At 29.9% G+C, this 57,671-nt stretch carries 53 protein-coding genes (2 of these 53 cut by a window edge); 37 read left to right on the top strand and 16 right to left on the bottom strand.

Translation table 11 applies throughout. From position 1 onward, the window contains the following. On the bottom strand, positions 1-520 hold the 5' end (the start) of the coding sequence (locus ACVC08_RS12925; protein WP_452602319.1) for a TonB-dependent receptor. 1,880 nt of this gene lie to the left of the window's left edge; only the first 520 of its 2,400 coding nucleotides appear in the window; its start codon is at positions 518-520; its stop codon lies off the left edge, out of view. A gap of 755 nt (positions 521-1,275) precedes the next feature. On the opposite strand from ACVC08_RS12925, the gene ACVC08_RS12920 reads away from it, so the two are divergent. The 5 genes from ACVC08_RS12920 to ACVC08_RS12900 all read left to right on the top strand — a co-directional run bounded on the left by ACVC08_RS12920 (position 1,276) and on the right by ACVC08_RS12900 (position 6,823). Then, the gene (locus ACVC08_RS12920) at positions 1,276-2,406 is read left to right on the top strand and encodes a helix-turn-helix domain-containing protein (protein WP_452602318.1); all 1,131 of its coding nucleotides are present in this window, start codon (positions 1,276-1,278) and stop codon (positions 2,404-2,406) included. 333 nt (positions 2,407-2,739) lie between these two features. Beyond that, the gene (locus tag ACVC08_RS12915; RefSeq protein ID WP_452596790.1) at positions 2,740-2,979 is read left to right on the top strand and encodes a hypothetical protein; all 240 of its coding nucleotides are present in this window, start codon (positions 2,740-2,742) and stop codon (positions 2,977-2,979) included. A gap of 54 nt (positions 2,980-3,033) precedes the next feature. Beyond that, entirely contained in the window at positions 3,034-3,768 is a 735-nt protein-coding gene (locus ACVC08_RS12910) for a GLPGLI family protein (protein ID WP_452602317.1), read from the top strand. A 3-nt stretch (positions 3,769-3,771) separates the two neighbouring features. Continuing rightward, positions 3,772-6,417 (top strand): carboxypeptidase-like regulatory domain-containing protein, encoded by a 2,646-nt coding sequence (locus tag ACVC08_RS12905; protein WP_452602316.1) that lies wholly within the window; start codon positions 3,772-3,774, stop codon positions 6,415-6,417. 247 nt (positions 6,418-6,664) lie between these two features. Next, a complete protein-coding gene (locus tag ACVC08_RS12900) occupies positions 6,665-6,823 on the top strand; it encodes a T9SS type A sorting domain-containing protein (protein ID WP_452602386.1) in 159 nt (52 codons plus the stop codon). Positions 6,824-6,961: 138 nt separating this feature from the next. Here ACVC08_RS12900 and secA read toward each other — a convergent pair whose 3' ends face one another. The 5 genes from secA to ACVC08_RS12875 form a co-directional block, all read right to left on the bottom strand. Then, positions 6,962-10,318: a preprotein translocase subunit SecA gene (gene secA, locus ACVC08_RS12895; protein ID WP_452602315.1), complete on the bottom strand. Its 3,357-nt coding sequence runs from the start codon at positions 10,316-10,318 to the stop codon at positions 6,962-6,964. A gap of 261 nt (positions 10,319-10,579) precedes the next feature. Continuing rightward, positions 10,580-10,801, bottom strand: a complete 222-nt coding sequence (locus ACVC08_RS12890; protein ID WP_034057512.1) for a DUF2795 domain-containing protein — start codon at positions 10,799-10,801, stop codon at positions 10,580-10,582. A gap of 177 nt (positions 10,802-10,978) precedes the next feature. Then, on the bottom strand, positions 10,979-11,551 hold the full coding sequence (locus tag ACVC08_RS12885) for a cob(I)yrinic acid a,c-diamide adenosyltransferase (protein ID WP_452602314.1): 573 nt from the start codon (positions 11,549-11,551) through the stop codon (positions 10,979-10,981). 201 nt (positions 11,552-11,752) lie between these two features. Then, entirely contained in the window at positions 11,753-12,526 is a 774-nt protein-coding gene (locus ACVC08_RS12880; RefSeq protein WP_452602313.1) for an O-methyltransferase, read from the bottom strand. 3 nt (positions 12,527-12,529) lie between these two features. Further along, positions 12,530-14,395, bottom strand: coding sequence for an ABC-F family ATP-binding cassette domain-containing protein (locus ACVC08_RS12875; RefSeq protein WP_452602312.1), 1,866 nt, complete (start codon positions 14,393-14,395; stop codon positions 12,530-12,532). A gap of 104 nt (positions 14,396-14,499) precedes the next feature. On the opposite strand from ACVC08_RS12875, the gene ACVC08_RS12870 reads away from it, so the two are divergent. The 29 genes from ACVC08_RS12870 to ACVC08_RS12730 all read left to right on the top strand — a co-directional run bounded on the left by ACVC08_RS12870 (position 14,500) and on the right by ACVC08_RS12730 (position 47,912). Then, positions 14,500-15,300 carry a polysaccharide biosynthesis/export family protein gene (locus tag ACVC08_RS12870; RefSeq protein WP_452602311.1) on the top strand — a complete coding sequence of 267 codons (801 nt, stop codon included), beginning with the start codon at positions 14,500-14,502 and terminating at the stop codon, positions 15,298-15,300. Positions 15,301-15,311: 11 nt separating this feature from the next. Then, on the top strand, positions 15,312-17,774 hold the full coding sequence (locus tag ACVC08_RS12865; RefSeq protein WP_452602310.1) for a polysaccharide biosynthesis tyrosine autokinase: 2,463 nt from the start codon (positions 15,312-15,314) through the stop codon (positions 17,772-17,774). Positions 17,775-17,792: 18 nt separating this feature from the next. Continuing rightward, positions 17,793-18,782 carry an SDR family oxidoreductase gene (locus ACVC08_RS12860; protein WP_452602309.1) on the top strand — a complete coding sequence of 330 codons (990 nt, stop codon included), beginning with the start codon at positions 17,793-17,795 and terminating at the stop codon, positions 18,780-18,782. After that, complete coding sequence (locus tag ACVC08_RS12855; RefSeq protein ID WP_452602308.1) at positions 18,772-19,665, top strand: ABC transporter permease; 894 nt, start codon at positions 18,772-18,774, stop codon at positions 19,663-19,665. The genes ACVC08_RS12860 and ACVC08_RS12855 overlap by 11 nt, the downstream gene beginning before the upstream one ends. Positions 19,666-19,667: 2 nt before the next feature. Next, positions 19,668-20,948, top strand: coding sequence for an ABC transporter ATP-binding protein (locus ACVC08_RS12850; protein WP_452602307.1), 1,281 nt, complete (start codon positions 19,668-19,670; stop codon positions 20,946-20,948). After that, positions 20,941-22,026, top strand: coding sequence for a DegT/DnrJ/EryC1/StrS family aminotransferase (locus ACVC08_RS12845; RefSeq protein ID WP_452602306.1), 1,086 nt, complete (start codon positions 20,941-20,943; stop codon positions 22,024-22,026). The genes ACVC08_RS12850 and ACVC08_RS12845 overlap by 8 nt, the downstream gene beginning before the upstream one ends. 115 nt (positions 22,027-22,141) lie before the next feature. After that, complete coding sequence (locus ACVC08_RS12840; protein WP_452602305.1) at positions 22,142-23,134, top strand: glycosyltransferase family 2 protein; 993 nt, start codon at positions 22,142-22,144, stop codon at positions 23,132-23,134. Positions 23,135-23,141: 7 nt separating this feature from the next. Further along, positions 23,142-24,056, top strand: a complete 915-nt coding sequence (locus ACVC08_RS12835) for a glycosyltransferase family 2 protein (protein WP_452602304.1) — start codon at positions 23,142-23,144, stop codon at positions 24,054-24,056. 3 nt (positions 24,057-24,059) lie between these two features. After that, positions 24,060-24,866, top strand: coding sequence for a glycosyltransferase (locus ACVC08_RS12830; protein WP_452602303.1), 807 nt, complete (start codon positions 24,060-24,062; stop codon positions 24,864-24,866). A 225-nt stretch (positions 24,867-25,091) separates the two neighbouring features. Further along, positions 25,092-26,153, top strand: a complete 1,062-nt coding sequence (locus ACVC08_RS12825) for a glycosyltransferase family 2 protein (protein ID WP_452602302.1) — start codon at positions 25,092-25,094, stop codon at positions 26,151-26,153. A gap of 25 nt (positions 26,154-26,178) precedes the next feature. Next, entirely contained in the window at positions 26,179-27,288 is a 1,110-nt protein-coding gene (locus tag ACVC08_RS12820) for a glycosyltransferase (RefSeq protein WP_452602301.1), read from the top strand. A gap of 4 nt (positions 27,289-27,292) precedes the next feature. Further along, positions 27,293-28,444, top strand: coding sequence for a hypothetical protein (locus ACVC08_RS12815; RefSeq protein ID WP_452602300.1), 1,152 nt, complete (start codon positions 27,293-27,295; stop codon positions 28,442-28,444). 40 nt (positions 28,445-28,484) lie between these two features. After that, a complete protein-coding gene (locus ACVC08_RS12810) occupies positions 28,485-29,447 on the top strand; it encodes a glycosyltransferase family 10 domain-containing protein (RefSeq protein ID WP_452602299.1) in 963 nt (320 codons plus the stop codon). Positions 29,448-29,506: 59 nt separating this feature from the next. Then, positions 29,507-30,577 carry a GDP-mannose 4,6-dehydratase gene (gmd, locus tag ACVC08_RS12805; protein ID WP_452602298.1) on the top strand — a complete coding sequence of 357 codons (1,071 nt, stop codon included), beginning with the start codon at positions 29,507-29,509 and terminating at the stop codon, positions 30,575-30,577. Next, a complete protein-coding gene (locus ACVC08_RS12800; protein WP_452602297.1) occupies positions 30,578-31,510 on the top strand; it encodes a GDP-L-fucose synthase family protein in 933 nt (310 codons plus the stop codon). Next, positions 31,503-32,663: a DegT/DnrJ/EryC1/StrS family aminotransferase gene (locus ACVC08_RS12795; protein ID WP_452599998.1), complete on the top strand. Its 1,161-nt coding sequence runs from the start codon at positions 31,503-31,505 to the stop codon at positions 32,661-32,663. Before ACVC08_RS12800 ends, ACVC08_RS12795 begins: the two co-directional genes overlap by 8 nt. A 120-nt stretch (positions 32,664-32,783) precedes the next feature. After that, positions 32,784-33,938 carry a cytidylyltransferase domain-containing protein gene (locus ACVC08_RS12790; protein WP_452602296.1) on the top strand — a complete coding sequence of 385 codons (1,155 nt, stop codon included), beginning with the start codon at positions 32,784-32,786 and terminating at the stop codon, positions 33,936-33,938. A 19-nt stretch (positions 33,939-33,957) separates the two neighbouring features. Continuing rightward, positions 33,958-34,833 (top strand): N-acetylneuraminate synthase family protein, encoded by an 876-nt coding sequence (locus ACVC08_RS12785; RefSeq protein ID WP_452602295.1) that lies wholly within the window; start codon positions 33,958-33,960, stop codon positions 34,831-34,833. A gap of 2 nt (positions 34,834-34,835) precedes the next feature. Beyond that, positions 34,836-35,660, top strand: coding sequence for a polysaccharide pyruvyl transferase family protein (locus ACVC08_RS12780; RefSeq protein WP_452602294.1), 825 nt, complete (start codon positions 34,836-34,838; stop codon positions 35,658-35,660). Positions 35,661-35,664: 4 nt separating this feature from the next. Beyond that, positions 35,665-37,062 carry a CDP-glycerol glycerophosphotransferase family protein gene (locus tag ACVC08_RS12775; RefSeq protein WP_452602293.1) on the top strand — a complete coding sequence of 466 codons (1,398 nt, stop codon included), beginning with the start codon at positions 35,665-35,667 and terminating at the stop codon, positions 37,060-37,062. Positions 37,063-37,089: 27 nt separating this feature from the next. Then, a complete protein-coding gene (locus ACVC08_RS12770) occupies positions 37,090-38,241 on the top strand; it encodes a glycosyltransferase family 4 protein (protein WP_452602292.1) in 1,152 nt (383 codons plus the stop codon). Between the two features lie 34 nt (positions 38,242-38,275). Then, positions 38,276-39,823 carry a glycosyltransferase family 2 protein gene (locus tag ACVC08_RS12765; protein ID WP_452602291.1) on the top strand — a complete coding sequence of 516 codons (1,548 nt, stop codon included), beginning with the start codon at positions 38,276-38,278 and terminating at the stop codon, positions 39,821-39,823. Between the two features lies 1 nt (position 39,824). Continuing rightward, positions 39,825-40,856, top strand: coding sequence for an exostosin domain-containing protein (locus ACVC08_RS12760; RefSeq protein WP_452602290.1), 1,032 nt, complete (start codon positions 39,825-39,827; stop codon positions 40,854-40,856). After that, positions 40,849-41,850: a glycosyltransferase family 2 protein gene (locus ACVC08_RS12755; RefSeq protein ID WP_452602289.1), complete on the top strand. Its 1,002-nt coding sequence runs from the start codon at positions 40,849-40,851 to the stop codon at positions 41,848-41,850. The genes ACVC08_RS12760 and ACVC08_RS12755 overlap by 8 nt, the downstream gene beginning before the upstream one ends. After that, entirely contained in the window at positions 41,847-42,968 is a 1,122-nt protein-coding gene (locus ACVC08_RS12750; protein WP_452602288.1) for a glycosyltransferase, read from the top strand. Before ACVC08_RS12755 ends, ACVC08_RS12750 begins: the two co-directional genes overlap by 4 nt. Positions 42,969-43,015: 47 nt before the next feature. Continuing rightward, the gene (locus ACVC08_RS12745; RefSeq protein ID WP_452602287.1) at positions 43,016-44,098 is read left to right on the top strand and encodes a glycosyltransferase; all 1,083 of its coding nucleotides are present in this window, start codon (positions 43,016-43,018) and stop codon (positions 44,096-44,098) included. Continuing rightward, positions 44,085-45,440, top strand: a complete 1,356-nt coding sequence (locus tag ACVC08_RS12740) for an O-antigen ligase family protein (RefSeq protein ID WP_452602286.1) — start codon at positions 44,085-44,087, stop codon at positions 45,438-45,440. Before ACVC08_RS12745 ends, ACVC08_RS12740 begins: the two co-directional genes overlap by 14 nt. Next, positions 45,440-46,450 carry a glycosyltransferase family 4 protein gene (locus ACVC08_RS12735; protein WP_452602285.1) on the top strand — a complete coding sequence of 337 codons (1,011 nt, stop codon included), beginning with the start codon at positions 45,440-45,442 and terminating at the stop codon, positions 46,448-46,450. The genes ACVC08_RS12740 and ACVC08_RS12735 overlap by 1 nt, the downstream gene beginning before the upstream one ends. A 61-nt stretch (positions 46,451-46,511) precedes the next feature. Continuing rightward, positions 46,512-47,912 (top strand): sugar transferase, encoded by a 1,401-nt coding sequence (locus tag ACVC08_RS12730; RefSeq protein WP_452598596.1) that lies wholly within the window; start codon positions 46,512-46,514, stop codon positions 47,910-47,912. On the opposite strand, the gene ACVC08_RS12725 is transcribed toward ACVC08_RS12730, so the two are convergent. Then, a complete protein-coding gene (locus tag ACVC08_RS12725) occupies positions 47,913-49,085 on the bottom strand; it encodes a lipoprotein N-acyltransferase Lnb domain-containing protein (RefSeq protein WP_452602284.1) in 1,173 nt (390 codons plus the stop codon). A gap of 10 nt (positions 49,086-49,095) precedes the next feature. Beyond that, on the bottom strand, positions 49,096-50,160 hold the full coding sequence (locus tag ACVC08_RS12720) for a putative type IX sorting system protein PorV2 (RefSeq protein ID WP_452598594.1): 1,065 nt from the start codon (positions 50,158-50,160) through the stop codon (positions 49,096-49,098). Positions 50,161-50,279: 119 nt separating this feature from the next. On the opposite strand from ACVC08_RS12720, the gene ACVC08_RS12715 reads away from it, so the two are divergent. Both ACVC08_RS12715 and ACVC08_RS12710 read left to right on the top strand, forming a co-directional pair. Continuing rightward, on the top strand, positions 50,280-51,032 hold the full coding sequence (locus ACVC08_RS12715) for a CDP-alcohol phosphatidyltransferase family protein (RefSeq protein ID WP_452602283.1): 753 nt from the start codon (positions 50,280-50,282) through the stop codon (positions 51,030-51,032). Between the two features lie 6 nt (positions 51,033-51,038). Next, positions 51,039-51,842, top strand: coding sequence for a TerC family protein (locus ACVC08_RS12710; RefSeq protein ID WP_452602282.1), 804 nt, complete (start codon positions 51,039-51,041; stop codon positions 51,840-51,842). 28 nt (positions 51,843-51,870) lie between these two features. On the opposite strand, the gene ACVC08_RS12705 is transcribed toward ACVC08_RS12710, so the two are convergent. The 8 genes from ACVC08_RS12705 to ACVC08_RS12670 all read right to left on the bottom strand — a co-directional run bounded on the left by ACVC08_RS12705 (position 51,871) and on the right by ACVC08_RS12670 (position 57,356). Then, positions 51,871-52,086 (bottom strand): hypothetical protein, encoded by a 216-nt coding sequence (locus ACVC08_RS12705; protein WP_452596610.1) that lies wholly within the window; start codon positions 52,084-52,086, stop codon positions 51,871-51,873. Between the two features lie 75 nt (positions 52,087-52,161). Next, a complete protein-coding gene (locus tag ACVC08_RS12700; protein WP_452602281.1) occupies positions 52,162-52,623 on the bottom strand; it encodes a GNAT family N-acetyltransferase in 462 nt (153 codons plus the stop codon). A gap of 242 nt (positions 52,624-52,865) precedes the next feature. Further along, positions 52,866-53,324 carry a GNAT family N-acetyltransferase gene (locus ACVC08_RS12695; protein ID WP_452602280.1) on the bottom strand — a complete coding sequence of 153 codons (459 nt, stop codon included), beginning with the start codon at positions 53,322-53,324 and terminating at the stop codon, positions 52,866-52,868. A gap of 162 nt (positions 53,325-53,486) precedes the next feature. Then, the gene (locus ACVC08_RS12690; protein ID WP_452602385.1) at positions 53,487-53,795 is read right to left on the bottom strand and encodes a two-component regulator propeller domain-containing protein; all 309 of its coding nucleotides are present in this window, start codon (positions 53,793-53,795) and stop codon (positions 53,487-53,489) included. Between the two features lie 607 nt (positions 53,796-54,402). Then, entirely contained in the window at positions 54,403-55,143 is a 741-nt protein-coding gene (gene lptB / locus ACVC08_RS12685; RefSeq protein WP_452597899.1) for an LPS export ABC transporter ATP-binding protein, read from the bottom strand. 77 nt (positions 55,144-55,220) lie between these two features. Beyond that, the gene (locus tag ACVC08_RS12680; protein WP_452597900.1) at positions 55,221-55,571 is read right to left on the bottom strand and encodes a carboxymuconolactone decarboxylase family protein; all 351 of its coding nucleotides are present in this window, start codon (positions 55,569-55,571) and stop codon (positions 55,221-55,223) included. Next, entirely contained in the window at positions 55,555-56,391 is an 837-nt protein-coding gene (gene tatC / locus ACVC08_RS12675) for a twin-arginine translocase subunit TatC (RefSeq protein WP_452597901.1), read from the bottom strand. Before tatC ends, ACVC08_RS12680 begins: the two co-directional genes overlap by 17 nt. After that, a complete protein-coding gene (locus ACVC08_RS12670; RefSeq protein ID WP_452597902.1) occupies positions 56,391-57,356 on the bottom strand; it encodes a KpsF/GutQ family sugar-phosphate isomerase in 966 nt (321 codons plus the stop codon). The genes tatC and ACVC08_RS12670 overlap by 1 nt, the downstream gene beginning before the upstream one ends. A gap of 207 nt (positions 57,357-57,563) precedes the next feature. On the opposite strand from ACVC08_RS12670, the gene ACVC08_RS12665 reads away from it, so the two are divergent. Continuing rightward, positions 57,564-57,671 carry the 5' end (the start) of a RecQ family ATP-dependent DNA helicase gene (locus ACVC08_RS12665; RefSeq protein ID WP_452597903.1) on the top strand. It continues 2,085 nt past the right edge of the window, so the window shows 108 of its 2,193 coding nt (coding positions 1-108); the start codon lies at positions 57,564-57,566; its stop codon lies beyond the right edge, outside the window.

Below are 57,671 nucleotides of genomic sequence, written 5' to 3'. Positions count from 1 at the left end.
TAAGAATTCTACTACTATGTAGACCATTAATAACAGGTTTAACAATTGTGTTGCCTGTATTAATAGAAGACACGCCACTAACTTCCTTTAAAGCATCACCTAAAGAGCCACTACTATAAGCTTCTAGAGTTTCTTGTTTTAAAACGGTTTCTTGAGCCGTTACTGTCTTTTTTGAAGCAGATACGCCTTTTACTGTGACCTCATTTAACTCTTCTGAGTGATGTTCTAATTTAATAGAGCCAAAAGTGTCTCCAGCAATCTCAACATCTATAGTGTTAGTTTCGCATCCTACATGCGATACTTCTATAGTTATTAAGCCATTACAAAGGTTTTCAAATTTAAATTTTCCATTGGTGTCAGTTGAAGTATATAAGTCTAATGTTTTAAGATGCACGGTAGCGCCCGATAAAAAGGTGCCATCATGAAAATCTTTTACTTCACCTATATACGTATAACTGCAATTTTGACTAATTACTAGCTGACTAATAGTAGCTAATAAAAGCGCTATACAATATTTCATGTGTATTGTTTATTTGTTTCTATATAAAATATAATCTATTATATGTATGTAGAAACTGGAGGCGCTCTTAGAGAAAATGATAAATATTTAGGATTATATAGGTAGGAATATGAATAAAATATCTGTTTTGAAAATGACTCTGTTTTTATTAGATCATAATTACTAACAATATTTAAGTAGTCTTGATTAAGTTTAAATAAACAAAGATCACAATCCTTTTCTAATTTATGAAGGTGTGTTTTGTAATGGTTATTACAAGTTTCATGATGATGCTCATGTTCAAGTTTATGAATAGAGCTAAGCGTTATAGGCACAAGAATGCTCATTACTAATGTAATGGCAATAATTTTAGGTATAAAGTGCTCTTTCAAGTATAACATGCTAGCACAAATATAACAACTTTATTAAAAAACGAGCATTATATATTAACAAAGACTTAACGTTTAAAATTAAATAGAAAAAAACTCATTCTCTCATTAATTTAATAATGGTGTTAATTATAAATTATGTTCTAGTATAAATACAAAATTGTACTGTTTTTTTATCTTTTATAAGCAATTTAATAAGAGTTATTTTTAAATTTTAAATAGAAGAGTAGGCTTGTGTTAACTAGCTGATATTCAGTATTAATTGTGCGGGGTAGTATAGCCTGTTATTTATAAAAATAAGAGGTAATTATTTAATATTTTAATTAGGCTAAAATATATTTGTTTAACTAATTCTGTTTATTTAATAATTAATACCCCTCTTTAAAATTGAGTATTAACGATATCTTCAATTCATTCTTATCAATAAGTTCTGTAGTAGGATTTAGTTTTTGTGCTTTATTATTAACTTCAAAAAACAGAAACAAAAAAAGTATTATTTATTTAGGTTTATTAGTGTTTACTATTTCTATAAATAATCTACAATCATGGATTTTAGCTAAAAACTTATTTCAACATAAATTTGCGCTTGATTATATTCAAATTCCATGGCATTTTTTAATAGCTCCTTTTTTTTACAAGTTTCAAGTACATTATTTAGAAATAGGAGAGAAGTCTTATAAGCTTTTAAAAATAATTATACCATTATTTCTGTTGTCTACAATTTTCCAGATTACTTTTACCTTAGTTTATAGTAGTAGTAGCCAAAATATTGAAAGATTAGACTATTTATATGAACGATATACCTCTATAGATGAAGTGTTCAGTCTTGTAATATCATTAGGAACTTTTGGCTATTCATACTATATATTAAATAAAAAAGAAAAATTATTCTCTAAAATTTTAATGTTCGACAATTTATGCTGGCTCTACACTTTTTTTAAAATTGGTGCTTTAGGCTATATACTTTGGATATTTGCTTTAGTAGTTAAAATTAAAATGGATTTTAGTGGTTTTATATTTTCTTATTATCCACTTAGAGTATATACTACAGTATTGATTTATTGGATAAGTTATCAAGCTATAGTTCGTCTCAATTTATTAAATGAAAGGCGGGATTTAAGAGTTGCTATTTTAGAAAAAAATGAAACTAAAAGGGGCCTTTATCTAGATTCTAAAAATGAGGACTTCATTAAAATAGAAAAATATATAGTTGAAAATAATAAGTTTACCGAATCAAAAATATCTAGAGATATACTCGCGACCGAATTAAAAATTAATAAGAACAAATTGTCTCTTTTAATTAATAGTGAAGCAAATAAGACTTTTATAGAATATATGAATGACTTTCGTATAAATCATGCAAAAAAAATATTAATAAATAAAGAGTATAGCAAGTATACCATAACAGCTATAGGGTTAGAATCTGGCTTTAATTCTAAATCTACCTTTTATCATATTTTTAAGAAGCAAACAGGAATGACTCCATTAGAATATAAAAAAACACATTCTTATTTTTAGTAGTCCGAGAATGTACTAAATAGTCCGACAGTGTACTTTTAAGTACATTCTCGGATTCTTCTTTCTTTTAAACAATTTATCATTACAAAGCTATTGCGAATATAAATTAATCTACAACAGAACTTAATTATGTTTAAGTTTTTACGTTTAAAAACACATTCAAAAATACAATGACCGTAAAATATATAACGGCAAGAGTCACTCACTTAAAAGAGAATGAATGTTAAATAAGACAAAATGTAAAACTTTAAGATTAATTATTTAAGCGTAACAGTAATAAAAACATCGAACCTTTAAAATAAAGGCATTATTAACAATTTTAAATTTAAAAAAATGAAAAAATTAGTTTTAGTATTAGCTATCGTATTTATTAGTAGTAGCAGTTTTGTAAATGCTAATAGTAGTGACAGTACATTGTTATATGGAGATTGTACAGCATCAGCATGGAATTTTGGTACTGATTATGGAGATGGAAATGAGGCAGATGAATATTTTTGGACAAATTTATATTTTGAAGCATACTGTAATGATGATGGTAGTTTCTTTAAAGAAGGTGTAAATGGAGGGTATTAAGAATAATGTTTAATTGAAGAGAGGACCATGTGTCCTCTCAATTTATATGATTATATGAATAAATTTATATTAACAATAAGTCTTTTAGTCTTTTCTAACGCTTTCTGCCAAATAGACAACGCAATCGTAGAATATAAAAAAGTTAGATTAAAAAAAGTTTTTAATGAGAGTAAAAAGGAAGCATTAGCAAACTTTGAAAAAGGAGCTAAAATAGAAGAATTTGTAAATAAATCTTTAAAAGAGGCCGTTTTTAGCTTAAGCTATAAAGGTGGTGAAAGTTTTTTTCAAGTTAGGAATACAATGGAAATTTCCAAAAGTAGAGCTTTTAAAATGTCACTTGGACCAGATGGAAGTAGTAAATATTATAATTCTAAAAATGAAATTTTAAGAGAAATAAACATTTTTGGAGAAGATTTTTTAATTTCAAAAGCCCAGTATAAATGGGACTTAAAAACAGAAACAAAGACAATAGGTGGCTATAATTGTTATAAAGCAGTTCTAGTTGAAAAAATGAAGACCAGAAAAGGAAGTAAAAATGTTCTTGTAGAAGCATGGTATACTCCAGAAATAAATATTCCTTTTGGCCCTATAGGTTATTCAGGATTGCCAGGTTTAATATTAGAACTTAAACGAAATAATATTAAATATTATGCAGAAAATATTAAGTTGAATCCAGAAGATAAATTCACAATAAAAAAACTAACAAAGGGGAAGAAAGTTAGCGAAGAAGAGTTTTACGATATAGCGATTAAGACGGTAAAAGATTTTAGGAAAAATAGAGGCTATTAAAATATGCTTTATAATAGAATTGTCTTTTACTTTATTATTTTTTACTCATGTAATCTATACTCTCAAAGTATAAGCCAAAAAGGCTTTGTAAAAGATAGTTTAGAAAACCCATTAACTTATGCTAATGTAATAGCGAAACCTCAAGGAGAAAACCAAAACTTAGTTTTTGCAATTAGCGATGATGATGGAAAATATAGTTTACAGCTAAAAAAAGGTGTTAATTATAACATTAGTGTGAGTTTTATGGGATATGAGTCTATAAACTATGTAATAACACCAGTAGAAAATGTAACTAAAAATTTTATCTTAAAAGAAACTGAAAACAGATTAGATGAAGTCGTTATTCAATTGCCTGTAACAGTAAAGCAAGACACTATTATATATAATGTAAAACATTTTATAACAGAAAAAGAACGTAAACTTAAAAACGTACTTAAAAAGTTGCCAGGAGTAGAGGTCGATAATAATGGAGATGTTACAGTTAAAGGCAAAAAAATAACTAAAATGCTTGTAGAGGGGAAAGCATTTTTTGGAGGAAGTACAAAACTAGCTGTAAACAATATTCCTGCAAATGCAATAGAAAAAATAGAAGTATTAGATAATTATAACGATGTTGCCTTTTTAAAAAACATCACTGAGAGTGATGATATGGCGATGAATATTCGGCTCAAAAAAAATAAAAAACATTTTGTTTTTGGTGATATTGAAGCAGGTAAAGGTGAACAAGGTTTTTATAAAGCAAATACTAAACTCTTTTATTATTCAACTAAAACCAATGTCAATTTCATTAGTGACTTCAATAATGCTGGAGAGAAAAAGTTTACATTCAAAGACTATTTAAACTTTTCAGGAGGAGTTAATGCCGTTTTTGATGGTAATTTTAATGGAGAAGATTTTAAACAATTTATACAATCAAATGATGTAATAAAAAGTCAAGACCGTTTTGGAGCTTTAAACATTAGGAAAACCCCTTCAAAAAAAATAAACATTTCTGGCTATACTATTTTCGCAAATAATAATACAGAAAACTATCAAGAAGTTGCTAATGAATATTCTGCCTTTAGTGAAAAAAAGAATACTCAAAATAATTTAAAAAATATTCTAGGAATAGGAAAAGTTAATATTGAATACACGCCTGACCATATCGAAAAATGGTCTATTAAAAGTCAAGTAAAAAGAAATAATAATTATAGAGACAATTCTATTTTTTCTACTGTAAATAATATTAATAATGAGATAAATGCCGATAACTCTAATACAACGCTACATGCAAATCAAAATATTGAATGGCATAAAAAGCAATCGCAAAAGCATACTTTTTCAGGAATCTTAAATTATATATTCGAAGAACGTGAACTATATACGTTATGGAATACCGAACAATTTATTTTACAAGGTTTAATACCTGTAGATACTACTCAAAATGAATTAATTTTACAACAGCATAAAGAAAATAAAAAACACCATATACATTCGGTTTTTAAAGATTTTTGGATACTTAATAATAAAAATCATGTTTATTCAACCATAGGGAATACATATCTACAAGAAAAATTTATAAGTAACGATAAACAGCTTTTAGATAATAATACCCAAAACAATTTTGATATTGCTGGATTTAATAATAGAGCAACTTTTAAATTAAATGATTTTTTTATTGGACTGCATTATAAGTTTCAAACTGGAATTTTTACTTTCAAACAAGGCGGATATTTACATAAATATAATTGGAAAATTAACCAGCAAAACACATTAATTAATAATAAATGGGTTGTATTGCCAGATTTTTCTCTAAAAATAGAGTTTAATAAGTCTAAAAAAATTCAAATTAATTATAAACTCAAATCTAACTTTTCAAATGCATCACAATTAGCTAATAGGTTTTATTTACAATCGTATAATTCGGTATTTAAAGGAAATAATACTTTAGAAAACGAATTATTACATTCAGCAAGAATACAATATAGACGATTTAGTATATACAGAGGTTTATTATTAACAGCAAGTATTAACTATACTAAAAAAGTAAAAGGTTATAGAAATGCAGTCGATTTTGATGGGATTAACCAGTTTTTAACTATACAAATGATAGAGAATCCAAATGAAAATTGGAGACTAGCAACATCTATTAGAAAGAAAATAAGTAACATTAAATATAAAGGAGGTTTCAATTATAATAATTCTAAATATTTACAAAGCATTAATAATAGTTTTGTAACAAATAAAAATGAAAACTATACATTTAATGTTGGTGCTGAAACAGTATTTGAAGACTTTCCAATAGTTAAACTAGGGTTTAAAAAAAATATAGGAAATTATTTTTCTGATAATTCAAAGTCTAGATTTATAACAGATGAGCCTTACTTGAGTTTAGAGCACGAATTTTTAAATGATTTTGTTTTTTCTTATAGTTATACACAATATAATTATCAAAATAAAGAGCAAAACCTTAATAATAAATACAATTTAAGTGAAGCTTCTTTATTTTATAAAAAGGAAAATAGTCCATGGAGTTTTGAATTGAATGCTAAAAACGTATTTAATACTAAATTTAAGCAAAGCAATCAATTCTCAGATTATTTAATTTCTGATACAAAAACTTTTATTTTACCTAGGGTTATAATGCTTTCAATTGGATATAACTTGTAAATAATGAAGAAAAGAAATAACTATCGTTATGCTATTTAACCCTACTATAAATAGTATAAACGCTTCGATTAGGGATAAGTTAAAAAATATGAAATTTTATTCTACCATTATCTTTTTTATAACTAATAGATTGCCGAATAACAATTAACAATAATATAGAGAATATAGAAAGTAGTTTAGTAAATATATACCCAAATCCAGCAAAGGAACATATTAATGTAAGCTTTAATAAAAAGAAACGGGTAAAATTGAAATTTATCGTTTTGATGGTAAACGTATTCATACAGATAATTTTATAAATACGAGTAGTGTTACTTTAAATATGAGTACTTATAATAAAGGACTCTATTTTATTAAAATTTATATAGCACAGAAAACAGAAACGTATAAAATATATAAAGAGTAACTCGCCTACATAAGCATAGAGTATAAATTAAAGAGACTGTTTGAAAAAGCAGTCTTTTTTGTTATTATGGATTTATATATAAAAAAACGGAAGCTTATTAAAGCTTCCGTTTTCTATTTTATATGTAAAAAATATATTCTATTCATTTACTAAAACCCATTCTCCTTTAGCAATTAAAGGCTCGGCTTGTTTGTATTTTACAGTTTTGTTTTCACCGCTCATAACATGCTTTATAGTTACACGATCGTTACGGCCAATTTTAGGTTGGTCTCTAACAATAGTTTCTACAACTTGCTGTTGTTGTTGCGTATTACTAGCGGCTCTATTTTGTGCAGAACGCTCATCTAGATTAGGAATTTCTTCTTTTTGTGTTTGTAAGTTTTCCTTTTTACGCGTTTGTCTTGCTTCGCTAATTGTATTTGTATCTGCTGTTGGTAATTCACCTTTAAATAAGAACGAAATAACGTCTTTATTTACTTGGTCTATCATGGCTTTAAATAATTCAAAAGCTTCAAACTTATAAATTAATAACGGATCTTTTTGTTCGTGAACAGCTAATTGTACAGATTGCTTTAACTCATCCATTTTACGTAAATGCGTTTTCCAAGCATCATCTATAATGGCAAGTGTAATATTTTTTTCAAAATCGTTAACTAACTCTTTTCCTTTAGATTCGTATGCCTTTTCTAAATCGGTAACCACTTGTAATGTTTTTACCCCATCTGTAAATGGTACTACAATACGTTTGTATTGGTCACCTTGGTTTTCGTAGACATCACTAATAACAGGGAAAGCAACTTCTGCATTACGTTCCATTTTAGCTTTATAATGGTCAAAGGCAGCTTTGTATACTTGTTGTGCAATATCTGTTGGCGATAATTTATTAAATTCTGCTTCAGATATTGGTGATGCCATAGAGAAGTAACGAATTAATTCGAACTCGAAGTTTTTATAATCGCTAGCAGCTTTGTTAGATTCAGCAATACCTTCAGAAGTATCGTAAATCATGTTTGCTAAATCTACACGCAAACGTTCTCCAAATAAAGCATGGTGACGACGTTTGTATACTACCTCACGTTGTGAGTTCATAACATCATCGTATTCTAATAAACGTTTACGAACCCCAAAGTTATTTTCTTCTACTTTTTTCTGTGCACGCTCAATAGATTTAGAAATCATAGAATGCTGAATAACTTCACCTTCTTTTAATCCCATTTTATCCATCATTTTGGCAATTCTTTCACTACCAAATAAACGCATTAAATTATCTTCTAGAGAGACGTAGAATTGAGAACTTCCTGGATCTCCTTGACGACCAGAACGCCCTCTTAACTGTCTGTCTACACGACGCGAATCGTGACGTTCTGTACCTATAATGGCTAAACCACCTGCAGCTTTTACTTCGTCGCTTAATTTAATATCGGTACCACGACCTGCCATGTTTGTTGCAATAGTTACTTGTCCTGGTTGTCCTGCTTCTGCTACAATGTCTGCTTCTCTTTTGTGCAATTTTGCATTTAATACATTATGAGACACTTTTCTAATAGATAACATTTTACCTAATAGCTCCGAAATTTCTACATTGGTTGTTCCTATTAATACAGGTCTACCTTCTTGCGATAATCGCGTTACCTCATCGATTACTGCATTGTATTTTTCACGTTTTGTTTTGTAAACTAAATCTTCTCTATCGTGTCTAGCAATTGGTCTGTTTGTTGGAATTTCAACAACGTCTAATTTGTAGATTTCCCAGAATTCACCAGCTTCTGTTACCGCTGTACCTGTCATACCAGATAACTTACGGTACATTCTAAAGTAGTTTTGAAGAGTTACCGTTGCAAAAGTTTGTGTTGCGTCTTCAATTTTTACATTTTCTTTGGCTTCAATCGCTTGGTGTAATCCATCACTATAACGACGTCCATCCATAATACGACCCGTTTGCTCATCTACAATCATTACTTTATTTTCCATAACAACATATTGGTTGTCTTTTTCAAATAAAGCATAGGCTTTTAATAGCTGATTTAAAGTATGAATACGTTCAGATTTTACACCAAAGTCTCTAAATAACTCTTCTTTTAAGTTTGCTTCTTCTTCAGAAGAAAGGCCTTGCGATTCAATTTTAGCAACTTCTACACCAATTTCTGGCATAACGAAGAAGTCTGGGTTTTCTTTACCAGAAAGAAACTCAATACCTTTATCTGTTAATTCTATTTGATTGTTTTTTTCCTCTATTACGTAGTACAGTTCTTCATCAACCTTTGGCATTTCGCGGTTGTTGTCCTGCATGTAAAAGTTCTCGGTTTTTTGAAGTAATTGCTTAACACCTTCTTCACTTAAAAACTTAATTAAGGCTTTGTTTTTTGGTATACCTCTGTATACTCTTAGTAATTGGAAACCGCCTTCTTTCGTATCGCCTTCTGCAATTAATTTTTTTGCTTCAACTAATACTTGTGTTAAGTGTTTACGTTGTACAGAAACAATACTTTCTACTTTTGGTTTTAGTTCTATAAATTCGTGTCTGTCTCCTTGCGGAATTGGACCCGAAATAATTAATGGTGTTCTGGCATCATCGACTAATACAGAATCGACCTCATCGACAATGGCGTAGTGGTGCGGACGTTGTACTAAATCTTCTGGTGAGTTAGACATGTTATCACGTAAATAATCGAAACCAAATTCGTTATTTGTACCGTAAGTAATGTCTGCGTTGTATGCTTTACGGCGGGAGTCACTGTTTGGTTGATGGTAATCGATACAATCAATACTCATACCATGGAATTGAAATATTGGTGCCATCCATGCACTATCACGTTTTGCTAAGTAATCGTTTACCGTTACTAAGTGCACACCTCTTTCTGCTAAAGCATTTAAGTAGACTGGTAAGGTTGCTACTAATGTTTTTCCTTCTCCAGTTTGCATTTCGGCAATTTTACCTTGGTGCATAGCAATACCACCTATAAGCTGTACATCGTAATGTATCATGTCCCAAGTAATGGCTTTTCCTGCTGCATCCCATGAGTTTGCCCAGATCGCTTTATCTCCATCTAAAGTAACGTAATCGTTATCTCCAGAGATTTCTCTATCGAAAGGACTTGCTGTTACTGTAATTGCTGTATTGTTTGTAAAACGCTTTGCGGTTTCTTTTACCACAGCGAAGGCTTCAGGAAGAATATCGTTTAATGTTTTTTCAACAGCTTCGTACGATTCATCTTCAATTTTATCTACTTCTTGATAGATGTCTTCACGTCTATCTATATCATCTGTTGCATCAGCTTCTTTTAAAAGTTCAGCCTTTCTATCTTCAAAAGGTTTACGCGTATCTGCAATAATAGCTTTGAATTCTGCTGTTTTGGCTCTTAAGTCATCATTAGATAAGGCTTCTAAGGCAGTTTCGAAAGCTTTAATTTTATCTACTATAGGCATGATGGCTTTAACGTCTTGTTTAGATTTGTCACCAACAAATACTTTTAGTATAGAATTTAAAAAACTCATAGGTTTATATATTTAGTTAACAGAGTTGTCTTAAAATGGTGTAAGATAACTTTGTTTTATTATTTATAAATCGGCTAAAACCGATTGTTATTTTAAGTGTTTTTAAGCCTTAAAATATAAGGGCTTAAATATACGTTTTGTTCACGTGCTTTTATAGAAACTTAACTAAACTTTTTGTATTAAATAAAAGGTTTAATAGTTTCTAAATTAAAAGCATAAAAAAAGCCTCTGCTTAGAGACTTTTTTCTGTGTTTTACTATATTAATATTCGTCCTCGTTCCAGAGGTAATCTTCGTCTGTTGGGTAATCTGGCCAAATCTCTTCTATAGAGTCATACGAGTCTCCTTCGTCTTCAATTGCTTGTAAATTTTCAGTTACTTCCAGAGGTGCTCCGGTTCTAATAGCGTAATCTATAAGCTCATCTTTGGTAGCTGGCCAAGGTGCATCACTTAAATGGGATGCTAATTCTAATGTCCAATACATTTCTTAATAGGTTTATTTTTTTGCAAAAATAATTTTTTAGTTTAAATAGTCAAGAAAAAAGTGAATTATTTTATCAATAATAAAAAAGAACGTCATTTTTCACTGAAACTATTTGATTATAAATCTTTTGCAGTGTTACTTAATCTTAGCTTAAAAGTGTTGGCTTTTTGTGTAGCTTTAATGCTTCTCAGGAATCCATTTTACTTCGTTCGCTTGCAAGTCAAATGACAACTTTCGTGCCAATACAAAAAGGTAGTCAGAAAGGCGGTTTAAATACATTAATGCTTCTGGTAAAAAAGGGTCAAGCTCATTAAGGGCAGAAGCTAAACGCTCACTACGCCTACAAACGCAGCGTGCTATGTGACAGAATGACACGGTTTGATGCCCACCAGGTAACACAAAATGGGTCATTGGTGGCAAAGCCTCATTCATAGCATCCATTTCGCGCTCCAGTAGTTCTATATCTTCGTTAGATATTTTATTTATATTTAAACGTTCTTTACCGTTTTTTAATACCATTTTTTCTGGATCGGTAGCTAAAATAGCTCCTACAGTAAATAATTTGTCTTGTATTATTATTAAAATATCTTTGTATTGTTGATTAATGTCTTGGTCGCGAATTAAACCTATATGAGAGTTTAATTCATCTACAGTACCATAACTATCAATACGTATATGATGTTTTGGAACTCGTGTACCTCCAAATAAGGCAGTAGTTCCTTTGTCTCCTGTTTTAGTGTATACTTTCATACCTGTAAAGATAAATGTAAATAGGGGAAAAGGCAAAAGAGAGCTATACTTTAAATTAAAAAAAGGAAACCTATCTTTTAAGTTTCCTATTGTCTTTTCTTTTGTAATAACTGTCTTTAAATGATTGCTTTCTTTTTCTGGAACGCCCTGCTATTATAGGAATAAGAATCATGGATGCTATTAATAGTAATATCATAATAATTAGATTCTAATTTTAAAATGTTCTTTAGCCTGTTCTTTTCTAAAAAAGACTATGCCCCAGAAAAAGGTATCTATTGTTACTGTAACTTGTGGGTGTTGTTTTATGGTTTCCCAAGCTTCTGTCATGCCTTTAGACCAATAAATATCATCAAAAATAAAAACGGAGTCGTTATGTGCTGTTGGTAGAAGTGTTTCAAAGTAATTTAAGGTAGCTTCTTTTTGATGGTTACCATCAAAATAGATCAAATCATAAGTATTTGAAGTTAATGTTTTAGTTACTTCATTAAAATCTCCTGTTAATACGTCTATATTTTTTAACCCAAACTGTTTAAAAGTGTTAGATGTGAATTTAGAAATATTTGGGCAACCTTCTACAGTGGTTATATTAGCTTCTGGATTACCTAGATGCATAGCATGTGTAGCTATGCCCATTGAGGTGCCTAATTCTAAAATAGTATTACATTTTAAGTATGCTATTAAGCGATAAAATAGCTTAGCACGATGTAATGTTGTACCTGCATTTTTAGCCATTTGTGATACAAAACGTGTGTTACTTTTCATTACATGAGAGCCAACCCCCAAATCGGTAACTTCTATTGTATTGTTATTAGAGAATAAGTGCTTGTTGTAGGCTTTTAGTTTAGTATAGCTAGAGTGTTTAGTTTTATCATAGAAGCATTTTGTAACTAAATCGAAAACAAAAGGAGATTGTACACCATGTTCATTTTTAGATTGTAACCAGAATTTTATGTAGGAAATAATTAATTTTCTCATTTGTTAGTCTTCCATTTTTTCTGATAATTCCAACCAGCGCATTTCTTTTTCTTCTATATTATCTATTATAACTTGTAATTCGTTAGACAATGTATTAATTTCTTCTGGTGTTAACTCTGGATTAAGAAACTTTTTTTCTAATTCAGCTTTATCAAATTCTAAGCTTTTAATTTTGCTTTCTATGTTTTTATATTCCTTTTGTTCGTTGTAAGATAGTTTATTATTACTGTCTTTTTTCCAACTGCTTTTTTCTTTTTTTGCAGTATCTGTTGTTTCAGAAATTACAGGTTTACTGTCGTCGTAAGCTCTAAAGTCGCTATAATTGCCTGGGAAATCTTCTATAACACCTTCGCCTCTAAATACAAATAAGTGATCTACAATTTTATCCATAAAATACCTATCGTGCGATACAACAATTAAACAACCAGGGAAATCTAGTAAAAAGTTTTCTAAAACGTTTAAAGTAACAATATCTAAATCGTTTGTGGGCTCATCTAAAATTAAAAAATTTGGGTTCTGTATTAAAACGGTACATAGGTATAAGCGTTTACGTTCGCCTCCACTTAATTTTTCAACAAAATCGTATTGTTTTTTTCTATCAAATAAAAAACGCTCTAATAGTTGTTGGGCACTAATTTGTCTTCCTTTTTTTAAAGGGATGTAATCTCCAAACTCTCTAACAACATCTATTACTTTTTGGTTAGGTTTAGGTGTTATACCAGCTTGAGTATAGTATCCTATTTTTACAGTTTCTCCAATAACTACTTTACCAGAGTCGGGTTCTATAGATTGTGTTAGTATATTTAAAAAAGAAGATTTACCTGTGCCGTTTTTTCCAATAATACCAGCACGTTCTCCTTTTTGAAACATATAATCGAACTTGTCCAGAATAATTTTGTCTTTATAGGCTTTGGATACTTTTTTGAGTTCTATAATTTTACTCCCTAAGCGTTCCATGTTTAATTCTAATTGTACAACATGGTCTTTTCTACGCTGGTGCGCTTTGTGTTTTATATCTGCAAAATCGTCTATTCTAGATTTTGATTTTGTTGTTCTTGCTTTTGGCTGACGGCGCATCCAACCTAGTTCTTTTTTATATAACTGTTTAGCTTTGTTAGTTTCTACATGTTCTTGTTCTATTCGTGCTTCTTTTTTTTCTAAATAATACGAATAATTGCCTTTGTATGAGTATAGTTCTCCATGATCTAATTCTATAATCTCATTACATACACGCTCTAAAAAATAGCGGTCATGCGTTACCATAAATAAGGTAATGTTTTCTTTAGCGAAAAAAGATTCTAACCATTCAATCATTTCTAAATCTAAATGATTGGTAGGTTCATCTAAAATGAGTAAATCTGGTTTGTTTATTAATGCATTAGCTAAAGATAGTCTCTTTTTTTGGCCTCCAGATAACGCACTAACTTTTTGGTTTAGATTTTCTAGTTTTAATTTAAAAAGAATTTGTTTGTATTGTGTTTCAAAGTCCCAAGCATTATGGATGTCCATGTCTTCGAATGCTTTTTGGTAAGTATCCGTATCTTCTGGATTTAAAATAGCTTTTTCATACTGTTTTATAACTTTTAAAATTTCGCTATCAGAACTAAAAATAGTGTCTTCAATAGTTAAGTTACTATCTAAGTATGGTTCTTGAGGGAGAAACGATACTTTTATGTCTTTTCTAAAAATTACATTACCAGCATCTGGAGAATCTAATTTTGCCAAAATATTTAAAATGGATGTTTTTCCAGTACCATTTTTTGCAACAAATGCTATTTTTTGATCTTTATGTACACTAAAGGAGATATCTTTAAAAAGAGTTAGCTCTCCATAAGACTTCGCAATATTTTCTACGGTTAAATAATTCAATGGTTCAATTTTTTACAAATAACGGATAAAAAACCAAAAAAACCGATAAAAGTTTTATTCTTAACGACGAAAGGTTATATTTGTCATTAATCTATTTGCTAAAAATGAGGCGGTTTTTATTAGCTATTACTTTAATATTCAGTATTTTGTTTTCTTCTTGTATTACCAACAAAGATGTTGTTTATCTGCAAGATAAAGGTACACCTGTTAATGATTCTCTTTTGGTTAAAGAGTTATCTAAGCCATATCGTGTACAAATTAATGATGTCGTTAGTATAAATGTAAAAGCAATAGATGAAGAGGTTAAAAAATTAGTTTCTCTATTTAACCCTGTTGAAACCCAAAGAGAAACTCTAGGGCAACAAGATTTATATTTTAATGGTTTTACTGTAGATTTACATGGTAATATAAAGTTCCCTATTCTTGGAGATGTTAATGTTTTAGGGTTTACCATAGATGAAATAGCAGTTAAAGTTAAAGAAGAAATTTTAACAAAGTATTTAAAATCTACCACACAAATATTTGTTACTGTTAAACTAGCAGGTTTACGTTATACGGTTACAGGAGAAGTAGGAGGTACAGGCGTATTTACATTATTCCAAGATCGTGTTAATATTATAGAAGCACTAGCTAATGCAGGAGACATAAGTAATACAGGTGACAGAACGGATGTGTTGATTATTAGGCAATACCCTCAAGGACAAAAAATACACCATATTGATTTAACAGATAGAGCAGCTTTACAATCTCCTTATTATTATATACAGTCTAATGATATGATTTTGGTAAAACCATTAAAACGTAAAGCTTTAGGAGCAGGAGAAACAGCTTCACAGACACTAACGACTATTGCTTCTATATTTTCGGTGTTAGTATCAACTTATTTTTTAGCTAGAAACTTATAAGTTTTAACTTTATGAATGACGAATTTGAAATTTCGGAATCTCAACAGATTTCATTTGATGTTAAGGCATTTTTATTTAAAGCCCTTAGTTATTGGAAGTTATTTGTGCTGTGTATAGGAATAGGTGTTTTTATAGTATACCAGCAAAATATAAGAGAACAACAATCTTATAAATTAAGTACTCAAATTTCTGTTGAAGATGATAAGAATCCTTTATTTACCTCTAATACTAGTTTAACTTTTAATTGGGGAGGTGTTTCTGGTAAAGTAAAAACAATTATTACTAGTTTACAATCTCGATCTAACCATGAAAAAGTAGTAGATAATCTTAAATTTTATATTGGTTACTTAAAACAATCTCGATTTAGAAAAGATGATATTTATAAAGCGGCACCGTTTAGAGCTCGGCTCAAAGATAATGAGTTTCAAGCTTTAGGTAAGCCCATTAAAATTGTTTTTTTAGAGAACGATATGTATAGGTTATCTACGAATTTTGAGTCTAACTTAGTTGCTACTCAAAACTTTACTACAAAAGAGAAAGGTACAGCTGATGTTATTATAGGAGAGCAAGATTATACCTATAAGTTAGGCGAATTAGTAGAACTTCCTTTTTTTAACGGAACTATATTTTTAGCAGATAAAAGGCGTGTAAATGTTGGAGATGAGTACTTTTTACAATTTACTAGTTTTGACCAAGTTGTGGCATATTATAAAGAGCGATTATCTATATCTAATCCTAAAAGTTCTGCTATTTTAAATTTAAGTATTACAGATGTAAACAAAGCTAAAATTGTTGATTATTTAAATGAAACTGTAGAAGTCTTAAGTGAAGATCAACTAGAGCGAAAAAACTTATTTGTTACAAATACTATTGCTTTTATAGATGAACAATTAAAAAAGGTTAAGGATGAATTAAACACAAATGCAGATTCGTTAAACGATTACAGGCAAGAGAATAAAATATATAACCTAGATGACGAAAGTTTAGCACTAAGTAGCAAGTTATCTACTCTAGAATTAGATATAGATAATATAAATAAAAAATTAGCTTATTATGCACAACTAAAAACCTATTTAGAAACGAGTAAGACGTTTACTAAGCTTCCAGCACCAGCAATTGCAGGAATAGATGATGCTAATATACTCTCTAATATAGCAAAGATAAATACACTGTCTGTACAGAAATCTAAATATGAATCTACAGTTAGAAGCAGTTCTTCAATTTTTACAGATTTAGACTCTCAGATAGAGGCGATTAAAATGGTGCTTTTAGAAAATATAAGCTCGGCTAAAGGAGGATTGCAAAGAGAAAGACAATTTATTAATTCTAAAATTGGAGTAACAGAATCTAAGTTTAGAAAATTACCAAAAGACCAGCAAAAGTTATTAAATATTCAAAGACAGTATTCATTAAACGAACAAAGTTATAATCTGTTTTTAGCAAAAAGGAGTGAGGCTAATATTATAAAAGCGGCTAACGTTTCAGACATATTAGTTATTGATCCAGCTAAGGATACAGATGTAAAAGCTATCGATTTAAAATTAAGATCTCGTTATGTATTTGCTGTTTTAGGTGGGTTTTTACCGCCATTATTACTTGCTTTTTTAGTAACATTTTTAGATACCAAATTACATAACCCGCAAAATTTAGAAAACCTTTCGGCAATACCATTATTGGGAGTTGTGGGTAAAAATACAATAGATAATAATTTAATAGTACATACAAAGCCCAAGTCCACTGTAGCAGAGGCATTTAGGTCTATACGATCTAGTCTTCAATACATGTATAAAAAACACAATTTAAATGGTTCTAAAACAGTTATGTTAACCTCTTCGGTTAGTGGAGAAGGTAAAACATTTTGCTCTATAAATATAGCAACAGTGTTTGCATTAAGTGGTAAAAAAACAGTATTAGTAGGATTAGATTTAAGAAAACCTAAAATATTTGGAGATTTTGATATTAAAAATGATGTAGGAGCTGTAAACTATTTAATAGGGCAAAAAGCATTAGATGAGATCATACAAGAAACTAAGGTAAGTAATCTAGATGTTATTACTTCTGGACCAATACCACCTAATCCATCTGAGTTACTTATAGGCGAAACTATGGATAAGCTTATTACAGAATTAAGAGACAAATACGATTATATTGTTCTAGATACACCACCTGTAGGTTTAGTGTCCGATGCATTAGAATTATTAGATTATGTAGACGCTTCTTTATATGTTGTAAGACAAGACTACACTAAAAAAGGCATGTTAAATCTTATTAATGATAAATATAAAAGAGGAGAGATATCCAACTTGAGTTTTATATATAATTATTATGACCAAAAAGGCAAATATGGTTATGGCTATGGTTATGGCTACGGTTATGGTTATGGCTATGGAGCTTATGGTAACGGATATCATGAAAATGATAAAGTAAAACATACATTCTTATCACGTTTAAAATCAATCTTTAAAATAGGATAATTATAAAAAAATATAGCAATGAATAAGTATCATGAAGAAGATATCTCTAACTCTAGTTTTTTAATTACAGGAGGAGCTGGTTTTATTGGTTCTAATATTGTAGAATATTTGCTGCAATATGGAGCAAAAAAAGTTAGAGTGTTAGATGATTTTTCAAATGGATATAAGGAAAATATAGAGCCGTATTTATTGTATTCTAATTTTGAGTTAATAGAAGGAGATATAAGAGATTTAGAAACTTGTATAGATGCTATGAAAGGTATGGATTATGTAACGCATCAAGCAGCGCTAGGTTCTGTTCCGCGATCTATAAATGACCCCGCAACGACCAATGCAGTTAATATTTCAGGGTTTTTAAATATGATGATTGCATTAAAAGATAGTAAAACGGTAAAACGGATGGTTTATGCAGCATCGAGTTCTACGTATGGAGATAGTAAAAAGCTTCCTAAAGTTGAAAATCAAATAGGAAAACCATTATCACCTTACGCAGTAACAAAATATGTAAATGAACTATACGCAGACGTTTTTGGGAAGACGTATAATACAGATGTAATTGGACTGCGCTATTTTAACATTTTTGGACCAAGACAAAGCCCAAAAGGAGCTTATGCTGCTGTAATTCCATTATTTATGGATGCTATAAATAAAAATATGCAAGCAATAATAAATGGAGATGGTGAACAAACACGCGATTTTACTTATGTGGAAAATGCAGTGCAAGCAAATATTAAAAGTTTTTTTGCTAATAAAGCTTCAGGAAATGAGGTTTATAATATAGCATGTAACGAACGTATTAGTATTAATTACTTGTGGAATGTTCTTAATGAGTCTGCCAAGAAGAATATAGCTCCAATTTATGGACCGAACAGAGTAGGGGACGTAAGGGATTCTTTAGCAGATATATCCAAAGCAGAAAGATTATTAGGTTACAAACCAGAATATACAGTTAGGGAAGGATTAGTGAAAACCTGGGATTATTTTAAAAAAAATACAATTGAATACTAAAGATACTAATAATTGGTTGTACACCATTTCTCCAAAAACGAAAATGGTAGACCTGAATTTTAAGGAAATTTGGAGATATAGAGATTTACTTATACTTTTTGTTAAAAGAGATGTAATTACGTTGTATAAACAAACGGTTTTAGGACCAATATGGTATATAGTGCAACCGCTTATTACATCGGTTATTTTTACTATTATTTTCAATGGTATTGCAAGTATAGAAATTGGAGATGGTGTACATCCGTTTTTATTTAACTTAGCAGGAATAACAATATGGAATTATTTTGCTGAATGTTTAAAAGGAACAAGTGATTCGTTTAAAAAAAATCAAAATATTTTTAGTAAAGTTTACTTCCCAAGGGTGATAATGCCTTTAACAACAGTAACTTCTGCATTATTAAAATTTGGAATACAATTTTTAATATTTATAGGATTCTATATCTATTTTAGTATTAGTGGTCAATCTGGAATAATTGATATTAGTACAATATGGTTGTTTCCAGTTTTAGTTGTTTTAATGGGATTATTGGGATTAGGACTAGGTATGGTTATTTCATCTATGACAACAAAATATAGAGATTTAACATTTTTGGTTGGTTTTGGAGTGCAGTTATTAATGTATATCTCAGCAGTAATGTACCCAATAGATGTAGCTGTAACTAAAATTTCAAGTAATTTTCCTAAAACATCTACCATTATTAATCCTTTAATAGAAAATAATCCATTAGCGGGAGTTGTAGAAACGTTTAGATATGTTTTCTTTTCTCAAGGAGAATTATCGCTAAATAGAATTATAATAACAACAATTATAAGTATAGTTATAGCTTTAATAGGCTTAGTTGTTTTTAATAGAACAGAAAAAAGTTTTATAGATACTGTATAATTATGAGAGATATTATTTTAAAAGCCGAAAATATATCTAAACAATATCGTTTAGGACTTGTAGGAACAGGGACTATCAGTCATGATTTAAATCGTTGGTGGCATAAAATAAGAGGGAAAGAAGACCCTTATTTACGTGTTGGAGAAAGTAATGATAGGAGTGTTAAAGGGAACTCTAATTATGTTTGGGCACTTCAGGATGTAAATTTTGAAGTTAAAAGAGGTGAAGTTCTTGGAATTATAGGTAAAAATGGTGCAGGTAAATCTACATTATTAAAAATACTGTCTAAAGTAACTGGACCTACAACTGGAGAAATAAAAACAAAAGGACGTATTGCTTCATTGTTAGAAGTAGGAACAGGGTTTCATGGAGAGATGACTGGACGTGAAAATATATTTTTGAATGGAGCAATTTTAGGGATGACTAAAAAAGAAATCCGCTCTAAAATAGATGATATTATTGAATTTTCGGGATGTGAACGCTATATAGATACTCCTGTAAAACGTTACTCGTCTGGAATGACAGTACGTTTGGCCTTTGCAGTTGCAGCCTTTCTGGAACCAGAAATTTTAGTTATTGATGAGGTGTTAGCAGTAGGAGATGCAGAATTTCAAAAAAAAGCTATAGGAAAAATGCAAGATATAAGCCGAGGAGGTGGGCGTACAGTATTATTTGTAAGCCATAATATGGCTTCGGTTAAAAGTTTATGCACTCGCGGTATTGTACTAGAACATGGAAAAGTTACTTTCGAAGGCAGTGCTGAGGAAGCAGTGGCATCATACCTAAGTTCAGAGAAAAGCTTGAATGGAAATTTAAAAGTATTTGAAAACGATTTTGATAAACAACTAGTAAAACTAGAAACTTTAGGAGTTAAAAATACAGATAGGGTTTATGATGAACCTATAGTAGAAGATTCTGATATAGAAGTGAATTTAAGCTTCTTATTTAAGGCTGAAGATGCCAATAAATATAGCATAACATATCATTTGCATAATGATCAAGGTGATACTATGTTTTCTTTCTATGATAGAGACTTTAAATTGAAAATTAGAAAAGGGAAAAATAAAATAAACTGTATTATACCTAAAGACTTTTTACAAAGCGGAAGTTATAGTTTATCTCTTTTTATAGTTAAGGATAAAAGAGTTTCAGAATTTGTAGAGAAAAATATTTTTTATTTTAATATTGTTAACGGTACAAAAGAAATTGGTGCTTATTCAGGAAGAGAACCAGGTCATATAAAACCATCATTTGAATGGAAGAATATACACGAATATGAATAGAATAAATGTAACAAAGACTTACCTACCACCTAAAGAAGTGTATCAATCTTATTTAGACAAGGTTTGGGATAGTGCATGGCTTACAAATAGAGGTCGTTTGGTGTTGGAACTTGAGGAAAAATTAAAGTCAATATATAATTTAAACTCAATAATACTAACAAACAATGGGACTGTACCTATACAGATAGCATTAAAATTATTTGGAGGTTTAGGAGAAATAATAACAACTCCTTTTTCTTATGTTGCAACAACTTCATCAATTATTTGGGAGAACTGTACTCCTGTTTTCGTAGATATACATCCAGACTATTTAACAATAGACGAGACCAAAATAGAAAGCGCTATTACAGATAAAACAACAGCAATATTAGCCACACATGTGTATGGTAATCCATGTCATATAGAAGTTATTGAAAAAATAGCTAAAAAAAATAATTTAAAAGTTATTTATGATGCAGCACATTGCTTTGCAGTTAAATACAAAGGACAGCCGCTATTTAATTATGGGGATGTCAGTACTTGTAGTTTTCATGCAACAAAATTATTTCATACAGCAGAAGGGGGAGCTATGATTTGTAATGATAAAGAGATCTATCATAAACTATTTTATAGTCACAATTTTGGACATAATGGACCGCTAGAATTTCATGGCGTTGGTATTAATGCTAAAATGAACGAATTGCAGGGAGCTATGGGGTTAGCAATGCTTCCAGAAATGAATCATATAATTAATGAACGGAAAAAAGTAGTAGATATTTATAATAAGTCTTTTAGTAGAGAAAATTTAAAAACTTTAAAATTAAGAGAAGGAACGCGTTGGAATTATAGTTATTATCCAGTAATATTTAATACAGAAGAAACTTTATTAAGAGTTGAAGAAGTATTGCAAAAAAAAGAAATATATGCTAGGCGTTATTTCTATCCATCACTAAATAAACTAACATTTATTACTAGCAACCAAAGTATGCCTGTTTCTGAATCTATAGCAAAAAGAGTGTTATGTTTACCTCTGTATGTAGGTTTAACTGATAAAGAATTGAAATTAATTATAACAACCGTAGTTGAAAATTTATTATGATTATTATTGGCAATCAATGTTTTGCGAAAGAGATACTACAAATTTCACCTGTAGATTTAGGTCTTCCAGATAATGTAGTAATAGTAGGACTTCCTAGTGAAATTATTAAAGGGATATGATTAAAGTTTCAGTATGTATGATAACTTATGGACACGAAAATTATATTCGTGAAGCGATCAATGGAGTACTCATGCAAGAAACCGATTTCGAAATTGAACTAGTTATAGCAAATGATTGCTCTCCAGATAAAACAGATGCAATAATAAAAAATATAATAAAAGAACATCCAAAAGGAAGCTGTATAAACTATATAAACCATAAAAAAAATTTAGGTATAATGCCTAATCTTTTATTTGCAATAGAACAATGTAAAGGTAAATATATAGCAATGTGTGAAGGTGATGACTATTGGGTTGATAAAGACAAATTGCAAAAGCAATTTTTAATTTTAGAAGCTGATTCAAAAATAGGTTTAGTATATACTGGCGTTAAGTTTTATTATCAAAACGAGAATAGGTTTTTAAACATACCTTCGAGGTTTGCTAAGAATAAAGAAGAAGCAATAGTAAAAATGTTAGAGAGTAAGTATATAGAATTTCCAACAACTTTATTTAGAACTGCAGTATTAAATAAAGTAATAAAGATATTAAAAGAAGAATTATTAAATAATGTTGTTATTGGGGATACTAGAATACTTTTAGAAACCGCATACCGATCTAAAATACATTTTTTAGAAGATGTAACAACAGTATATAGAGTAGCTGATGGTAGTGCTAGTTATCCAAAAAGCAACGATAAATATATTTTTGCTTTATTAGATACGTATCAATGTAGAGTGAATTTTATTGAAAGAAATAATTTAGAAAAAAAACTACTCGCAACTACAATTTGTAACACAAACAAAGGGTTAATAAATAAAGCTTTTATAAGTGAAAACTATAATGATGGATTGAAATTATTAAAACCATTACTCATTAAAGAAACATTTAAATATTGTGATATAAAGACCCTTAGAAAAAAGATACCTGCTGCAGTAGTTTTAAAATTAATTTTGACACCTTTAGGAATAGGTGTATTTAAACAGAAAATGAAAAAAGATGAAAGTTAGTGTGTGTATGATTACATATAACCATGAAGCTTACATTGAAAAAGCAATAAATAGTGTATTGTCGCAAAACACTAATTTTGATTATGAATTAATAGTTTCAAATGATTGCTCAAAAGATGCAACAGATATTATTATATCTCAGATTATAGAAAAACATCCTAATAACGATAAAATAAAGTATATCTGCCATAAAAAGAATGTTGGTATGATGAAAAATTTTATATCAACACTACAGGAAGCTAAAGGAGAGTATATTGCAATTTGTGATGGAGATGATTATTGGATAGATGATAATAAACTTCAAATGCAAGTTGATTTTTTAGAGCAAAACCCCAATTTTAATATTGTATATACTTTAAATAAGATATTATATAATACTGGTGAAATAGTAGAAAATAAAATAAAACCTATTAATCAAAGAATCACAGACGTTAAAGATTTGGTTAATGATAATTTTATATCAGCTTCATCAGTTTTATATAGAAATTTAATTTCAAAAACTCAATTCTTACCTTGGATATATAGCTCGCCTTATGGAGATTGGCCAACATATTTATTACTATCTAAAAGTGGAGCGAAAATAAAGTGTCTTTTGCATTACACACTAGTATACAGGAAAAATGTTGGTGTAATGAGTAAAATACAGCAAAATAACGTGTCTATTTTTCAGACCAGTTATAATATGTTTTCTCAAATATTTAAAGATGAAAATTATAATGATATAAAAAACATAGTTGAACAAAAATTATACCTACTAGAGATTTCACTTATAAAACTCAACAATAAAAACAGAGATTACAGGAAGGCATATGTAGGAATGAAAAACTTGAAAAACTATACTATAAAAAATAAAATAAAAACAATATCTATACTAAAAATTTACTTTAAATCTTTAACAGAAGGCTTGCTAACCAAAAAATAAAACATGCGTAAAGGACAGAATACATCCAAAGAGCAAATAATACATCTTGAATCCTGCCAGCATCGTGTCGTTATTCCATTATACATTCCAAACGAAAACGATTACTACAAAGAGGCTTATGAAATTTTTAAAATGTGTTTGTTTTCTGTTCAGAAAACAGCAATATCCCCTTTAAAAATATCAGTAATAAGTAACGGAAGCTGCAAATCTGTAAACACAAGATTACAAGGACTTTTAAATAAAGGTTACATTAATGAGTTAATAATAGAAACAGAAAGCATTGGTAAAATAAATAGTATTTTAAAAGCACTACGAACAGCCGAAGAACGATTAATAACCATTACAGATGGAGACGTATTATTTTTAAACGACTGGGAAAAAGAAGTATTAAATATATTTAAAACCTTCCCTAAAGCAGGAATGGTATCTCCCGTTCCAGTGTTTAGAACCCATTTAAGATTAACCAGTAATATTTGGAAACGTTATTTGTTTTCAAAAAAACTACAATTTAGACCAGTAAAAAACCAAGAAGCCATGACGCGGTTTGCAAATAGTATTGGATGGTCTAGGTTAGATTTAAAATTTAAAGACGTTATAGCCACTATAAAAGCCAACAATAATACAATAGCCGTTTTAGGAAATGCACATTTTGTAGGAACATATAAACGAGAAGTATTTAATACATTACCCAAAAAAGGAAGCAAATATAAATTAGGAGGAGACAGCGAACATATCTATATGGACTCTCCAGTAGTTAAATATGGAGGTTATAGATTAGCGACCTATAATAATTATGCTTATACCACATAGGGAATACCTTAGAAGATTGGATAGAAGAAGCATTTAATAGCTTAAAAGAAGAACAGAAAACATACAGTACATTTAAAGACCTCAAAGAATTAAAAAGTAAGAGATTTAACTATATCCTTTCTGAAAAGATATTTAAAAAACTATTTAGAATAAAATCAATAAAGAAACTTATTTTTAAACAAAAAGGTCTAACAAAAACACAATTAGAACATTTTATAAATTAATTTGATAACACTAGTATTAACATATAGAAATAGAGATTTACGATTAGTAGAAAACTGTTTAAATTCTTTAAAAAATCAAACAAATAAAGTATTTAAAGTAGTATTAGTAGACTATGGAAGTGTCGCTAATTATAGAAATGAATTAGAAACACTTGTAAAAAACTATTCTTTCATAGAATTAATACAATGTAATACAAGTCAAGAATTATGGTGCAAATCTAGAGCCATCAATATCGTTTTAAAACAATGTGCAACAGATTACTTTTTTGTAGGGGATATAGACATGATATACCATTCAAAATTTGTTGAAACATTAAAAACGATAAAAAAAGATGCCATTACTTATTTTCAGGTAGGATTTTTAAATGAAGAAGAATCTAAAAAAGAGCAAGAATTCTCAGAATATGCCATCAATTTCAAATCTACAGAAGAAGCAACTGGAATGACATTGTATTCAACAGCTATTTTAAAGTCTATTAATGGTTACGATGAGTTTTATAATGGCTGGGGAAGCGAAGACACAGACGTGCATATCCGATTAAAAAATGCAGGGCATACCGTTAATTTTTACAAAGATCAAGTGTTAATGCTACACCAATGGCACCCAAAACAATACCGTTCTAAAAATAATTTAGCACCGTTTCATTCGGATTTAGAACAAATTAATGCCTGTTATTTAGTATTTGTAGAACAATCTAAAAAAGTAAAAGCAAATACCAAATTTAATTGGGGTGTTTATAAAGACAGTGATTATGAAACGTTAAAAAATATAGAAAAAGATTACTCAATATCTAATAAAAAAGCAGAAGTCTTAGCATTTATTAACGCCATTCTACTCACAGAACAAGGCGTGTTAAAAGTAACAATAACACAACATGAAGCCTATAAATCTATAAAAGAAACCCTTAAAAAAATAATAGGAAAAAAAACAATAGCGTTTTTAAATTTAGAAGACATTAATAATATAATATTAAGCTGTGTTATTAATCAATTAAGAACGAGTGCCTATCAATACCAATATAACAAAGTCAAAAAGACTATAACATTAATTATTAAATTGTGATGCTATGCGTATTTTAATGGTCTCGATGAATTCAATCCATTTCCAGCGATGGGTGAGTCAGCTTGAAAATAGCGAGCATGACATCTTTTGGTTCGATATTAAAGATGGGGCAAAAGTATCTAGTTTAAAATGGGTAACCTCTTTTCAAGGTTGGAGACATAAATTTCCTAAACTAAAAGGGAGGACATTTATTAAAAAGAATTTCCCTAAATTAAATAAAAGTATTTTAGAAAACGATGTAGAGAGCGCTTTCAAAAAAGTATTACAAGAAGTAAAACCAGATGTTGTACATAGTTTTGTATTGCAAATATCATGTTTACCCATTTTAAATATTATGAATAAAAACCCACAGATAAAATGGGTATATTCAGCGTGGGGAAGTGACTTGTACAACACAAAAAACAAACCTAACTACAAGGCAGAAGTTTATAGTATATTATCTAAAGTAGATTATTTATTTACAGACTGTAATAGAGATTTTAAAATAGCAAAAAATAATGGATTTAAAGGCCGTTTTTTAGGTGTGTTTCCAGGCGGCGGTGGATATAAAATAGAAGACCAAAACAATCATCTTGTACAAAAAGTAGAAGATAGAGCCATTATTTTAGTAAAAGGATACCAAGGAGAATTAGGGAGATGTATAGAAGTATTAAAAGCACTTAAAACATTAGCAAAACCATTAAGCATCTATAAAATAGTAGTTTTTGGAACACATGAAGAAGTAAAAACATATATAAAGCAAACCAATTTAAAAGCAAATTTAAACATAACAGTACTAACACAATCTTCGCATTTAGAAATTTTAAAATTAATGGGAGGAGCCTACATTTATATAGGAAACAGTATGTCCGATGGTATGCCAAATACACTTTTAGAAGCCGTAATAATGGGAGCCTTCCCAATACAATCTAATCCAGGAGGCGCAACAGAAGATGTTATTATAAATAACAAAAATGGCTTACTAATAGAAAAACCTACAGATGTAGAACACATTGCGAAACTTGTAAAACAAGCTATTATTAATAAAGAACTAGTGGCACATGCATTTCAGTACAATCAAACAAAAATAAAACCAGCTTTAGCTTATAGTAATATAAAGGAGAAGGTATTAAAAGCATACAAAAGTATATCTTAGTAGTATGATTATCTATCAATCTAAAATAATAGAGCGCGACTCGTTTTCGTATTTAGAAACTGTTTTTGAAACCAAAAACAAAACAGAAACACTGTGGTATAAAATACCAAGCCAATATAAAGACCAGTTAACAACCCAAAACTTAGATGCCGCAGTTGTAGGATTGTTAGTATTGGCTATGAAAAATAACGAAGACATTATAGTAAAAGGAACACTGTCCTCTAAACTAAACTATACATTAAATAACTATTTAATAAAGGCCTTACATTTATCTAACAATGCATACCATGAAATTAAAGTAATCCCGGAAACAACCTCTACAGCTACCTTGAATAATGGCAAAAATATAGCAACAGGTATATCTTGTGGTATAGATTCCTTTTCAACAATAGCAACACATACTAATACTCGTAAACAATACGATGTTAATTACTTAACCTATTTTAATGCAGGGTCACATGGAAAGTTTCAAGGTGAAATAGCAAAAAAACTTTATGCGAAAAGACTAAATAATGTAGAGCAATTTGTACAAAAAGTAGGATTACCATTATTAAAACTAGATACCAATGTCTATAATTTAGTAGGCGTCGATTTTCAAAAATTACACAGTATCTATCATATATCTTGTGTTTTAGCCCTTCAAAAAGGTATTAGTACTTACTATTACTCATCAGCATTTAGATTCGACTATTTTAAACTAAATAAAAATGACACCAGCGATTGGGATAATCTATTAATTGGTTATTTACAAACGGAATCTACTCAGTTCTATTCCTCAATGGCACAATATAATAGATTTGAGAGAACAGAAATAGTAGCCCACTACAAACCATCATATAATTATCTAGATGTCTGTACAAGCTATACAGACAATGCTAAGATAAATTGCTCTAAATGTGACAAATGTATGCGAACACAACTATCCCTAGAACTATTAGGTAAGTTAGAAAACTATAGAAACGTATTTAATATAGAAATCTATAAAAAATACAAAGACACCTATATAGGCAAGTTATTATATACAAAAGAAAAACATCAAATAAATAAAGATTTATATCTAAAACTGGAGGAAAAAAATATGATCAAACCAAAACACTATATAATCAATACCTTTCCTACACTAAAAAAAAGAATATCTAGATTTATAAAAAAATAAAAGCCTTAAAACGTTAAGAAAACAATAGTATACAAAGAATATGAGTATAAAATTATACAAAGCATCCAGTTTTAAATATACCCCATTTGAAGATTTCATAGAAGGAGACTTAGCTTTTATAAATGAAAACGATATTGTAATAGTAGATAAAATAAAAGAAGCAGATATTATTATCTCTCAAAATTATAAACACCTAAAAAAGCATTTTTGGAGAGGCGTTTTTGGAAACAAAAAGTTTTTAATATGGACGTTAGAGTCTAGGTTTGATACGCATTTTAGTAGTGAAATAAAAGTATTCTTTAATTTGGTTAATTGCCATATTATGAATGTCTATACAAAAGATGTTTTTGTTACTAATGTTACGTTTCGTAGTCGATTAATAACAAATAAATTAAAATTAGTACCTCAGGACTTTAAGTTAAAATCTAAAAAAGTCGTGGCATTAATGTCTTTTTATAAAGGCTTAAACTCTGAAGCATTAATAAGAGATGGAGATAATATAGATTTAATAAAGTTAAGAACAGAAATAGCATTAAAAGGGCATGAAATAGATGCAATGGATGTATATGGAAAAGGATGGCCAGAAGGAATCTCAAAAGAAGATTCCAGAGAAGGCAATTGGGTAGAACGAAAAAGACAACTAGTAGATAATTATCACTTTAATCTATCGTTTGAAAATACAGCAGCCTATAACTATGTAACCGAAAAAATATGGGATAGTATAGAAAATTATTGCTTACCAATTTATTACGGAAAGCATACAAACATATATGAATTATTTCCAGAAAACAGTTTTATAGATTATTCTAAATTTGACAGTCCAGAAGCCCTATTCGAATTCATTTCTCAAATGACAAATGAAACATTTATAGAGCGAATGAATAATTGTATAAAAGTTTATAATGCAATATGTGAAAAAGGAAGTGCATTTGGTGTTAGCGAAAGACAAAAAATGCTAGACAATATTGTGTCTAGAATAAAAAAAATACATAAAACAAAATAAAAATTATATTGCCTCTTTGTTGAAAGCAATATATAGTACATTAAATAAAATACAAACAAATGAAAATAGCTTTAATTACAGGAATAAATGGGCAAGACGGTTCCTATTTAGCAGAATTATTGTTAGAGAAAGGATATGAAGTACACGGTATAATTAGAAGAAGTTCTACCTTTAATACAGAGCGAATAGAACATTTGTATATAGATACACTTTTAAAAGATATACACGAAAAACAAAACATAAAACTGCATTATGGCGACATGACAGATGGCTCTAATTTAATACGATTAGTACAAGAAATCAAGCCAGACGAAATATACAATTTAGCAGCACAATCGCATGTAAAAGTATCTTTCGATATGCCAGAATATACTGCGGAAACAGACGGAGTAGGAACGTTAAAGCTATTAGAAGCCATAAGAATCTGTGGCTTAGAGAAAAAAACGAGAATATACCAAGCCTCAACATCAGAGTTATACGGTAAAGTACAAGAAATACCCCAAACAGAAACAACACCATTTTACCCACGTTCACCATACGGAGTAGCAAAACTATATGCCTTCTGGATAACTAAAAACTACAGAGAATCTTACGATATGTATGCGGTAAATGGAATTTTATTTAATCATGAATCTGAAAGAAGAGGAGAAACCTTCGTAACCCGTAAAATTACACTAGCAGCAGCAAGAATAGCACACGGCATTCAAGATAAACTGTATTTAGGAAACCTAAATGCAAAAAGAGATTGGGGATATGCTAAAGACTTTGTAGAATGTATGTGGCTCATGTTACAACAAGACCAACCAGAAGACTATGTAATAGGAACAGGCGTACAACACACCGTTAGACGTTTCTGTGAATTAGCATTTGAGGAAGCAGGCATAACATTACGATGGGAAGGAGAAAACGAAAATGAAAAAGGAATTTGTGTAGAAACAGGAAAAACATTAATAGAAGTAGACCCTAACTATTACAGATTAGCAGAAGTAGAAACACTACTAGGAGACCCTGCAAAAGCAAAAGAAAAATTAGGTTGGAATCCTCAAAAAACATCTTTTGAAGACTTGGTGAAAATAATGGTACGCCACGATTTAGATTACGTATTAAGGTTTAAATCTAATACAAAATAAATGACAATTCTATTAACAGGCGGAACAGGAATGGTCGGGAAAAATATTCTCGAGTACAATAATAATATCACTAACCCCTATACAATATTATCACCTTCAAGGAGTACGCTAAATCTGGAAGATTATAACGCCGTAAACAATTACATTAAAAAACATAAACCAGACTATATTATACATGCAGCAGGTTTAGTAGGCGGTATTCAAGATAATATAGCGCGTCCAGTTAATTTTCTGGTAACCAATCTGGAAATAGGAAAAAATTTAATATTAGCAGCCAAAGACAATAAAGTAAAACACTTTATAAATCTATCGAGTTCTTGTATGTATCCTAGAGAAGCCGTTAACCCATTAGGAGAAGAACTTATTTTAAAAGGAGAGTTAGAACCAACAAACGAAGGCTATGCATTAGCAAAAATAGTAACAACTAGACTTTGTGAGTATATTAATAAAGAAGATAACTATTATCAATATAAAACCGTAATACCATGTAATCTATATGGTAAATACGATAAATTTTCTCCTCAGCATTCGCATATGGTTCCAGCAGTAATTAGAAAAATAGATGAAGCCAAGATAAATGGAGAGGAGCAAATAACTATTTGGGGAACAGGAGAAGCAAGACGAGAATTTATGTATGCAGAAGATGTAGCCGATTTTATTTTCTACGCAATAGAACATTTTGAAACTATGCCACAAAACATAAATGTAGGCTTAGGTTACGATTATACTATAAACGAATATTACGAAAAAATAGCCGAAGTTATTGGTTATAAAGGCACATTTGCTCACGATACCACAAAACCAGTAGGTATGATGCAAAAACTAATAGACGATACCAAATTAAATACCTTTGGCTGGAAAGCAAAAACAACATTAGTAGAAGGATTAAGCAAAACCTACGATTACTATAAAAAAGAAGTATTAAATGATTAAATATCCATTAGCGACATCCACTTGGGATGATAAAGAAATAGAAGCTATTAATACTGTAATAGCAAGTGATATGTATACAATGGGCAAACACGTAAAACAGTTTGAAACCGAGTTTGCATCATTTATAGACTCTAAGTATTGTGTCATGGTAAATTCTGGATCTTCAGCTAACCTATTAGCAGTAGCAGCATTATTTTATACCAAAAACCCAAAACTAAAAAGAGGAGATGAGGTTATTGTACCAGCTGTATCATGGTCTACAACCTATTATCCATTATACCAATACGGATTAAAATTAAAATTTGTAGACGTCGATTTACAAACATTAAATTTCGACTTAGAGCAATTAGAACAAGCCATTACAGAAGATACTAAAATGATATTTGCTGTAAACCTTCTAGGGAATCCTAACGATTTTGATGCAATTAATACTATTATAGGATCCAGAGACATTATTCTGTTAGAAGATAACTGCGAATCTATGGGAGCAGAATACAAAGGAAAACAAGCAGGAACCTTTGGAGTAATGGGAACATTCTCAACATTCTTCTCTCACCATATGGCAACAATGGAAGGCGGTTTGGTAGCAACAGACGATGAAGAATTATACCATGTTTTAATAGCATTAAGAGCACACGGTTGGACAAGACACCTTCCCAAAGAGAATAAAGTAGCTAATAAAAGTGACGATTGGTTTACAGAATCCTTCAGGTTTGTTTTGCCAGGATATAATGTAAGGCCAGTAGAAATGAGTGGGGCGATAGGAGTACAACAATTAAAAAAGCTGCCAGATTTTTTAAAACACAGAAGAGCAAACGCTAAACAATTTCAAGAGCTATTTAAAGACCATAAAGACTTTTACATACAAGAAAACACAGATAATAGTAGTTGGTTTGGATTTAGCTTAATCATAAAACCAGAATCTAAAGTAAGTAGAAAAGAAGTAGTTGAGAAATTAACACAAAATAATATCGACTGCAGACCAATAGTAACAGGAGATTTTACTAAAAACGAAGTGTTAAAGTACTTTAATTATGAGGTTTTTGGTGAAATGAAAAATGCAAAATACTTAGATCAACATGGTTTGTTTGTAGGAAACCATCAAATCCCTTTAACAGAACAAATACAATTTTTGCATAAAATTCTGTCCTAAAAGAGCACGTAAACATAAAGCAATATTTAATAATTTTACCTTTTATCCTGTTTTTTAGCTATTTCGTCGCTAAAAAATGTATTTTAGCAGAATTATTAGATAACTGACGACTAAAATTAAATGAAGACAATAGGCTTTATCCCTTTGCGAAAAGGATCAAAAGGAATCCCCAATAAAAACAAGCGTAAAATGGTTGGAAGACCATTGTATACATGGGTGTTAGGAGAAGCATTATTTTCTAACCTAGATGAAGTTTATGTCTACACAGACGATCAAGATATTATAGACTTTATAGCCAAAGAATACCATTGGACTAATAAAGTAAAAGCATTATTACGAAGCGATGAAAGCGCTACAGATACAGCATCTACAGAATTTGCAATATTGGAGTTTTGTGATAAAATAAACTATAACTTTGATGCTTTTTGTTTACTACAAGCGACATCGCCATTTACAAAAAGAGACGATATAAATGCTTGTTTAAGTAAATTAGAAAAGGATTACGATTCAGCATTAACAGTTGTAAATACACATCGTTTTTTATGGAATGCAGATGGAACACCAATAAATTATAACCCGCAAGCAAGACCAAGACGTCAAGATTTTAATGGTTTATTAGTAGAAAATGGAGCCGTATATACAACAACAAAAACTGCTTTACAAGAGACTAAAAATAGATTAGGAAATAAAGTTGCAGTTGTAAAAATGCCAGAAGAATCGTTACTAGAAATAGATTCAGAAAACGATTGGATTGCCGTAGAACACTTATTAATAGAACGCCAAAAAAGAGCAAAAGAATCAGCGAAAATCACACACGTTGTTTTAGATGTAGATGGGGTGTTTACAGATGGAACAATAACCTATACAAAAGATGGAGAGCATACCAAGAATTTCGATATGCGAGACGGTATGGGGTTAGAGATTATGCGACAATTTAATATTGAGGTTATGGTTATGACTTCGGAACAATCTGAATTAGTCGCAAAACGTATGCAAAAACTCAAAATAGAAAATGTATACTTAGGCGTAAAAGACAAGTACAGTTTACTTCAAAATATATTACAAGAAAAGAATTTATCGATAAACAACTTTGCTTATTTAGGAGACGACGTAAACGATTTAACCAATATTTGTAGCGTAGGTTGGTCATTAACACCAAACAATGCAACAGACATAGTAAAACAGAATGCAGATATAGTATTATCTAAAAATTCTGGAGCAGGAGCCATTAGAGAAGCCTGCCAATTTATAATGAATTACAATAAAAGATTTTAATTTTACACAGAATATAGAGATGGAAGCGTATAAAAAACCTTATATCATTGCCGAAATTGGATGTAACCATAAAGGCGAAATGTCAATCGCTAAAGAATTAATAAAAGTAGCTAAAATATTCTGTAATGTCGATGCTGTAAAGTTTCAAAAAAGACATAATAAAGAACTATTAACAGAAGAACAATATAACCAACCGCACCCAAACCCAGTGAACTCTTATGGCGATACTTATGGCGCACATAGAGAATTTTTAGAGTTTGATGTTGAGCAGCATAGAGAATTAAAGAACTATTGCGAAGAAATAGGATTAACCTATTCAACATCGGTTTGGGATGTAACATCTGCAAAAGAAATAGCATCATTAAACCCAGAGTTTATAAAAATACCATCGGCATGTAATAACAATGTAGCCATGCTAGAATGGTTGTGCGAAAACTATAAAGGAGAACTTCATATTTCTACAGGAATGACAACCAAAGATGAAATTGAAGATCTTGTAAATCTATTCAAAAAACATAATAGAAATAAAGACTTGGTACTATATAATTGCACATCAGGTTATCCAGTGCCATTTCAAGACGTATGTTTATTAGATATTAATTTATTAATAGATAAATATAAAGACGATGTAAAGCATATAGGTTTTTCAGGGCATCACTTAGGTATAGCAGTAGATGTTGCAGCTTACACATTAGGAGCTAACATAATAGAAAGACATTATACAATAGATCGTACCTGGAAAGGAACAGACCATGCAGCTTCGTTAGAGCCAATGGGCTTACGTAAACTATCTAGAGATGTAAATGCAGTACACCAAGCTTTAGCATATAAGAGTCAGGATATTTTACCAATCGAGCAAGTACAGCGGGATAAATTAAAAAACCAAAAAGGCTAATAATGTTTCAATCAAAAACCATTAGATTATTTTGGTGGAATGAAAAGAAACTTCAAGGAAAAACCAAAGAAAATTACGGTGACCTTTTAGGCAAATATCTTGTAGAAAAAATAGCCAATAAAAAAGCTATTTGGACTAAACCATCGGCATTTTCGTTTCAAAATTTTTTCAGCCCTATCTATGTTACCATAGGAAGTATTCTAACAAATGTAAACGACAAATGTGTGGTGTGGGGAAGCGGAATAATTTCTAAAGAATACAACATTAAAAAAGCTAAATTCTTAGCAGTTAGAGGGCCACAAACACGAATGCATTTAATAGAACAAGGCTATAGTGTTCCAGAAGTATATGGAGATCCAGCATTGCTATTACCAAGGTATTACAGTCCAAATATTAAAAAAGAATACAAAATAGGGATTATACCACACTATAAAGACTATAAAAAAGTAAGCGAATGGTATAAAAATGACGATACAGTATTATTAATTGATCTAATGACAAACAGTATAGAAGAGACTACAAATCAGTTTTTAAAATGTGAAAAAATAGTATCTTCATCATTACATGGCGTTATTGTATCTCATGCATATAATATACCAGCAGTTTGGCAAAAATTTTCTGGAGATGTTTTTGGAGACGATATAAAGTATAGAGATTATTTCGAATCTGTAAAATTAATACCATATCAGTCAGAAATTTTAGATTCAAAAATGAATATAGAAGCTCTAGAAAATGCTTTTAAAGGAAAAGATGTACTGCCAAAAGAAAATGTTATTTCAGAATTATGTGATGGATTAATGGAAGCATGTCCATTTAAAAACGAATAAGTAGATGAAGAAAAAAGTATTTGTTTTCTTTCCAGATGGCGTAGGATTAAGGAATTTCGCCTTTACAGATTTTAAAGATATTGGAGAACAAATGGGGTTCGATATCCATTACTGGAACAACACTATATTTTCATTAAAAGATAATCTGGGGTTTAATGAAGTAAAAATAGAAGACCATACAACACACAAACTATTACCAATATATACAAGAGCTAGAAAACGAGCAGAATTAAATGTGTCTAGAGATAAATTTAATGATCCAGTATATCCAACCTATAAATTTCCGTTTAATTATAAGGGCATAAAAAATAAACTTAAAAGCTTTTATACAAAACTACTTATAGGGATATATTCTTCAGAAGAAGGAATCGTTAAACTTAGAAAAAGAATAAACAATTTAGAACGCTCTACAAGTAAATACAAATATTGTAAAGCGCAGTTAGAAGAACACAAGCCAGATTTAGTATTCTGTACTACGCAACGTTCTACACAATCTATAAGTGCATTATTAGCGGCAAAAGATTTAGGAATCCCTACCGTAGCATTTGTGTACTCTTGGGATAACGTACCAAAAGCGATGCAAGTGGTAGAAACCGATTACTATTTTGTTTGGAGCGATTTAATGAAAGAAGAAGTTTTAAAATACTATCCATTTGTAAAGCCTGAACAAGTATTTGTAACCGGTACACCACAGTTTGAACCACATTTCGATGAAAGCTTAAAACAAACACGTACAGAGTTTTTTAAAGAAAACAATTTAGACGAGAACAAAAAATATATATGCTATTCTGGAGATGACGAAACCACATCACCTTTAGATCAATATTATTTAGAAGATTTAGCAAATGCTGTTAGAAACTTAAATGCTAAAGGAGAAAACTTAGGCATTATATATAGAAAGTGTCCTGTAGATTTTACTCCAAGATATAACGCTGTTATAGAAGCTAATAAAGATATTATAGAAGTTATAGATCCTATTTGGAAACAAGTTGGAGATATGTGGAACCAAGTGTTACCAGCAAAAGAAGACTTTAAAATGTTGTATAACGTTTGCGAACACAGTGAGTTTGTAACAAATGTATGTTCCTCTACAGTTTTCGATTTTGTTGCACATAACAAACCCTGTATTTATTATAATTACGAGCAACCACAACTTAAAAAAGGTATTAGAGACATAGGGCAAAACTATAAATATGTACATTTTAGATCTATGCCTAGCCAAGATGCAGCAGTATTTTGCACAGATAAGAAAGATTTAGAAAGTATAGTAGAAAATATTTTAAAAGGCAAAACATCTAATGTATCAGAAGGCTTAAAATGGTTTGAAACTGTAGCAGGAAAGGCACCAACAGAAGCCTCTAAAACTATCTGGAAAACAATAGAAAGTATATTAAATAAATAACTTACTATAAGTAAAACGACTAAACAGATGAAAATTGGTTTAATTACATCCGAATATCCACACCCTAAAGTAACCCACGCTGCAGGAATAGCTACAAGTATAAAAAACTTAGCCATTACTTTAGTAAAAAAAGGAGTAGATGTAACTGTATTTGTATACCATCAAAAAGCAAATACAGTATTAGTAGAAGAAGGCGTAGAAATTCATTTAATAGCTAAAAAAGCATTTAAATGGTTTACGTGGTATCGCTATCGTATGCTAATTCAAAACTATGTAAATAAAATTGTAAAGGAAAAAAATATAGACCTATTAGAAGCACCAGATTGGACGGGTATAACAGCTTTAATGCGTTTTAAAGTCCCTCTAGTGATACGTTTTCATGGAAGCGATGCGTACTTCTGTAAACTAGATGGACGTAAACAAAAATTCAAGAACTTTATTTTTGAGAGGAAAGCGCTTAAAATGGCAACAGCATATATTGCACCAACAACTTATGCAGGTGAAGAAACTCAGAAACTATTCAATTTAGATAAAAACAAAATAAAAACAATACACTACGGACTGCAATTAGAGCATTTTGTAAATGGAACACCAGAAATCTATAATAAAAATACAATACTGTATATAGGCACTATTATTAGAAAAAAAGGTGTTTTAGAATTAGCAGAAATATTTAATAAAGTTGTAGAATACAACCCAAAAGCACAACTAATTTTAATAGGAGGAGATGCCCCAGATATAAAAACGGGAAGCACATCAACATACGCACTAGTAGAAAAGTTATTCTCTAAACAAGCTAAAAAACAAGCAGACTATTTAGGGAAAGTACCTTATTCTGAAGTTAAACAGCATATTAAAAAGGCTCATGTATGCACATTTCCATCCTTTGCCGAAACTTTAGGTATGGTAACCATAGAATCTATGGCGTTGCAAAAACCAGTAGTAAATACAAGTATAGGTTGGGCACAAGAATTAATAGACGATGAAGTTAATGGCTACTTAGTACATCCAGCCAACATAGAAACCTATGCAAAACGCATTATAAAATTATTAAAAGATGAAGCTCTTTGTTTAAAGATAGGAAAAGCAGCAAGACAAAAAGTAGAATCTACATTTAACATAGACAATAATGCAGACCAAAATATAGCATATTATAAAAGTATAATTAAAAACTATTAGATATTATCTAGGTAATGTATATTAAAATATATATATGATTATTATCATACATAAGAAGAACAAAATTATTAAGATTTTAGATGAGCAAGAACGTAAACTAACAGATCTAGTTATTGGTTTATCAATAATAGATGGACTTATATATATAGTTGAAAAGTATAAGAATACATTAGTCTTATGGTGTGAGGAATCATATCAATCCCAAATAAATTACAATAAATTACCATTAATTTTTCATCATAAGTTGATTCTTTCATCTTATAATCCAAGTAAAATGGAGTATTTACCTAAAGAGATAGGTTATATAGATCGTTCTTTTTTTTTAAAAATAAATAAAAACGTAAGATACTCAACATGGCAAATGAGCAGTATTATTGGAGGAATATATACTAATGTTTTATCTTATTTCGTAGAGGAGTTAAAAGCTGAAAATGATTTTAATTATTTTTTAAACTCAGTAGGTAAAAAAGCTATGCCTGAAGGATTGTTTTGTTATTCAGAACCTGAACTACTTAAAGATAGTAAAACAGTTCGAGTAAAGTTGAAGCAAGCAAATACAGCAACACTATTTAAATTTGTAAAACAACATTATAAATGGGTTTGGGTATACCTTTTAAGTTTGTGTTATATTGTTTACGAAAAGAAAGTAAGCAGTATATTCTATGTCTTTAAAAATCTATTGTATAAACAACGTAATGACAATTTTAATTTAGAAAAAATAACATTATTAACTAAAAGAGAAGAAAAGAATAACAAAACTGTAGATGTAATAATACCAACAATTGGACGTGAAAAATACCTTTACGATGTTTTAAAAGATTTAGCAAAACAAACCATACAACCTAAAAATGTTATTATAGTAGAGCAAAACCCGGATAAAACAGCAGGAAGTTTGCTTAACTACATAAAAACAGAAACTTGGCCATTTACAATAAAACATACATTTACACACCAAACAGGCGTATGTAATGCTAGAAATTTAGCATTAGCAAAACTTGAAAGCGAGTGGTGCTTTTTTGCAGATGATGATATTAGGTTTACACCAGATTTATTAGAAAAGTCTTTTAAAAAAATAGAATCGTATGGTATAACCGCCTTAAACTATTTGTGTTTACAAGATCTTAAGAAGCAAACTTTTTTCAAATTACATCAAACTAATTTATTTGGATCAGGCTGTAGTTTTGTAAAAACAGAAATGATAAAAGGTATACAATTTGATATGGCTTTCGAATTTGGTTTTGGAGAAGATTCCGATTTTGGAATGCAAATTAGAAATAATGGAGGCGATATTATTTTTGTTCCAGACATTAAAATAAAACATTTAAAAGCACCAATAGGCGGTTATAGAACAAAAGTTAAGCAACTCTGGGGTGATGACGTTATACAGCCAAAACCCTCTCCAACAGTAGCCTTACTTTACAGAAAGTATTTTACAGACTGTCAACTAAAAGGATATAAAATAGTATTATTTATTAGGCATTACAGATCGCAACCAATTAAAAACCCTATTAAGTATATTAAATATTCAAATAAACAATGGAATAGAAGTATGTACTGGAGTACTATTTTAAGAAATCAATAAAATGCTTAAACTATACACAGATTCTAAATTTTTAAACGAAACACACCGTAAAAGTGTGTTTCCGTTGTTGTTCGATTTATATTTTTTAAAAGACGAAGTATTACTAGAACACTACAAATTAGTAGATTCTGTTTTAGAATGCGATATTGTTATATTTCCTATAGATTATGCTAAATTCCTAAAAGAAAGAGTCGCCTTTTTAGCATTACAAAAAGAAGCTCAAACACATAATAAACCAATTTGGATTTACTCAGGAGGCGATTATGGCTTTACTAATTATATTAAAAATAGTTATACGTTTAGACTTGGAGGCTTTAAAAGTAAATTAGACGAAAAAACGTTTATAATACCATCATTTATTAACGATCCATATACCACACAATTACCTCAAGGATTTAATGTATTACAAAAGGAGGAAAAACCAACAATTGGTTTTGTAGGACATGCGCAATCTGGATTAACAAAATACTTTAAAGAGTTTATTAACCATGTAAAATACCAAGCTAAACGAAAATTAAATAAACGCATTGCAGATTCTCAGCCCTTTTATCCATCAAGTACAAAACGAGCGCAATATTTAACAAAGCTAAATATAAGTGAACACTTAAAAACAAATTTTATTTTAAGAGACAGTTATAGAGCGGGAGTACAAACAGAAGCAGATAGACAAAAAACAACACAAGAATTTTACGAAAATATATATAATAATGCCTACACCTTTTGTATTAGAGGTGTAGGCAATTTTTCGGTTAGATTATACGAAACGCTGGCAGTAGGACGTATCCCTATTATATTGAACACAGATTGTAAATTACCTCTGTCTAACAGTATAGATTGGAGTAAACATTGTATTATATTAGATGAAAGAAAAAAAATGTCTTTAGAAGCACAGATTTTAGAATTTCATCAATCTAAAACTGATGAAGAATTTTTAGAGATTCAAAAAAGTAATAGAGCGCTATGGAAAACGCATCTAGTAAGGCAAACTTACTTTATTAATATTTATAATATATTTAAACAAAGTAATGACTAAAGCTTTTACACTTATTGTATGCACATATATGCGACCTAAACCACTTTTAGAGTTGCTAAAGTCTGTACAAAAGCAAACGTTATACCCCAACGAAATTCTTATTATAGATGGGTCTACAAATACAGAAACAGAACAAGTATTAAAAGAGCGTACATTTAAAAACTTAAAATACTTTAAAGTAGACGATAGAGATAGAGGCTTAACCAAACAACGTAATTATGGTATTAATAAAGTTGCCGAAACCTCAGAAATAGTATGTTTTTTAGACGATGATATTGTTTTAACAACAATGTATTTTGAAAACTTAATAGAAACATATAACAGTCAAAAAAGTGCATTAGCCGTAGGAGGTTATATAACTAACGAAGTGGAATGGCGTGCAGCATCAAAAGAGAAAAGTAAATCTTGTTTTTATTATGACGATTGGATGCGTAATGAACCCTCTCGTTTTAGATTAAGGCGAAAATTTGGATTATTACCAGATGCAGAACCTGGATATTTACCAACATTTTCGCATGGACGATCTATTAGCTTTTTACCGCCAACAGGAAAGACCTATAAAGTAGAACAACTTATGGGAGGCGTGTCATCTTTCAAAAAGGAAATATTTAAAACATTAGCATTTTCTACCTATTTTGAAGGTTATGGATTGTATGAAGATGCCGATTTTTCGCTACGACTGGCAAAACAAGGTGATATTTATATAAATACAAATGCTCAGTTAGCACATTACCACGATGCTTCAGGAAGACCAAACCAATATAAATATGGCAAAATGGTATTACGAAATGGATGGTACATATGGCGTGTAAAATACCCAAAGCCAACATTAAAAGCACGATTAAAATGGAATGCAACAGCTTTGTTGCTTACAGCCATTCGTATTACTAATATTGTAACATCTAACGCTAAACAAGCAGCATTAACAGAAAGTCTAGGAAGAATAGTCGGTTGGTGGTCTTTGTTATTTAATGCGCCAAAAGTAGAACAATGAATTTTTTAATTATATCACATGTAAAACATAAGCCAAATGGAGCTGCGTATGCGGCATACGCCCCCTATGTAAGAGAAATGAATTTATGGTTAAAGCACGTAGATAAAGTAACCATTGTTGCGCCAAAAGTATCAGGGAAACCAACGCCTATAGAAATCAATTATAAGCACAAGGCTATTAAATTAAATACTATTCCTACCATTCAGTTTACGTCTATACAACATAGTATAATGTCACTATTAAAATTACCATTAATACTGTGGACTATTTTTAAAGCATGTAGAAAAGCAGACCATATTCATTTACGTTGCCCTGGAAATATAGGATTATTGGGCTGTTTTGTGCAAATACTATTTCCTAAAACACCAAAAACAGCTAAATATGCTGGAAATTGGGATCCTAAAGCAAAACAACCTATAAGCTATAAATTGCAAAAATGGCTGTTAAGTAATACAATGCTAACAAAAAATATGCAGGTTTTAGTTTATGGTAATTGGAAAGATCAAACCAAAAACATAAAATCATTCTTTACAGCAACATTTACTAATAAAGAAATAGAACAACCCCTACAGCGAGACTATGGTTCAATATTAAAATTTGTATTTGTAGGTAGTTTAGTAAAAGGGAAACGCCCATTATTAACCCTACAAATTATAGAAGCATTAATTGCAAGAGGAAAAAAGGTGTGTTTAAATATGTATGGAGATGGGGTTTTAAGAGAAGAATTACAAAATTACATAACAGTTAATAATTTAGAAGCACATATTACATTACATGGTAATCAAGATAAAGAAGTTGTAAAACAAGCCTTAAAAGAAGCTCATTTTTCAATACTACCATCTAAATCCGAAGGTTGGCCCAAAGCCATAGCAGAAGCCATGTTTTATGGTGTTATACCAATTGTAACTAAAATATCCTGCGTACCATATATGCTAGATTATGGTAATAGAGGGATTTTAATTGATTCTGAATTAAAACTAGCAACTAATACTATTGTAGCAGAATTAGAGAATACAAAAACTTTAAAAATAAAAGCAGAAGCAGCCACAAAATGGTCACAAAACTATACCTTGGATGTGTTTGAAAGCGAGATTAAAAAATTAGTAGATAACAATTAAATAACGTGTAGCATTTCTAGAATTGTAGAAATGAAAAATAAAAAATAATGAGAGTATTACAGTTAATAGATTCATTACATACTGGGGGAGCAGAGCGTGTTGCTGTAAATATAGCAAATGCCTTAGCCCCACAAATAGATAAATCTTATCTCTGTGCTACAAGAGATGAAGGTTTATTAAAAGCGAGTCTACTAAAAACTGTTAAGTATCTATTTTTAAATAAACAAAAAACAATAGATATCAAGGCTATTAAAACACTTAATACTTTTATAAAAGAAGAGAATATAGAAATTATTCATGCCCATTCTTCATCATTTTTTTTAGCAACTATTATAAAGCTTTTAAATAAAAAAGTAAAAATAGTATGGCATGATCATTATGGGAATAGTGAGTTTTTAGAATCGAGATCGTCTAAAGTGTTAAAAAAATGTTCTCGATATTTTTCATGTATATTAAGCGTAAATAGACAATTAGAAACATGGTCTAGAAATAATTTAAAATGTAAAAATGTAAGTTACCTGCCTAATTTTGCAACAAAAAGCAATATTACCCCAACAACAACCTTGAAAGGGACATTAGGTAAACGTATTATCCATCTTGCAAACTTAAGAGCACAAAAAGACCATATAACACTATTTGAAGCATTTAAAATTATAGTAAAAAAACATCCAGAATGGACACTACACTGCGTAGGTAAAGATTTTAAAGATGACTATTCCGAAGCTATTAAAGCTAAACTGTTAGAATTGAAAATAGAAGAAAATGTATTTGTATACGGGAGTAAACCAGATGTGTCTAATATTTTAAAACAAGCAACAATAGGCGTGTTATCATCTAAGTCTGAAGGTTTACCCATAGCACTTTTAGAATACGGTTTGGCTAACTTACCAGTATTAGCAACTAAAGTTGGAGAATGCGAAAATGTTGTAATTAATAATAAAAATGGTCTATTAATTAATTCAGAAAACCCAAAAGAATTATCACAAGCATTACTTTTGTACATCGAAAACGAAAAATTAAGATCTAAATATGCGGTAGCTTTTGCACAATGCATTGAAAATAATTATTCTGCCAAGACGCAAACAATTACCCTTTTAAAAAAATATAAAGCAGCGATTGAAATTATTTAATTACATAAAAATTATAGGGCTGCATGTTCTAATAGGTATAGCAGTTTATATATTACCAATTTTATCTAAAGTATATTTATTGGGGATATTTTTGTTTTTTGTTATTAAAATAATAAAAACAAAACCAGCAGAAAGAGCCTTACAAATTTTAATAGCTTGTGGTTATATAGTAGGGGCTGAGGTGTTTTTACGAATGACAGGTGGTAGTTTATTATACGAAGCATCAAAATACCTAGTTATTCTATTTTGTTTAATAGGCGTGCTTACAATACATATAAATAAACAATCTATAATATATGTATTCTACATCTTTTTATTATTACCTGGAATTTTAATAGCTGGATTTAATATCACAGAAAATACAACGTTACGTACAGCAATAGCCTTTAACTTAAGTGGTCCTATATGTTTAGGAATTGCAGCATTATTCTGTTATAAATTAAAAATAAAGTACCAGGATACTCATAAAATTCTATTAGGAGTAGGGTTACCCTTAATAACAATAACAACATACCTTTTTTTATATACACCAGATATTAGAGATGTGGTAACAGGTACCTATTCTAATTACGCTACATCTGGAGGTTTTGGACCCAATCAAGTCGCAACAGTATTAGGTTTTGGAATGTTTATTTTTACAACACGGTTTTTTCTAAAATCCCCAACATTAAGTTATAAAATTGTCAATCTTATATTACTAGCATTAGTGTCTTATAGAGGTGTTGTGACTTTTAGTAGGGGAGGCATGATAACTGGAGTAATAATAATAGTAGCCTTCTTATACAGCTATTATGTAAAATCTTCAGTGAAGAATAAAAAAAGAACCTTAAAGTTAATAGTTGTTTTTTTAGCCGTATCTATTTTTACATGGTTATTTACATCTATCCAAACCGGTGGTTTTATAGACAAACGTTACGCTAATCAAGATGCAGCAGGACGTGTAAAAGAAGATTTATCTACAGGTAGAAATCAATTAATATCATTCGAGCTAGAAGAATTTCTTAAAAACCCAATATTAGGAGTAGGTGTGGGAAAAATAAAAGAGTTAAGACAAAATAAACAAGGCATAGAAGCTGCATCACATAATGAAATGAGTAGAATACTATCAGAGCATGGAACGCTTGGTATTTTTGCATTTTTAATTCTTTTAATAGCACCTTTAGGAATGAGATATAAAAATAGATCCAATATCTTTTTCTTTTCTTGTTATATATTCTGGTTTTTAACCATTAATCACTCTTCAATGAGAATTACAGCACCTTCGTTTATCTATGGGTTATGCCTATTGCATTTTGTTTATCAGCCCTCAAAAAACAACACAAAAAAGATTAAAAAAGTATAGTGAAACAATTACTTTACATAGGAAACAAATTAACAGGTTCTGGAAAAACAGTAACTACAATAGATACACTAAGTAAATTATTACAAGGAGAAGGGTATGTAGTAAAAACAAGCTCAAGTAAAAATAATAAGTTATTACGTCTATTAGATATGTTGCTTTCAATATTTAGGAATGCAAAATCTACAGACTATGTTTTAATAGATACATACAGTACTCAAAATTTTTATTACGCCTATTTATGTAGTCAATTATGCAGAATATTAAAATTAAAATACATCCCTATATTACACGGAGGGAATTTGCCAAACCGGCTAAAAAACAACCCTAAACTTAGTAAACAACTCTTTAAAAATGCACATGTAAATGTTGCGCCGTCAGACTACACAAAATCTAATTTTGAAAATTTAAATTATACTAATATTATTTGTATACCTAATGCTATAGAAATAAATAAATATGAATTTAAACCTAAAAAAATAAATACAATCCGTCTATTTTGGGTGCGTTCATTTTCTAATTTATACAACCCTAATTTAGCAATATCTATTTTACATAAACTAATACAAATAGGCTATAAAGCCTCATTATGTATGGTTGGTCCAGATAATGATGGCGCATTAGAAAAGGCGAAAGCACATGCTAAAACGTTAAATGTAGAGGTCCGTTTTACAAATAAATTATCTAAAGAAGAATGGATAAAATTATCAGAAAATTATAACGTGTTTATTAATACAACAAATTTCGATAATATGCCAGTAAGTGTTATTGAAGCTATGGCACTTGGACTTCCTGTGGTTTCTACAAATGTAGGTGGACTTCCTTTTTTAATAAACGATAGTAAAAATGGTGTTTTAGTAGAGCCAAACAATGCTAATGCTTTTGTTGAGGCTATTATAGATTTACAAGACAATAAAGAAAAAGTAATGTCGATAATAACAGAGGCAAGAAAAAAAGTTGAACAATACGATTGGCAAACAGTAAAATTAAAATGGCTTTCAATTTTAAAATAAATGAAGACACGTAAAAGATTTACTTTATTATATTTACATTTACAACCCTACTAATATTATAATGGCGGACACTAACAATAAAAGTATACACTTTGAAATTTCCGAACGTAAAATACTATTACGAATTTTAGATTTATTCTTTATTGGTATAGCTGTATATGGATTAAGTTTTATTCCTGCGTTTGATTATTATTCTATAACGCAAGACAGCTGGATGTGGTTAATTGTTTTAGGTCTATACATTTCAGGTTTTGGTACTGTTTTCGAATTATACGACTTGCAAAAATCCAGTAAATTAGAAACCGTAACTACAACTATCATTTTAACAGCGTCTTTAACAGTATTAGTGTTTTTACTTACGCCGTTTTTAACCCCTTCATTGCCAGATAATAGAATAGAAATATTGTATTTTTATTTTGCAATACTATTGGCATTATTAGTCTGTAGAATAGCCTATATTAATTTTATAGCTTCTCCTAGATTTTATAAAAAAGTATTATTAGTAGGAGAAATATCTAATATAGAAACTATAGTAGAAGCCTTTAAAAGTGCAGATCCTAACTACAAAATAATAGGCTTTATAAATTGTGAAATAGCTAAAGAAGATGCTATTAAATTTAAGGGAATACCAGAATACAGTCCAGATAATATTCATAAAATTATAAAAGAAGAACAAATTTCAGAAGTTGTAGTTGCTAGTTATAATTCAGAAAACATAACATCAACAATATATAACGATTTAATGATGTTATTGGAAAAAGGGTTTCCAATAAAAGAGTATACGCAAGTATATGAAGATATTACTTACCGTGTTCCTGTACAGTTTGTAGGTAAGGATTTTTATAAATATTTTCCGTTTAGTAGAAATAATAAAAACAAACTATATTTAACATATAGAAGAGGCTTAGATATTATATTATCAATAACAGGTATATTAATAGGAAGCCTATTTTTACCATTTATATTAATAGGAAACCTAATAGGAAATAGAGGCCCTTTATTTTATAAGCAAGAGCGTGTTGGTAAAAACGGAAAAACGTTTTTAATTTATAAGTATAGAACTATGGTTGTTAATGCGGAAGCTAACGGCGCTGTTTGGGCTAAAAAAAATGATACGAGAATAACTGCATTCGGTCGATTTTTAAGAACATCGCGATTAGATGAAATACCTCAGTTTATCAATATATTAAAAGGTGACATGAGTTTAATAGGGCCTAGGCCAGAACGCCCAGTTTTTATTGAAGAATTATCTCAAGTCATTCCGTTTTACGAAACAAGACATATTGTAAAACCTGGTTTAACCGGATGGGCACAAGTAAAAGCACGTTACGGTTCTAGTGTAGATGATAGTTTGGTAAAACTACAATACGATTTGTATTATATAAAACACAGAAGTTTCTTTTTAGACTTTAATATTATAGTAAAAACACTTAGTACAGTTATCTTTTTAAGAGGACAATAATTAGCTTACGTTTGCAAATTTATAAAAGCGTAATAAATAAATATAACGTATTAAAAATGCAATAAGTAAAGGAATTAGAGCAGGCGCAAAGCGTTGTACACCTATAACCCAATGCATAGTCATTAGCCCTAACATTATAATTAATAACTTTAAATAACCAATAAACCATTTCTTAGGTTGTTTTTTAACAACTTGTATTATTGCAAAAAGACTTAGAGGAAAAGCCCAAAGTAAATTATAATTATAGGCAGTTGCAGTATGGTCTGTAGCAAACCATAATAATAATATAAATACCCCAATTATACCAGTCAAGCCAAAGAAACTAATATCTAACCATACAGACCGTTTACTGTTTTTAGAATTATTGTAGGTGATATAGATTATAAAAATTGAAATTAAGCTAAAAACAAACAACGGACTCGTAAAAAAACTAGAAGCTGCAAAAGCTTCTTTTTGTTTGTATACTATAGAAGAAGATTTTACTAAGGGTTTACCTGTATTTTTAAAGGAAGCATTTTCAAAAGATTGAAAGATGAATTCAGGTAAAAACATATATTCTCTAGGTGTAGCAGGCTTGTCTATAACCGAACCTAAAGCAATATTAATACCTAAGCTTCCCCAAGAATTCCAGTTTAGGTTATTGTTTATTAATTGTCTAAAAGTCTCAGATTTGTACGATTCTGGTGTTTTATAAACAATATTACTATTTAAAACTTGCTCTGCAACATCTCGCATTTTTGTTGCGCAATTATCATAAAAGAAATCATAAAGATAATCTTTGTTTTCAGGCTTATTATTTTCTATTAAAAAACTATATAGAGCCCTTTTTTGCTCGTATGATAAATCTAAAACTTGCTCTTTTATCGTACGATCATGTCTTACATAGCGTCTTAAAAAAGAATAAAAAGGTTCTTTGCCTTGCGAATACTTTAGCTTACCTCTGGCAAAATTTAAAATAAAATTAGGGTCGTTAAAAGGATACCGTCCATAATCGTATACAATATCTACATAACCCGAACGAACTCTAAAGGCATTATGCCCAAAAGCATCATTTAAAGAGTTTCCTGGCCCAATAGTAATAATGCTTATTTCTGCTTCTGGTTTTAGGTTAGGATTTTGCGAAAAGGATAAAAAACTAAAAAAAAGAAAAGCAAGACGTATCGTTTTTTTCATATTAAAAATACTATCTAAAAACGCTAAAATCTAATTTTAAAGAGAATACATTAGAATATAATGCAACACTTTGATCGCCTATATCTGTAAAAGCATAATCTACTTGTATTCCTTTATATTTAAAACCAACACCAAGACTAGGTTGAAAAGTTAAATCTTCGCTATTGTCTATTTGTAATTCATTTTGGAAATTTCCAACCCCCGTTCTTAGATAAATCATATCTATATAACCAAATTCAAAACCTAAAGCAGGATTTATACTGGCAAAAGAGGTGGATAAAATATCGTTATTTTGCTCAAATCGTACATTTAAATCTAGTTCAGCTCGTAGAGAATAATCATAATGAAACACATAACTTTTAGAAACACCTATCTGTAATTTAGGAATTGTAATTTCTGAAGTTTCTGGTAACTCTTGGTTTTGCCCTTCAACAGCACCTTTTATTCTTTCAAAAGCATCCTCATCAAAACTCCAAGAGTTAAAAGTGGTTGTAATATCTCTAGCCATGATACCAAACTTCCAATTATTATTCGTTTCAAACTGTATAGCAGCATCAAGTCCAAACCCCCAAGAATTAGCAAAGTCTCCAATAACTCTTCTAATAATTTTAGCATTTACACCATAATTAAGGCCATCTACTGGTAATTTACGAGCGTAAGAAAATGTTAAACCATAATCTGCAGTAGAAAATAAGCTAATACGATCAAAGTTTACATTTCCTTGGTCGTCTATAAGCTGTGTCGTATCTAGTATATCATCTACAGCAAAACGAATTAGAGAAATCCCTAAAGCACTTCTATTGTCTATAGGCATTGCAAAAGCAGCATAATCATAATTAGCAATATTGGCAAAATAACTAGAGTGCATTAAAGCAATTTGTTTATCTTCTAAATGCACAAGGCCAGCAGGATTCCAATACCCAGAGTTAACATCTCTAGTATTAGCAGTAACAGCATTACTCATTCCAAGAGCAGCAGCATCCACACCAATGTTCATAAACTCATTAGAATATTTTGTTTGGCCATAGAGCGTTAAAGTCACTATAAATGAAAAGATTGTATAGAAATATTTCAATTGCAATTTTTTTACAAAGATGCTACATTTTTTATACATATTAAACTTTAAATTAAAGAGTATATTGTATAAAGGACTATAAAAAGTAAAACTTTATTATTTTTACCAAAAACTAACCAATGATTATAAAGAAACTTATTCCAAACTTTGTAACGCTTCTAAACTTGTTTTGTGGGAGTATTGCTGTATTATTTGCTGTTAATAATCACTTTATTGCAGCTGCTTTTTTTGTGTTTTTAGGAATATTTTTCGATTTCTTCGATGGCTTTCTTGCTCGTAAATTAAAAGTGCAGAGCGACTTAGGTGTTCAGCTAGACTCTTTAGCAGATATGGTTACCAGCGGTTTAGTTCCAGGAATAATCATGTTTAAATTAATTGGTTTAGCCTGTAATGATGATGCTTTTATAGATCTATTTGGAGACTGGAACTCTATATTACATTTTAATAATTTTAAATTAGCCCCAATAGCTTTAATAGGCTTGTGTATTACTCTCGCATCGGCTTACAGATTGGCTAAATTTAATATAGACGAAGACCAACAGAGCTATTTTAAAGGCCTACCAACACCAGCGAATACGCTGTTAATTCTGTCATTGCCTTTAATAATGGAATTTCAGCATAGCGATATTATTAATACTATCATTTTAAATAAGTGGTTTTTAATAAGTTTAACTGTATTAAGTTGCTATTTATTAAATTCTAGTATTAAATTATTCGCCCTTAAGTTTAAAGACTGGAGTTTTAAAAATAACGCTATCCGTTACATTTTTATATTATTAAGTATTGTATTACTTATTGTACTGCATTTTGCAGCAATTCCAGTAATTATATTACTATACATCTTTTTATCATTATTAAACAAAAAACATTAAACACCAATGCTAGAAATTATTTTTACACTTGTAATGCTTGTTCTGTTACAAGCGGTTTTAGGATTCGATAACTTATTATACATTTCTTTAGAATCTAAAAAAGCGAAAGAATCTGAACAAAAAAAAGTAAGAAAAATAGGAATATTAATAGCCATAGTGCTTAGGATTGTATTACTTTTTGTTTTAGTATCTATAATCGATTTTTTCAAAGAACCATTTGCATGGTTAACTGGAGGCGTAGAAGAAGTGGTGAAATTTGCTTTTAATGGGCACAGTTTAATTGTATTAGCTGGTGGTGGCTTTATTATTTATACTGCTATTAAAGAAATATGGCACATGATTGCTGTTAAAGATTTAAGCCGTGATGTAGAAGGTGAGGGAAAGAAAATTAAATCTTCAAACGCGGTTATAGCAAGCATTGTATTAATGAATTTAGTATTTTCTTTCGACTCTATCTTAGCTGCCATTGGGTTAACCAGTGAAATAGAAAACGCTACAACAGCTTTTATAGTTATGGCTATTGCAATAGTTGTTAGTGGATTATTAATGTTAATTTTAGCAGATAAAATCTCTGTATTCCTTGCTAAAAATAGAATGTATGAAGTTCTTGGGCTTTTTATATTATTTATTGTAGGTATAATGTTAGTAACAGAAGGTGGGCATTTAGCTCATATTAAAATATTTGGAAACCCTATTGAGCCCATGAGCAAAACAACTTTCTATTTTGTGATTGCTATACTAGTAGTAACAGATATTGTACAAGGACGTTACCAGAAAAAGCTAATAAAAGAACAAGAAGATAAACAATAACCAGAATACGAAGACTTGAAAGCATTATTTAGCTGTCTTTTTTCTTTTTAATAGGAAAAAAAACAGCATATAGTCCAGCGATTACTATACCAGATAAAATCCAAAGTGTTTGAATGTGTTTTCCTGGTTGATAATTGCTTTCGTCTGTATTTAAAACTTGAATACTAAAGAACCATAGTATCAATCCAATACTAAAGAATAGTCTTCTTTTAATAAGAGTTTGTTTTCTAATTTTTTTAATCATTTTAATAAAGTTATTTTTCTTTATAAAGGGGCCTTAATTTATATTTAAATAAGTTCTTGGAAAACTATTTTTTATCTAGTTTAAAAGTAATTCCATCTTAAAATCAGACATTTTATACTTGTTGTTTTTTAGCACTATTTCTTTGAAACCTAATTTTGTATATAAACGAATAGCACTTGCAAGTTTAGTGTTTGTTTCAAGTACCACTTTTTTAGCATTTAATAATTTTGCCTGTTCAATACAGTGCTCCATAAGAATTTTTCCTAAGCCAAGTCTTTGATGGTTTTTGCTTACACCAAGTTTTAGTATTTCGTATGTATCAATTTTGGTTGGTATTAGAGTGATTGTTCCTGCAACCTGTTCGTTTATTTTTGCAAGATAAATAAAGCCTCCTTTATCTAACACCTCACTTTTGGGGTTATCTAACATTTTTCCGTCTGCTTCTTCGTATAAGTTATTTTCGTTTAACCATTCAAGAGAAAGCCTTTTATAGTCTTCTTGATACTGTGATTTGTATTCTAATATTTCAATTTTCATTAATCGTTATTTTTTGGAAATATTTTTTTAGTTCTATTTTTTGAGTCTCTCAAACAATATAGCAGATTCAGTAAACTTTCTATGTGCTTAATGTGTTAATTTTTCTAATAAATCATTCAGTTTGAAGAAATGAATTTGTCCATTTAGGACAACCAAAACTGTACTCTGGGTTACCTCTTTTATTTTTAAATAATTTGCTTATAGATTATTAGCTGTAAGGAGTTATTTTTCTTTTAACAGCTTTATACCATTTCAATTTTCATTATTACGCGTGAAGACTTATCAAGATAGTAATCTTCGTCTTCTTTTTCTTTCTCGAACCCTAATTTTTTATATAGTTTAATTGCTGCCGTATTGTCTGGAGTTGTTGTTAGGCGTATTGTAGTAATCTTCTTATTTTTAAAAGCGGTCAACAATTTTGTTGTAATAAGCTCACCAATTCTCTTCCTCTGGTTAGGTTTTGTGACAGCTAAGGTTAAAATCCAGCCTATTTTACTTTCGTTATCTATTCCGCCAAAGCAATACCCTTTTATTTGATTAAGTTCATCTACTGCCACAAAAAATAGATCTGGTAATATGTCAAGAAATTGTCTTAACACGAATAATGGATAATGCATTGGAGCGAAAGTTTCTTCTTCAATTTGAAAAATGTGAATAAGATCTTCTTTTACAACTTTCCTTATTTCAATATTTGATTTCATGGATATTATAGAAATTACTTTATAGAATTAGTTATTAACTTCAATATTAAGCATTTTATTTTGGTAAATTAGGTGCAATGTTCTGTATATAATTTACTAGTTACTGCCTTGTTACTAGTTGTCTGTAGTTATTTTAAAGACTGTATGCCGTTTGAACGGAATTCAGAGAAATTTTGTCCATCGAAAATACATAAGTTTACCAAATGTTGAGCCAAGCCATATTTTACCGTTTTTATCTTCATAAATGGCTCTTATCCGTTTATTGCAAAGCCTATTTGCTTCGGTATAAGTTTTTAATATTTTTCCATTATATACAGGTAAACTGCTTTTTCTATTACCATTAAATTCTATCCAAATGTTTCCAGATTTGTCGCAGTAAATGGTTCTTACTTGGTTGTCGCTTAACCTGTCTTTAGTTAAAAATTGAACGAATTTTTTATCATAGAATTGGTTAAGCCCTCCATGAGTTATTGAAGCAAACCATAAATCTCCTTACTTATCTTCTCTTATAAATTGTTTGGTTCTGAAACTTTTCTAGCTGTTAGTGATTGTTTTTCATTTTTTATCTAATAAAACGTTTGTAATGAGATTATAACTTTTGCATCATTTGTTTTTTAAAACTATAAAACAGTTTTAACTACAATAGTTTTCAATTGTAAAAAAGTGTGAAATTTTATTGGTGCTATTATTTAAATAACATAGTTTATTTGAATGGTATTTGCATGTAAGAAACTAAAGTTTTTATAAAAGAAGAAATCCAACATCTGTTAAAAAAAAGATGTTGGATTTTAGAAGTTTTTTTGATGTAAAAATTTATAATGAATAATGTTTCTTTTTAGAGGTATTACTACTTACTGTATGTTTCATTATTCAGCTCCCAAACAAATTTTGCATCTATGTAGCTTTTATAAATCTGATTTAATCATGCTATTAACCGTATCAGAATTACGCTATAAAAACAGTTATCTTTTAATTTACCCTAAAAAAAAAATGATTTTTTTTAAGTTTTTTTAACTTATCAAAAAAATCATTTTATAAACTATTCTATTTGAGCAAACTAGGAGTTTAAAAATTATACCTAAAAATCGATTTTCTTTTTTCTAAGTTCAAAATTTTGACCTAAATATACTTTTCTTACCATTTCGTCATTAGCTAATTCTTCAGGCTCTCCGGCTTTTAAAATGCTACCTTCAAACATTAAGTAAGTTCTATCTGTAATAGCTAAAGTTTCTTGTACGTTATGGTCAGTGATAAGAATACCAATATTCTTTTTAGATAAACGCGCTATAATACGTTGTATATCTTCTACTGCAACAGGGTCTACACCAGCAAAAGGTTCATCTAATAATATAAAATTAGGGTCTGTAGCTAAAGCACGAGCAATCTCTGTACGACGACGCTCTCCTCCAGATAATAAATCGCCTCTATTTTTACGGATGTGCCCTAAACTAAACTCGTCTATAAGCGATTCCATTTTATGTAATTGCTCTTTTTTACTCAGTTTTGTTAATTGTAAAACACTAAGGATATTATCTTCAATACTAAGTTTTCTAAATACAGAAGCTTCTTGTGCTAAATAACCAATACCATTTTGGGCACGCTTATACATAGGATACTTTGTAATATTTGTTCCTTCTAAATGTATTGTTCCGCCATTTGGCTTTATTAACCCAACAATCATGTAAAAAGAAGTGGTTTTTCCTGCTCCATTAGGACCTAATAACCCAACAATTTCTCCTGTGTTAACCTCTAGAGAAACACTTTTTACAACTTTTCGTCCGTTGTAGGACTTCATTAAATTTTCGGCTTTAAGCTTCATATGTTTTAAATATCAACGCTAAAAATAGCAAAATGAATAACAAGTAGAGTGGTAGAAACGTTTATTTTATACAAAGTTTAACGCTCTGTAGCTTCTAAAAGATCCCAATATTCGTAGGCTCTTCTTAAATGCGGAATAACTATTGTACCTCCTACTAATGTAGAAATCCCTAATGCTTCTACAACTTGCTCCTTTGTAAGTCCTTCTTTATAACAGGCCTCTAAATGGTATTTTACACAGTCGTCACAACGTAAAACTGTAGATGCAACCAAGCCTAATAGTTCTTTTGTTTTTTTATCTAAAGCACCTTCTGCAAACGCATTAGTATCTAAATTAAAAATACGTTTTATAATTTTATTATTATCTGCTAAAATGGCTTCGTTCATTTTAGAACGATACGCATTAAACTCATTAATTAACTCTGACATTCTTTTTCGCTTTTCTATTTTGTGCTTTAATTACAAATTTTGATATATATATACTTACTTCATATAAAATAAGTACTGGAATAGCTACTATAATCTGGCTCGCCACATCTGGTGGTGTTATAATAGCTGAAAATATTAATACAATTACAAGGGCAAATTTTCTATACTTTCTTAAAAACTCTGGAGTTACTAACCCTACTTTTGTTAAAAAGTATATAACTATTGGTAGTTCGAAAATAAAACCAGAGGCTATTACCGATGCTCTTAATAAACCAATATAACTACTTAAATCGAAATTGTTTTCTACTTGTGAACTCACCATATAACTACCTAAGAAATTAATAGACAATGGTGTAATAATATAGTAACCAAATAAAACGCCAATAAAAAATAATAAAGAGGAGACTATAATGAAGCCTCTAGAGTTTTTACGCTCATTAGTTCTCATGCCTGGGCTTACAAATTTCCATAATTGATACATAACATATGGAAATGCAATTATAAAACCAGCAAAAATAGAAGTCCAGATATGTGCAGAGAATTGCCCTGCCATGGTTCTACTTTGTATGTCGAAAGGAAATTCTTCGCCACAAAATGTTGTGTCTTCAATACCAACAGTTTGTGCCACTTTACATAACCACTCGTATGTTGGGAAATTCATTTTACTTGGGCCAAAAAGGATAACATCGAAAATAAATGATTTGCATACAAAAGCAATAGAACCACACAATACTATAGCTATACATATACGTATTAAATGCCATCTTAAATCTTCGAGATGATCTAGAAAGGACATCTCATTTACATTTTTTTTTGCCATTATATAATACCTTCTTTTATTAAATCATGTAAATGTACTACACCTGCGTAATTGCCTTCTTTTTCTACTAATAGTTGAGAGATTCCATTAGTTTCCATAATTTCCATAGCATCAACAGCCATAGCATCCTCGTCTATGTGTTTTGGGTTTTTACTCATGATATCCTTTGCTGTAAGGTTAGAGAAATCATCAACCTTTGTTAACATTCTTCGTAAATCTCCATCAGTAATAATTCCTATAATTTTACTATTGTCTACTACAGCGGTTACACCTAACATTTTTTCGGAAATTTCAATAATTACCTGTTTTAAGTTTGTATCTGGAGTTACCTGAGGTTTTTGGTTTACAGAGGATAAATCGTGTACTCTTAAGTATAGTTTTTTCCCTAAGGCTCCACCTGGGTGGTATTTTGCAAAGTCTTTGCTAGAAAATCCTCTAATTTCTAATAAGCATACCGCTAAAGCATCTCCTATTACCAATTGAGCTGTTGTACTTGTTGTAGGCGCTAAATTATTAGGGCAAGCTTCTTTAGCAACATAAGCATTTAAAATATGATCGGCTTGTTTACCTAAAAAAGAATCTTTATTACCTGTAATGGCTATTAAAGTATTTTTTGCGTTTTTAATTAACGGTACTAATACTTTAATTTCTGGAGTATTACCACTTTTAGAAATACAAATTACAATATCATCCTCCAATATCAGTCCTAAGTCACCATGAATAGCATCTGCGGCATGCATAAATACTGCGGGTGTGCCTGTAGAGTTTAAAGTGGCCACTATTTTTGTTGCAATTATGGCGCTTTTTCCAATACCTGTAATAATAACTCGTCCTTTCGATTTGTATATAAGCTCTACGGCATCTGCAAAATCAGTATCTAATAAATTGGCAAGATTACTTATCGATTTACTTTCTAGAGCAATAGTTTCTTTAGCAATCTTTATAATAGAGTCTTTAGTATTCAAAATGTATTGATTTTTTAAAGTTGATATTTGTATACACTTACAATTTGTATATGAAAATAAGGGACTACAATTTTTTTCGCGACAAATTTAGCGAAAAATAAAGAGGGAATTTTAAATAGCTTATTAAATATAGCTAGATAAACATATTTTTATGTATTTTTATATATGTAAATGACATTATTACCTAATATAACCTGATTATAACAAGTGAAAAGTGAAATACATTTAGCCCTAAAAAAGTATTTTGGGTTTAGTGACTTTAAGGGTCTACAAGAATCTGTGGTAGAAAGTATTATGGATAACCAAAATACATTC

This window comes from Pontimicrobium sp. MEBiC06410 (genome assembly GCF_053601615.1).
The sequence above is the reverse complement of the archived record's forward strand: the minus strand, read 5'-3'. Positions and strand labels throughout refer to the sequence as shown.

Coding starts and splice junctions, on each gene's coding strand:
- ACVC08_RS12745 (WP_452602287.1), top strand. CDS start 43,016: ATGAGAGTATTACAGTTAATAGATTCATTACATACTGGGGGAGCAGAG.
- ACVC08_RS12810 (WP_452602299.1), top strand. CDS start 28,485: ATGAGTATAAAATTATACAAAGCATCCAGTTTTAAATATACCCCATTT.
- ACVC08_RS12680 (WP_452597900.1), bottom strand. CDS start 55,571: ATGTCAGAGTTAATTAATGAGTTTAATGCGTATCGTTCTAAAATGAAC.
- ACVC08_RS12845 (WP_452602306.1), top strand. CDS start 20,941: ATGAATAGAATAAATGTAACAAAGACTTACCTACCACCTAAAGAAGTG.
- ACVC08_RS12715 (WP_452602283.1), top strand. CDS start 50,280: ATGATTATAAAGAAACTTATTCCAAACTTTGTAACGCTTCTAAACTTG.
- ACVC08_RS12750 (WP_452602288.1), top strand. CDS start 41,847: ATGAATTTTTTAATTATATCACATGTAAAACATAAGCCAAATGGAGCT.
- ACVC08_RS12725 (WP_452602284.1), bottom strand. CDS start 49,085: ATGAAAAAAACGATACGTCTTGCTTTTCTTTTTTTTAGTTTTTTATCC.
- ACVC08_RS12890 (WP_034057512.1), bottom strand. CDS start 10,801: ATGTATTGGACATTAGAATTAGCATCCCATTTAAGTGATGCACCTTGG.
- ACVC08_RS12910 (WP_452602317.1), top strand. CDS start 3,034: ATGAATAAATTTATATTAACAATAAGTCTTTTAGTCTTTTCTAACGCT.
- ACVC08_RS12820 (WP_452602301.1), top strand. CDS start 26,179: ATGAATTCAATCCATTTCCAGCGATGGGTGAGTCAGCTTGAAAATAGC.
- ACVC08_RS12790 (WP_452602296.1), top strand. CDS start 32,784: ATGAAGACAATAGGCTTTATCCCTTTGCGAAAAGGATCAAAAGGAATC.
- ACVC08_RS12710 (WP_452602282.1), top strand. CDS start 51,039: ATGCTAGAAATTATTTTTACACTTGTAATGCTTGTTCTGTTACAAGCG.
- ACVC08_RS12795 (WP_452599998.1), top strand. CDS start 31,503: ATGATTAAATATCCATTAGCGACATCCACTTGGGATGATAAAGAAATA.
- tatC (WP_452597901.1), bottom strand. CDS start 56,391: ATGGCAAAAAAAAATGTAAATGAGATGTCCTTTCTAGATCATCTCGAA.
- ACVC08_RS12700 (WP_452602281.1), bottom strand. CDS start 52,623: ATGAAAATTGAAATATTAGAATACAAATCACAGTATCAAGAAGACTAT.
- ACVC08_RS12780 (WP_452602294.1), top strand. CDS start 34,836: ATGTTTCAATCAAAAACCATTAGATTATTTTGGTGGAATGAAAAGAAA.
- ACVC08_RS12815 (WP_452602300.1), top strand. CDS start 27,293: ATGATTATCTATCAATCTAAAATAATAGAGCGCGACTCGTTTTCGTAT.
- gmd (WP_452602298.1), top strand. CDS start 29,507: ATGAAAATAGCTTTAATTACAGGAATAAATGGGCAAGACGGTTCCTAT.
- ACVC08_RS12915 (WP_452596790.1), top strand. CDS start 2,740: ATGAAAAAATTAGTTTTAGTATTAGCTATCGTATTTATTAGTAGTAGC.
- ACVC08_RS12770 (WP_452602292.1), top strand. CDS start 37,090: ATGAAAATTGGTTTAATTACATCCGAATATCCACACCCTAAAGTAACC.
- ACVC08_RS12705 (WP_452596610.1), bottom strand. CDS start 52,086: ATGATTAAAAAAATTAGAAAACAAACTCTTATTAAAAGAAGACTATTC.
- ACVC08_RS12835 (WP_452602304.1), top strand. CDS start 23,142: ATGATTACATATAACCATGAAGCTTACATTGAAAAAGCAATAAATAGT.
- ACVC08_RS12870 (WP_452602311.1), top strand. CDS start 14,500: ATGAGGCGGTTTTTATTAGCTATTACTTTAATATTCAGTATTTTGTTT.
- ACVC08_RS12775 (WP_452602293.1), top strand. CDS start 35,665: ATGAAGAAAAAAGTATTTGTTTTCTTTCCAGATGGCGTAGGATTAAGG.
- ACVC08_RS12785 (WP_452602295.1), top strand. CDS start 33,958: ATGGAAGCGTATAAAAAACCTTATATCATTGCCGAAATTGGATGTAAC.
- lptB (WP_452597899.1), bottom strand. CDS start 55,143: ATGAAGCTTAAAGCCGAAAATTTAATGAAGTCCTACAACGGACGAAAA.
- ACVC08_RS12695 (WP_452602280.1), bottom strand. CDS start 53,324: ATGAAATCAAATATTGAAATAAGGAAAGTTGTAAAAGAAGATCTTATT.
- ACVC08_RS12885 (WP_452602314.1), bottom strand. CDS start 11,551: ATGAAAGTATACACTAAAACAGGAGACAAAGGAACTACTGCCTTATTT.
- ACVC08_RS12865 (WP_452602310.1), top strand. CDS start 15,312: ATGAATGACGAATTTGAAATTTCGGAATCTCAACAGATTTCATTTGAT.
- ACVC08_RS12850 (WP_452602307.1), top strand. CDS start 19,668: ATGAGAGATATTATTTTAAAAGCCGAAAATATATCTAAACAATATCGT.
- ACVC08_RS12905 (WP_452602316.1), top strand. CDS start 3,772: ATGCTTTATAATAGAATTGTCTTTTACTTTATTATTTTTTACTCATGT.
- ACVC08_RS12765 (WP_452602291.1), top strand. CDS start 38,276: ATGATTATTATCATACATAAGAAGAACAAAATTATTAAGATTTTAGAT.
- ACVC08_RS12860 (WP_452602309.1), top strand. CDS start 17,793: ATGAATAAGTATCATGAAGAAGATATCTCTAACTCTAGTTTTTTAATT.
- ACVC08_RS12755 (WP_452602289.1), top strand. CDS start 40,849: ATGACTAAAGCTTTTACACTTATTGTATGCACATATATGCGACCTAAA.
- ACVC08_RS12830 (WP_452602303.1), top strand. CDS start 24,060: ATGCGTAAAGGACAGAATACATCCAAAGAGCAAATAATACATCTTGAA.
- ACVC08_RS12760 (WP_452602290.1), top strand. CDS start 39,825: ATGCTTAAACTATACACAGATTCTAAATTTTTAAACGAAACACACCGT.
- ACVC08_RS12730 (WP_452598596.1), top strand. CDS start 46,512: ATGGCGGACACTAACAATAAAAGTATACACTTTGAAATTTCCGAACGT.
- ACVC08_RS12840 (WP_452602305.1), top strand. CDS start 22,142: ATGATTAAAGTTTCAGTATGTATGATAACTTATGGACACGAAAATTAT.
- secA (WP_452602315.1), bottom strand. CDS start 10,318: ATGAGTTTTTTAAATTCTATACTAAAAGTATTTGTTGGTGACAAATCT.
- ACVC08_RS12800 (WP_452602297.1), top strand. CDS start 30,578: ATGACAATTCTATTAACAGGCGGAACAGGAATGGTCGGGAAAAATATT.
- ACVC08_RS12880 (WP_452602313.1), bottom strand. CDS start 12,526: ATGAGAAAATTAATTATTTCCTACATAAAATTCTGGTTACAATCTAAA.